General features: G+C 72.5%; 52 protein-coding genes and 3 tRNA genes (1 of these 55 only partly in view). 22 read left to right on the top strand and 33 right to left on the bottom strand.

Annotated features, from left to right (window positions below):
- The 5 genes from ACFQS7_RS22260 to ACFQS7_RS22240 all read right to left on the bottom strand — a co-directional run.
- Positions 1-1,342 carry the 5' portion of an ATP-binding protein gene (locus ACFQS7_RS22260; protein ID WP_380069331.1) on the bottom strand. Its footprint begins 800 nt before the window's first position, so only the first 1,342 of its 2,142 coding nucleotides appear in the window; its start codon is at positions 1,340-1,342; the stop codon falls past the left edge of the window.
- 123 nt (positions 1,343-1,465) lie between these two features.
- Positions 1,466-1,542: transfer RNA gene (locus ACFQS7_RS22255), tRNA-Arg, on the bottom strand.
- Between the two features lie 75 nt (positions 1,543-1,617).
- Positions 1,618-1,938 (bottom strand): ETC complex I subunit, encoded by a 321-nt coding sequence (locus ACFQS7_RS22250; RefSeq protein ID WP_380069330.1) that lies wholly within the window; start codon positions 1,936-1,938, stop codon positions 1,618-1,620.
- A 23-nt stretch (positions 1,939-1,961) separates the two neighbouring features.
- Positions 1,962-2,035: transfer RNA gene (locus tag ACFQS7_RS22245), tRNA-Pro, on the bottom strand.
- A 157-nt stretch (positions 2,036-2,192) separates the two neighbouring features.
- Positions 2,193-2,663 carry a DUF192 domain-containing protein gene (locus tag ACFQS7_RS22240; RefSeq protein ID WP_380069329.1) on the bottom strand — a complete coding sequence of 157 codons (471 nt, stop codon included), beginning with the start codon at positions 2,661-2,663 and terminating at the stop codon, positions 2,193-2,195.
- Positions 2,664-2,740: 77 nt separating this feature from the next.
- Between ACFQS7_RS22240 and ACFQS7_RS22235 the strand changes: the two genes are divergently transcribed.
- Positions 2,741-3,634 carry an alpha/beta fold hydrolase gene (locus ACFQS7_RS22235; RefSeq protein WP_380069328.1) on the top strand — a complete coding sequence of 298 codons (894 nt, stop codon included), beginning with the start codon at positions 2,741-2,743 and terminating at the stop codon, positions 3,632-3,634.
- 84 nt (positions 3,635-3,718) lie between these two features.
- Positions 3,719-3,925, top strand: coding sequence for a hypothetical protein (locus tag ACFQS7_RS22230; RefSeq protein WP_380069327.1), 207 nt, complete (start codon positions 3,719-3,721; stop codon positions 3,923-3,925).
- A 352-nt stretch (positions 3,926-4,277) separates the two neighbouring features.
- Here the strand turns inward: ACFQS7_RS22230 and ACFQS7_RS22225 are convergent, their stop codons facing one another.
- Positions 4,278-5,411, bottom strand: a complete 1,134-nt coding sequence (locus ACFQS7_RS22225) for an acetoin utilization protein AcuC (RefSeq protein WP_380069326.1) — start codon at positions 5,409-5,411, stop codon at positions 4,278-4,280.
- A 420-nt stretch (positions 5,412-5,831) separates the two neighbouring features.
- On the opposite strand from ACFQS7_RS22225, the gene ACFQS7_RS22220 reads away from it, so the two are divergent.
- Positions 5,832-7,655: a response regulator gene (locus ACFQS7_RS22220; protein WP_380069325.1), complete on the top strand. Its 1,824-nt coding sequence runs from the start codon at positions 5,832-5,834 to the stop codon at positions 7,653-7,655.
- Between the two features lie 155 nt (positions 7,656-7,810).
- Here ACFQS7_RS22220 and tpiA read toward each other — a convergent pair whose 3' ends face one another.
- Complete coding sequence (tpiA, locus tag ACFQS7_RS22215; protein WP_380069390.1) at positions 7,811-8,551, bottom strand: triose-phosphate isomerase; 741 nt, start codon at positions 8,549-8,551, stop codon at positions 7,811-7,813.
- A gap of 114 nt (positions 8,552-8,665) precedes the next feature.
- Between tpiA and ACFQS7_RS22210 the strand changes: the two genes are divergently transcribed.
- Entirely contained in the window at positions 8,666-10,561 is a 1,896-nt protein-coding gene (locus tag ACFQS7_RS22210; protein ID WP_380069324.1) for a peptidyl-prolyl cis-trans isomerase, read from the top strand.
- Positions 10,562-10,671: 110 nt separating this feature from the next.
- On the opposite strand, the gene ACFQS7_RS22205 is transcribed toward ACFQS7_RS22210, so the two are convergent.
- A complete protein-coding gene (locus ACFQS7_RS22205) occupies positions 10,672-11,880 on the bottom strand; it encodes an ABC transporter substrate-binding protein (protein WP_380069323.1) in 1,209 nt (402 codons plus the stop codon).
- A gap of 150 nt (positions 11,881-12,030) precedes the next feature.
- On the opposite strand from ACFQS7_RS22205, the gene trpE reads away from it, so the two are divergent.
- From trpE to lexA, 10 genes are all read left to right on the top strand, one after another.
- Complete coding sequence (gene trpE, locus ACFQS7_RS22200; protein WP_380069322.1) at positions 12,031-13,533, top strand: anthranilate synthase component I; 1,503 nt, start codon at positions 12,031-12,033, stop codon at positions 13,531-13,533.
- Positions 13,534-13,605: 72 nt separating this feature from the next.
- The gene (locus ACFQS7_RS22195; protein WP_380069321.1) at positions 13,606-14,472 is read left to right on the top strand and encodes an amidohydrolase family protein; all 867 of its coding nucleotides are present in this window, start codon (positions 13,606-13,608) and stop codon (positions 14,470-14,472) included.
- Positions 14,473-14,553: 81 nt separating this feature from the next.
- A complete protein-coding gene (locus ACFQS7_RS22190; RefSeq protein ID WP_380069320.1) occupies positions 14,554-15,585 on the top strand; it encodes a hypothetical protein in 1,032 nt (343 codons plus the stop codon).
- 235 nt (positions 15,586-15,820) lie between these two features.
- Positions 15,821-15,976: a hypothetical protein gene (locus ACFQS7_RS22185; protein ID WP_380069319.1), complete on the top strand. Its 156-nt coding sequence runs from the start codon at positions 15,821-15,823 to the stop codon at positions 15,974-15,976.
- Positions 15,973-16,560, top strand: coding sequence for an anthranilate synthase component II (locus ACFQS7_RS22180; protein ID WP_380069318.1), 588 nt, complete (start codon positions 15,973-15,975; stop codon positions 16,558-16,560). Before ACFQS7_RS22185 ends, ACFQS7_RS22180 begins: the two co-directional genes overlap by 4 nt.
- Positions 16,557-17,567 (top strand): anthranilate phosphoribosyltransferase, encoded by a 1,011-nt coding sequence (trpD, locus tag ACFQS7_RS22175; RefSeq protein ID WP_380069317.1) that lies wholly within the window; start codon positions 16,557-16,559, stop codon positions 17,565-17,567. The genes ACFQS7_RS22180 and trpD overlap by 4 nt, the downstream gene beginning before the upstream one ends.
- A 28-nt stretch (positions 17,568-17,595) precedes the next feature.
- Complete coding sequence (gene trpC / locus ACFQS7_RS22170; RefSeq protein ID WP_380069316.1) at positions 17,596-18,426, top strand: indole-3-glycerol phosphate synthase TrpC; 831 nt, start codon at positions 17,596-17,598, stop codon at positions 18,424-18,426.
- A 28-nt stretch (positions 18,427-18,454) separates the two neighbouring features.
- Complete coding sequence (gene moaC / locus ACFQS7_RS22165; RefSeq protein ID WP_380069315.1) at positions 18,455-18,928, top strand: cyclic pyranopterin monophosphate synthase MoaC; 474 nt, start codon at positions 18,455-18,457, stop codon at positions 18,926-18,928.
- 64 nt (positions 18,929-18,992) lie between these two features.
- Positions 18,993-20,198 carry a gephyrin-like molybdotransferase Glp gene (gene glp, locus ACFQS7_RS22160; protein ID WP_380069314.1) on the top strand — a complete coding sequence of 402 codons (1,206 nt, stop codon included), beginning with the start codon at positions 18,993-18,995 and terminating at the stop codon, positions 20,196-20,198.
- Between the two features lie 121 nt (positions 20,199-20,319).
- Positions 20,320-21,045, top strand: coding sequence for a transcriptional repressor LexA (gene lexA / locus ACFQS7_RS22155; protein WP_380069313.1), 726 nt, complete (start codon positions 20,320-20,322; stop codon positions 21,043-21,045).
- A 17-nt stretch (positions 21,046-21,062) separates the two neighbouring features.
- Here the strand turns inward: lexA and ACFQS7_RS22150 are convergent, their stop codons facing one another.
- Positions 21,063-21,749, bottom strand: a complete 687-nt coding sequence (locus tag ACFQS7_RS22150) for an NUDIX hydrolase (protein WP_380069312.1) — start codon at positions 21,747-21,749, stop codon at positions 21,063-21,065.
- Between the two features lie 56 nt (positions 21,750-21,805).
- The gene (locus tag ACFQS7_RS22145) at positions 21,806-23,890 is read right to left on the bottom strand and encodes a ComEC/Rec2 family competence protein (protein ID WP_380069311.1); all 2,085 of its coding nucleotides are present in this window, start codon (positions 23,888-23,890) and stop codon (positions 21,806-21,808) included.
- Between the two features lie 265 nt (positions 23,891-24,155).
- Here ACFQS7_RS22145 and gltX point away from each other — a divergent pair, with 265 nt between their 5' ends.
- Positions 24,156-25,550, top strand: a complete 1,395-nt coding sequence (gene gltX / locus ACFQS7_RS22140; protein ID WP_380069310.1) for a glutamate--tRNA ligase — start codon at positions 24,156-24,158, stop codon at positions 25,548-25,550.
- Between the two features lie 154 nt (positions 25,551-25,704).
- Here the strand turns inward: gltX and msrP are convergent, their stop codons facing one another.
- On the bottom strand, positions 25,705-26,652 hold the full coding sequence (gene msrP / locus ACFQS7_RS22135; protein ID WP_380069309.1) for a protein-methionine-sulfoxide reductase catalytic subunit MsrP: 948 nt from the start codon (positions 26,650-26,652) through the stop codon (positions 25,705-25,707).
- A gap of 233 nt (positions 26,653-26,885) precedes the next feature.
- Between msrP and ACFQS7_RS22130 the strand changes: the two genes are divergently transcribed.
- The gene (locus ACFQS7_RS22130) at positions 26,886-27,665 is read left to right on the top strand and encodes a response regulator transcription factor (protein ID WP_380069308.1); all 780 of its coding nucleotides are present in this window, start codon (positions 26,886-26,888) and stop codon (positions 27,663-27,665) included.
- Between the two features lie 68 nt (positions 27,666-27,733).
- A complete protein-coding gene (locus tag ACFQS7_RS22125; protein ID WP_380069307.1) occupies positions 27,734-28,456 on the top strand; it encodes a lytic transglycosylase domain-containing protein in 723 nt (240 codons plus the stop codon).
- Positions 28,457-28,471: 15 nt separating this feature from the next.
- Here ACFQS7_RS22125 and ACFQS7_RS22120 read toward each other — a convergent pair whose 3' ends face one another.
- Entirely contained in the window at positions 28,472-29,491 is a 1,020-nt protein-coding gene (locus ACFQS7_RS22120; protein WP_380069306.1) for an amino acid ABC transporter substrate-binding protein, read from the bottom strand.
- A gap of 4 nt (positions 29,492-29,495) precedes the next feature.
- Positions 29,496-30,176 carry an NIPSNAP family protein gene (locus tag ACFQS7_RS22115; protein ID WP_380069305.1) on the bottom strand — a complete coding sequence of 227 codons (681 nt, stop codon included), beginning with the start codon at positions 30,174-30,176 and terminating at the stop codon, positions 29,496-29,498.
- A 161-nt stretch (positions 30,177-30,337) separates the two neighbouring features.
- On the opposite strand from ACFQS7_RS22115, the gene ACFQS7_RS22110 reads away from it, so the two are divergent.
- Complete coding sequence (locus ACFQS7_RS22110) at positions 30,338-30,733, top strand: helix-turn-helix domain-containing protein (RefSeq protein ID WP_380069304.1); 396 nt, start codon at positions 30,338-30,340, stop codon at positions 30,731-30,733.
- Positions 30,699-32,879 (top strand): VIT domain-containing protein, encoded by a 2,181-nt coding sequence (locus tag ACFQS7_RS22105; protein WP_380069303.1) that lies wholly within the window; start codon positions 30,699-30,701, stop codon positions 32,877-32,879. The genes ACFQS7_RS22110 and ACFQS7_RS22105 overlap by 35 nt, the downstream gene beginning before the upstream one ends.
- A 15-nt stretch (positions 32,880-32,894) precedes the next feature.
- Here the strand turns inward: ACFQS7_RS22105 and ACFQS7_RS22100 are convergent.
- From ACFQS7_RS22100 to ssb, 7 genes are all read right to left on the bottom strand, one after another.
- Positions 32,895-32,970, bottom strand: a tRNA-Lys gene (locus ACFQS7_RS22100).
- A 46-nt stretch (positions 32,971-33,016) separates the two neighbouring features.
- Entirely contained in the window at positions 33,017-33,727 is a 711-nt protein-coding gene (locus tag ACFQS7_RS22095; RefSeq protein WP_380069302.1) for a peptidylprolyl isomerase, read from the bottom strand.
- Positions 33,728-33,842: 115 nt separating this feature from the next.
- Entirely contained in the window at positions 33,843-34,328 is a 486-nt protein-coding gene (locus ACFQS7_RS22090) for a peptidylprolyl isomerase (protein WP_380069301.1), read from the bottom strand.
- Between the two features lie 28 nt (positions 34,329-34,356).
- On the bottom strand, positions 34,357-34,899 hold the full coding sequence (locus ACFQS7_RS22085; protein WP_380069300.1) for a peptidylprolyl isomerase: 543 nt from the start codon (positions 34,897-34,899) through the stop codon (positions 34,357-34,359).
- Between the two features lie 41 nt (positions 34,900-34,940).
- On the bottom strand, positions 34,941-35,453 hold the full coding sequence (coaD, locus tag ACFQS7_RS22080) for a pantetheine-phosphate adenylyltransferase (protein WP_380069299.1): 513 nt from the start codon (positions 35,451-35,453) through the stop codon (positions 34,941-34,943).
- A complete protein-coding gene (gyrA, locus tag ACFQS7_RS22075; RefSeq protein ID WP_380069389.1) occupies positions 35,446-38,232 on the bottom strand; it encodes a DNA gyrase subunit A in 2,787 nt (928 codons plus the stop codon). Before gyrA ends, coaD begins: the two co-directional genes overlap by 8 nt.
- A 247-nt stretch (positions 38,233-38,479) precedes the next feature.
- Positions 38,480-39,004 (bottom strand): single-stranded DNA-binding protein, encoded by a 525-nt coding sequence (gene ssb, locus ACFQS7_RS22070; protein ID WP_380069298.1) that lies wholly within the window; start codon positions 39,002-39,004, stop codon positions 38,480-38,482.
- 172 nt (positions 39,005-39,176) lie between these two features.
- Between ssb and uvrA the strand changes: the two genes are divergently transcribed.
- Positions 39,177-42,074, top strand: coding sequence for an excinuclease ABC subunit UvrA (gene uvrA, locus ACFQS7_RS22065; RefSeq protein WP_380069297.1), 2,898 nt, complete (start codon positions 39,177-39,179; stop codon positions 42,072-42,074).
- A gap of 6 nt (positions 42,075-42,080) precedes the next feature.
- On the opposite strand, the gene ACFQS7_RS22060 is transcribed toward uvrA, so the two are convergent.
- Entirely contained in the window at positions 42,081-42,911 is an 831-nt protein-coding gene (locus ACFQS7_RS22060; protein WP_380069296.1) for a squalene/phytoene synthase family protein, read from the bottom strand.
- Between the two features lie 152 nt (positions 42,912-43,063).
- Here ACFQS7_RS22060 and ACFQS7_RS22055 point away from each other — a divergent pair, with 152 nt between their 5' ends.
- Positions 43,064-43,702, top strand: a complete 639-nt coding sequence (locus ACFQS7_RS22055) for a superoxide dismutase (RefSeq protein ID WP_380069295.1) — start codon at positions 43,064-43,066, stop codon at positions 43,700-43,702.
- 65 nt (positions 43,703-43,767) lie between these two features.
- Here ACFQS7_RS22055 and ACFQS7_RS22050 read toward each other — a convergent pair whose 3' ends face one another.
- Together ACFQS7_RS22050 and yajC are read right to left on the bottom strand one after the other, a co-directional pair.
- Positions 43,768-44,124 carry a hypothetical protein gene (locus tag ACFQS7_RS22050; protein WP_380069294.1) on the bottom strand — a complete coding sequence of 119 codons (357 nt, stop codon included), beginning with the start codon at positions 44,122-44,124 and terminating at the stop codon, positions 43,768-43,770.
- 98 nt (positions 44,125-44,222) lie between these two features.
- On the bottom strand, positions 44,223-44,564 hold the full coding sequence (gene yajC, locus ACFQS7_RS22045; RefSeq protein WP_380069293.1) for a preprotein translocase subunit YajC: 342 nt from the start codon (positions 44,562-44,564) through the stop codon (positions 44,223-44,225).
- A 102-nt stretch (positions 44,565-44,666) separates the two neighbouring features.
- Here yajC and ACFQS7_RS22040 point away from each other — a divergent pair, with 102 nt between their 5' ends.
- Positions 44,667-45,512, top strand: a complete 846-nt coding sequence (locus ACFQS7_RS22040; protein WP_380069292.1) for an ATP-binding protein — start codon at positions 44,667-44,669, stop codon at positions 45,510-45,512.
- A gap of 31 nt (positions 45,513-45,543) precedes the next feature.
- On the opposite strand, the gene serS is transcribed toward ACFQS7_RS22040, so the two are convergent.
- The 10 genes from serS to ACFQS7_RS21990 form a co-directional block, all read right to left on the bottom strand.
- A complete protein-coding gene (serS, locus tag ACFQS7_RS22035) occupies positions 45,544-46,818 on the bottom strand; it encodes a serine--tRNA ligase (protein ID WP_380069291.1) in 1,275 nt (424 codons plus the stop codon).
- Positions 46,819-46,872: 54 nt separating this feature from the next.
- Positions 46,873-47,667: a twin-arginine translocase subunit TatC gene (gene tatC / locus ACFQS7_RS22030; RefSeq protein ID WP_380069290.1), complete on the bottom strand. Its 795-nt coding sequence runs from the start codon at positions 47,665-47,667 to the stop codon at positions 46,873-46,875.
- A 12-nt stretch (positions 47,668-47,679) separates the two neighbouring features.
- A complete protein-coding gene (gene tatB / locus ACFQS7_RS22025; RefSeq protein WP_380069289.1) occupies positions 47,680-48,219 on the bottom strand; it encodes a Sec-independent protein translocase protein TatB in 540 nt (179 codons plus the stop codon).
- 108 nt (positions 48,220-48,327) lie between these two features.
- On the bottom strand, positions 48,328-49,380 hold the full coding sequence (locus ACFQS7_RS22020) for an ABC transporter ATP-binding protein (RefSeq protein ID WP_380069288.1): 1,053 nt from the start codon (positions 49,378-49,380) through the stop codon (positions 48,328-48,330).
- Positions 49,377-50,078, bottom strand: coding sequence for an SMC-Scp complex subunit ScpB (scpB, locus tag ACFQS7_RS22015; protein WP_380069287.1), 702 nt, complete (start codon positions 50,076-50,078; stop codon positions 49,377-49,379). The genes ACFQS7_RS22020 and scpB overlap by 4 nt, the downstream gene beginning before the upstream one ends.
- Positions 50,062-50,832 (bottom strand): segregation and condensation protein A, encoded by a 771-nt coding sequence (locus ACFQS7_RS22010; protein ID WP_380069286.1) that lies wholly within the window; start codon positions 50,830-50,832, stop codon positions 50,062-50,064. The genes scpB and ACFQS7_RS22010 overlap by 17 nt, the downstream gene beginning before the upstream one ends.
- Positions 50,829-51,530, bottom strand: coding sequence for a site-2 protease family protein (locus ACFQS7_RS22005; protein WP_380069285.1), 702 nt, complete (start codon positions 51,528-51,530; stop codon positions 50,829-50,831). The genes ACFQS7_RS22010 and ACFQS7_RS22005 overlap by 4 nt, the downstream gene beginning before the upstream one ends.
- Entirely contained in the window at positions 51,530-52,540 is a 1,011-nt protein-coding gene (gene nagZ / locus ACFQS7_RS22000; RefSeq protein WP_380069284.1) for a beta-N-acetylhexosaminidase, read from the bottom strand. The genes ACFQS7_RS22005 and nagZ overlap by 1 nt, the downstream gene beginning before the upstream one ends.
- Before the next feature lie 5 nt (positions 52,541-52,545).
- Entirely contained in the window at positions 52,546-53,319 is a 774-nt protein-coding gene (locus ACFQS7_RS21995; protein ID WP_380069283.1) for an SPOR domain-containing protein, read from the bottom strand.
- Positions 53,316-55,136 (bottom strand): arginine--tRNA ligase, encoded by a 1,821-nt coding sequence (locus ACFQS7_RS21990; RefSeq protein WP_380069388.1) that lies wholly within the window; start codon positions 55,134-55,136, stop codon positions 53,316-53,318. The genes ACFQS7_RS21995 and ACFQS7_RS21990 overlap by 4 nt, the downstream gene beginning before the upstream one ends.
- Positions 55,137-55,161 lie beyond the last annotated feature (25 nt).

The raw sequence follows: 55,161 nt of genomic DNA, 5'->3' as shown, positions 1-55,161 counted from the left end.
CCTCCAGCGTGATCCGCAGCCCCTTCTCCCCGGCCAGGGCCCGGCTGAGCGCCAGCGACTGCCGCAGCATCTCGCCCAGCTGGAAGGGCTGCAGCTCGATGCTGACCCGGCCGGCCTCGATCTTGGCCATGTCGAGGATATCGTTCACCACCGAGAGCAGCACCCGGCCGGTCTCCACCACCACCTCGGCATGGCGGTGCTGCTCGGGCGGCAGGGGCGCGGCGGCCAGCAACTCGCCGAAGCCGAGCACCCCGGTCAGCGGCGTGCGGATCTCGTGCGCCATGACGGCGAGGATCTCCGCCCGCTGCCGCGCCAGGGCCTCGGCGGCCTCGATCCGCTCGCGCGCCAGCCGCTGCTGTTCGCGGCGGATCCGCCGGCGGGCCACCCAGATGCCGAACAGGGTCAGCGTGGCGAGCGACAGCGCCACCGCACCGGCCAGGATGGCCAGGCGCTGCTGCCGCCAGCCCGCCAGTTCCCGTTCCTCCTCGAACACCGCGGTGACGACCAGCGGCAGGCCGCGCGGCACTTGGTAGCCGGACAGCAGGCGCCGGCGGTCGCGGCTGCTGGCATAGGTCAGCCGTCCGGCCGGCGCGGCCCGGGCGGCGGCGATGACGGCATGGTCCGGGCTGGGCTCGCGCCCGAGATTGCCCGCCGGGTCGCGCCCGCGGGCGACGAGGGCGCCGTCCTGCAGCCGGCGGACCACCACCATGCGCCCAGGGCCGTCCAGCTGCGCCTGCAGCTCGCCCGACAGGGTGATCGGGTCGAGCGAGACGACCATAACCCCGTCGAAGCCGCCGTCGGGCGCTTCCAGCGGCCGGGTCACCTGCACCGACCAGCGCCCGGTGGTGCGGCCGATCAGCGGCCGGCTGACCGCGAGGCCGAGTTCCCCGCCGGAGGCGTGGATGCGGAAATGGTCGCGGTCGGCCAGGTTGGTGCCGACGGCGCCGGGCTGCGAGCCCCAGCTCTGCACCCCGTCCCGGCCGATGATGGCGACCTGGACCACGCCGAAACGGCCTTCCCGGGCGGTCGCGGTCAGCAGGGCCTCGATCGCCGCGGTGCCGGGGATGTCGTCCACCCGCAACAACGCCTGGCGGATGCGGACCAGGTCATGCAGGCTGTTCACCGCCTCGAAGGAGCGCAGCAGGGTCTGCGCGGCAGTGGTGGACTGCGCCTGGGCCAAGGTGAGGGCGGCGTCGACCGCCGCCGCCCGGCCCTGTGCCAGCAGCACGGCGGTCGCCGACCAGATGAGGCCGAGGGCGACCACCAGGACGGCCGCCCCGCGGCGGCGACCCGCACGCCACGGCGCGGCGGGGTCCTCGAGGCGGGGTGGCGTGGAGTCCATGCGTCCTGGGAGGGTTTGCCGGGCGCGCGAGATCGCGTCCGGGAGGAACCGCGATCCTACTGCCGATTGAACGGCCCGGGAAATCTCCCAACTCGCCATGAAGGCGTCATCGAGGAGGAAAGCTGGCGCGCCCGGCAGGACTTGAACCTGCGACCACACGCTTAGAAGGCGCGTGCTCTATCCAGCTGAGCTACGGGCGCCGCGCCTTGCAGCGCCGCTGTGCGAAGGTCACGGCAGCGCCGCGACGGTATGACGGCTTCGTGCAGCGGCGAAAATCAGTGTGTCCAGTTCTCGGTGCGGCCGAAGCGGAAGTTGTCGGCGTAGACCTTGGCCTTGATCCGGATCGGCTTGGGCTCCTCGACCTCGTAGCGCAGGCCGCGGGCCTCGGCATAGGCCACCGCCTCCTCCCGCGTCGGGAAGCGCAGGCGGACCTGGCCGTTGGTGTCGCCCGAGCCGGACCAGCCCATCAGCGGGTCGAGCCGTTGCCGCTCGCCCGGGGCGAATTCCAGCACCCAGTCCTGGGTCTTGCCGCGGCCTGACTGCATGGCGCTGCGTGGCGGCATGTAGATGCGGACGGTCTCGGTCGGGCCAGCCATCGATGTGATCCCCAAGGCAAGTATCGGGGCGAGAGGATTCGAACCTCCGACCCTCTGCTCCCAAAGCAGATGCGCTACCAGACTGCGCCACGCCCCGCCGGGCGCAACCTATGGGCCCGGACGCGCCGGGGCAATGGGGATGCGCCGGCCGATCCCGTTCCGGCGCGGATTTGTCCCCGGCGGGGAGGCCGGTCCCCGCTCCGGGCCGCCGGTCCAGACCGTTGCGCCAAGCGGCGCGACGGCCATCGGCGGCCTCAGGGCGCGTTGCCGAAGATCCGTTGCAGCACCCGGTCGCCGACCCGCAGGCCAAGCCGCTCCGCCGTCCCGGCCGCGAGTTCCAGGGTCGCCCGCACCGGGCCGCGGCTTTCGATGCTGGCCAGGGAATAGGGCACGGTGCGCTCAGCGATGCGGTGGACATGGCCGTCGGCGGTGATGAAGACCATGTCGAGCGCGGTGATCGTGTTGCGCATCCACATCGCCGATTCGCGCGGGCTGCCCCAGTCGAACAGCATGCCGCCATCCGGGGCGACGGAAGGCCGGAACATCAGCCCGACCGTCTGCTGGTCGGGCGACAGCGCCATCTCGACCCTGAACTCATGCCGCGTGCCGTCGCGGGTGAGGATGACCAGCGGCTCCTGCGGCAGGGTCGGCTGCGGGCCGGTCTGGGCGAGGCCGGGGCGGGCGGCCATCAGGCCGGCGAAAGCGAGGAGGGAGCGTCGGAGCATGCCGCAGCATGCCACCCGCGGCAGGCCCGGCCAACGCCCCCTTCCCGGCCGGCCGTGCCCGGCGGCATGCTGCGGCCATGACCGAGCTTCGCACCGCCCGCACCCCGACCCTCGAGATCGCCTATGCCGAGCACGGCCCGCCCGGCGGCCCGCCGGTGGTCCTGCTGCACGGCTTCCCCTATGCGCCACAGGGCTACGACGCGGTGGTGCCGCCGCTGGCCGCGGCCGGGCGGCGGGTGATCGTGCCCTACCTCCGCGGCTATGGGCCGACGCGGTTCCTGGCGCCGGACACGCCGCGCTCCGGCCAGCAGGCGGCGTTGGGGAAGGACCTGCTCGACCTGCTGGACGCGCTGGCGATCCCGCGCGCGGTGCTGGCCGGCTACGACTGGGGCGGCCGGGCCGCCTGCATCGTGGCGGCGCTCTGGCCGGAGCGCTGCGCCGGGCTGGTCTCCTGCACCGGCTACAACATCCAGGACATCGCAGGGTCCACCCGCCCGGCGGCGCCGGAGCAGGAACACCGCCACTGGTACCAGTACTACTTCCACACCGCGCGCGGCCGGGCCGGGCTGGAGGCCGACCGCGCCGGGATCGCCCGGCTGCTCTGGCGGCTCTGGTCGCCGGACTGGGCCTTCGACGACGCCACCTTCGCCGCCAGCGCCGCGGCCTTCGACAACCCGGATTTCGTGGATGTGGTGATCCAGTCCTACCGCCACCGCTTCGGCTATGCCGCGGGCGACCCGGCGCTGGAGGCGATCGAGGCGGCGCTGGCCGCCCAGCCGCGCATCGCGGTGCCGACCATCGCGCCGCATGGCGCCTCGGACGGGGTCGGGCCGGTCGAAGGCTCGGCCGGCCATGCGCGGTATTTCTCGGGCTTCTACGAGCGGCGGGTGATCCCCCGCGTCGGGCACAATCCGCCGCAGGAGGCGCCGGAGGCCTTCGCCCGCTGCATCCTCGACCTGCCGGCGGCTTGACGCAGGCGAGGCCGACCATCCGGCCCGCGTTTCCGCCAGGCGAAAGCGGCTGCGCAGTCTTGTGAATTGTCAATGAGAGTCGGAATGGCGACCCTCCATCAGGCGCCGCACGATTTTCGTATCGGAATAAGGCGCAGGCTTTATGTTCGCCCAGGCCCGCCGCATGCGGCCTGTTCCGGCAACCTCCCTACCATACGAACGGTCCTGGGCGGCCAGGCGATCCGCTTCCTGCGGCTCCGGCAATCCAGCCTGCCCCTCCTGGTCAACAGCACCGGCTTCTTCCTGATTTAAGGCCGTGCTGCATGGCCGACTGAACGCCCCGCACCCGGCTGGGATGGAGCGGATCCATGTCCAGCCGTTCCCAATCTCCTAATTGCTCCGGGCAATGCTGATCGTCCTGGCCCCTGGCCTGCGTGCTGGACCTGACGCGGATCGCCCGGCTTGCGCCGGTAGCCTTGCGGGACGATCCGCAGACAACGGCGGCACAAGGCAAGGCCAGGGAGGAGGCATCCTCCCCACGCCCCTCCTCCATCCTCGTCGGCCGGTTACCCGTCGTGCGGCGGGCACCGGCCCCCGCAAGGAAGGGCGGGGCCTGGGGAGGGAACACGCTCCCCGCCCCGGCCTTGCCCGCAAGCCCAAAGGGTCATCCCGCCGCGGGCAGGCCACGCAGCGTCGCGGCGGCCAGCCGCTGCACCGCCGCCCGCACCACCCCGCGGCGCGGCGCGTCGCGCAGCGTGGTGAACCAGTGCTCCGGCGGGTTGCGCCCGGCCGCCCGGTGGAAGGTCAGGTCGCGCAGCACCCGCTCGGCCGCGGGGGTCACCCGCTCGGGGATCTCGATCCCGTTCAGCGTGGCCCAGATACCGGCCCAGCAACGCCCGACGGACCAGGGGTTGTAGCCGCCGCCGCCCAGCACGATCAGCCGCGGCGCCGCCCCCATCAACGCCCGCACCACGCCCCAATGGGCGTTGTTGGACAGCGCGAGCCGCGACAGCGGGTCCTCCTCCAACGCATCCGCACCGGCCTGCAGCATGATCGCCTGCGGCCGCAGATGCCGCACCACCGGGAGGATCGCCTCGTGCAGCAGCCAGAGCATCTCGGCATCGTGGAAGCCGGCCGGGACCGGCAGGTTGCGGGCATGGCCGCCGGCGCGGTCGTCGGCTGCCCCCGTGAAGGGCCAGCGTTCGGCCTCGTGCAGGCTCAGCGTGAAGACCCTGGGATCGTCGTGGAAGGCGTCCTGCACGCCGTCGCCGTGATGCGCGTCGATGTCGATGTAGAGGACGTTGTCCAGCCCCTGGTCCAGCCAGCTCAGCAGGCCGAGCACCGGGTCGTTCAGGTAGCAGAAGCCGCTGGCGCGGTCCGGCCGGCCGTGATGCGTGCCGCCGCCCGGGCAATGCACCACGCCGCCATGCTCGGTCAGCCGCGCCGCCAGCATGCAGCCGCCGGCCGAGGTGGCGGGGCGGGAGAAGACCTCGCGGTACACCGGGTTGCCATGCGCGCCGATGTGGAAGCGGGCCTTGTCCGCCGGGTCGACAAGCTGCGTCGCCTCGGCCCGCTGCAGCGCGGCGATGTAGTCGCGGTGGTGGAAGCGGGCGAGCTGGTCCGGCGTGGCCAGCGGCGCCGGCACCCAGCCGCCCGGCGGCATCCAGCCCATCGCCGCGATCAGGTCGAGTGCGGTCGAGACGCGCGGGATCGCCAGCGGGTGTTTCGGCCCATAGGAAGACCGGCGATAGATCTCCGAGCCGATCAGGATGGGGGCACGGCGCGTCGCGGACAGCATCGCCCCCGATATGCGCCGCCCCGACGCCGGCGCAAGCGGGACGGCAGGTGCTGCCGGAGTCGGGCGTGGAGGCGCCCGGCATCGCCATCGGCCGATCCCCCATCTCCGCAGCCGCATCGGCGTCCGCCGGCACGGTCGGCCTCGACGGCCGATCCGATGTCCCGGCGCCGCGCCCCAGCCCCCTGGCCGCCGCACGCCTGCCCTGTCCGGCCGTGCCACCGCCGCGGCGCCCTCGCATGCAGCGCCGGCGTCCCCGATACAGAATCCGCGTCGAGGCGAACGAAGTCCTGACGCCGCAGACCTCCGGTAGTGTATTGATTGCAGCCGGAGCCGGGGGTGGAAGGGCGGGCCGATGCCAGCAGGGCCTGCGGGACGCGGGCGAGGATGTGGCGACCGGGCAAGGCACCGGGAGGGCGGCGCATGACCGGCGGCCGGCCGACCGGTCATGCGCCGCCGGACGCCGACATCGAACTCGAGGCCGAGCGCGTCTCGATCCTGTTCCGCCAGACGCCGATGGCCGCCGGGGTCGCCGCGGTGAACGCCACGCTGATGACCGCGATCCTGCTCAGTACGGAGGGCGATCGCCGGGCGCTGGCCTGGCTTGCCGCCATGCTGCTGGTCGCCGGGCTGCGGCTGCTCGCCACCCTGGCCTGGCGGCGCGACCCGGCGGCGCGGGCGCATGCCAGGGCCTGGGGCCTGATCGGCACCGCCGGCGCCTTCGCCGCCGGGCTGGTGCTGGGCGGCGGGGCGATCTGGCTCTGGCCGGAATCGGAAACGCGGCAGCTGTTCTGGGTCTTCCTGGTCGGCGGCATGTGCGCCGGCGCGGCCGGGCTGCACCACGCCCACCTGCCGACCCTGCTGGCCTTCATCCTGCCGGCCGCCCTGCCCTTCGTCGCCCGCTACGCGTTGGAAGGGACCGAGCGCGGCTTCGGCGCGGCGGCGATGATCCTGGTCTTCCTCACCGCGGTCTCGGCGAGCGCCTGGCGGGCGGGCGGCGACTTCGCCGCCAATCTCCGCCTGCGGCTCGACCTGGCCCGCCAGGCGCAGGAGCTGGATGCGACGAACCTCCGGCTGCGGGAGGAGATGGCCCGCCACCGCGCCACCGAGGCCTCGCTGCGCCAGGCGCAGAAGATGGAAGCGGTCGGCCAGCTCACCGGCGGGATCGCGCATGACTTCAACAACCTGCTGACCGCGGTGCTCGGCAGCCTGGCGATGCTGCGCAAGCGCCTGCCGGCCGACGACGCCCGCGCCGCCCGGCTGGTGGACAACGCGCTGCAGGGTGCCCAGCGCGGCGCCGCGCTGACCCAGCGGCTGCTGGCCTTCGGCCGCCGGCAATCGCTGAACCCGGCGCCGGTCGCGCTGCCCGCCCTGGTCGGCGGCATGGCCGAGCTGCTGCGCGGGGCGCTCGGCGGGGCGGTGCATCTGCGGACCGAATTCCCGCCCGGCCTGCCGCCGGTCTTCGCCGATGCCAACCAGCTCGAGCTCGCCGTGCTGAACCTCGCGGCCAATGCACGGGACGCCCTGCCCGGGGGCGGCGAGATCGCCATCGCCGCGGCGGAATGCCAAGTGGGGCCCGGCGAGGCCGGCGGGCTGCGGCCCGGCGCCTATGTGGTGCTCAGCGTCACCGACGCCGGGTCCGGCATGGACGAGGCGACGCTGGCCCAGGCGATGGAGCCCTTCTTCACCACCAAGGGGGTGGGCAAGGGCACCGGGCTCGGCCTGCCCATGGTGCATGGGCTGGCGGCCCAATCAGGCGGGCGGTTCCTGCTGCGCAGCACGCTCGGCGTCGGCACGGTGGCGGAGCTCTGGCTGCCGCGCGCCTCGGCGGTGGCGGCGGACGCGCCGCGCGATGCGGCGGCGGCGCCGCGGCCGCCCATCCGGCGCGGCACGCTGCTGCTGGTCGACGACGACCCGCTGGTGCTGGCGAGCACCGCGGCGATGCTGGAGGATCTTGGCCACCAGGTGATCGAGGCAGCCTCGGGCGCCGAGGCGCTGGAGCGGGTGGAGGCGAACCACGCGATCGACCTGGTGATCACCGACTACGGCATGCCCGGGATGACCGGCCTGCAACTGGCCGAGGCGCTGCGCCGGCGGCGCCCCGGCCTGCCGGTGCTGCTGGCCACCGGCTATGCCGAGCTGGAGGGCGAGGCCGCCAACGGCCTGCCGCGGCTTGCCAAGCCTTTCGAGCAGGCGGCGCTGGCGCGGGCGACGGACGAATGCCTTGCCGGGGTGCGGGCGGAATAGGCCAGGCCAGGGAGGACGTATCCTCCCTCAGGCCCCTCCGCCATTGCCGTGGGCCGGCACCCGCCGCGCGGCAGGTCTCGACCCACGGGAAGGGAAGGCCGCGGGGAGATTGGCGCCTGGGGAGGGAATAGGTCGCCCGCCCAAGCCTCCGCTTCCTAGCCCGCTGCGGCGGCGATCGCCAGGAAGTCCGCCGCGACCAGGCTGGCGCCACCGACCAGCGCGCCGTCGACATGCGGCAGGGCCAGGATCGCCTTGGCATTGCCCGGCTTGACCGAGCCGCCGTAGAGGATGCGCAGGCCCCCGCCGGCAGTCCCGAAGCGCCCGACCAGGTTCGCCCGGATCGCCGCATGGATGGCCGCGATGTCGGGCTCGGTCGGGGTGCGGCCGGTGCCGATCGCCCAGACCGGCTCGTAGGCCACGACGCCCCCGGCCGCCGCGAACCCATCCGGCAGGCTGCCGTCGAGCTGGCCGGTGACCACCGGCTCGGCCTCGCCGGCCAGGCGCTGCGCCTCCGACTCGCCGACGCACACGATCGGGGTCAGCCCCGCCGCCAGCGCCGCCTCGGCCTTGGCCCGCACCGCGGCATCGGCCTCGGCATGGTCGGCCCGGCGTTCCGAATGGCCGAGGATGACATAGCCGGCGCCGACATCCTTCAGCATGGCGGCGGCGACGTCGCCGGTATGGGCGCCCTTCGCGGCGGCGTGGCAATCCTGCCCGCCGACCGCCAGGCCGCCCTGGCTGGCGACCAGGTGCAGATAGGGAAAGGGCGGGCAGACCAGCAGCTCGGCGCCGGGCGACCTGACCTGGGCCGCGCCCTCGCGCACCGCGGCGGCCAGGGAGGCGGCCTCGGCCAGGGTCCCGTGCATCTTCCAATTGCCGGCGATCAGCGGGCGCACTCCGGGCGTCATGGCGTCCTCCATTCCATGCCCAGCCCGTATCCGCCGCGCCCCGGTTTGGCAACACGGGGGCTTCTCCGCTATGGCAGCCGCCAAATCCGCGCACGGACACCGATGCTCACCGCACTTCGCCGCCTCGCCGGGACCTGGGTCGCCAAGGGCCTGTTCGTCCTGCTCATCCTCTCCTTCGCCGTCTGGGGCATCGGTGACGTGGGGAGGACCCTCTTCGCCCCCGACACCTCCCTCGCCCGCGTCGCCGGCGAGCCGGTGACGCTGGAGGAGGGCCAGGCCGCCATGCGGCGGGAGATGCAGCGGCTCGCCCGCCAGCTCGGCAGCCAGTTCGAGAACGACCCGCGCATCCGCCGCGCCATCGCCGAGCAGGCGGTGGACCAGCTCGTGCTCGACCGCGTGCTGCGGGCCGAGACGGAGCGCCTGCAGGTCGCGGTGCCGGATGCCGCGGTGCGGGACTTCGTCTTCGGCATCGAGGGATTCCGCGGCCTCGACGGCCAGTTCTCCCAGGCGGTGTTCCAGAATTTCCTGCGCACCAACGACCTGACCGAGCCGCGCTTCCTCGACCTGATCCGCGCCGACCTGGCGCGGCAGCAGGTGGCGATGGCGGTGCGCTCCGGCGTCGCCGGGCCGGACGCGCTGGCCAAGCCGCTGCTGCGCTGGCTGGAGGAACAGCGCGACGTCACGCTGGTGACCCTGGCGACCGACCAGGCGGCCGAGCCGGCGGCGCCGGAGGAGGCGCAGCTGAAGCGCTTCCACGAGAACAACCCGGACCGCTTCTCCTCCCCCGAATACCGGGAGGCCACCGTCGCGGTGCTGACCGCCGAGCTGCTGTCGCGCGAGGTCGAGGTGACCGAGGCCGAGATCGCCGCCGCCTACGACGCGCGGCGCGGCCAGTTCGGCACGCCGGAGAAGCGGCGTCTCGCGCAGGTCCTGGTGCCGGACGAGGCCAAGGCCCGCGAGATCTCCGCCGCCTGGACCGCCGGCGCCGATCTCGAGGCGATCGCCGCCCAGGCCAAGGCCGCCGGCGGCGAGGCGATCGAGCTCGGCGAGGTCGAGCGCGCCGGCCTGCCGGTGGCCGAACTGGCCGAGGCCGCCTTCGCCGCACCCGAGGGGAGCGTCACCGCGCCGGTGCAGAGCCCCTTCGGCTGGCATGTCTTCAAGGTCGAGACGGTCGAGGCCGGCCAGGAGAAGCCGCTGGCCGAGATTCACGACCAGCTGAAGCGCGACCTGGCGCAGGAGAAGGCCGCCGACATCGCCTTCGAGCGCGCCAACAAGATCGAGGACGCGCTGGCCGGCGGCGCGACCCTGCCCGAGGTGGCGAAGCAGTTCGGGCTTGGCCTGGCCAGCTTCCGCGCCGATGCGGCCGGGCTGGATGCCGCGGGCAAGCCGGTGGAGCTGCCGGTGATCGAGGCCGCCCGCGCGCCGCTGCTGAAGGCCGTCTTCGGCACCGAGCGCGGCGCCGCGCCGCGGCTGCAGGAAACCGAGGCGGGCTTCGTCGCGGTCGAGATCAAGGACGTCGCCCCGCCGGCGCTGCGCCCCTTCGAGACGGTGGAGCCGGAGGTGCGCTCCGCCTGGGAGCAGGACGCGAAGCGCCGGGCGCAGGAGGCCCGCGCCGCCGGGCTGCTGGCCGCGACCCGGGAGGGCAAGCCGCTGGCCGAGGCCGCGACGGCGGCCGGGCTGGGCTGGCGCGAAGTGGGCGCGGTGCGGCGCGACCCGCAGCAGGGCGCGGCGGTCCCGCGCGAGCTGCTGGCGCCGCTGTTCGAGCTGAAGCTGCACGAGACCACCATGGCGCAGACCCGCGACGGCTTCGCGGTGGCCCAGGTGCAGGCGATCACCCCGGGCGACCCGGAGGCCGATGCCGCCGGGCTCAAGCGGCTGCGCGGCGAGGTCGCCCAGGCGATGGCGCAGGATATCGACGTGCAGTTCCTCGGCGCGCTGCGGGCGCGGTCGGACGTGCGGCTGAATCCGCGGATGCTGGACGTGCTGGCGCAGCCCTGAGGCAAGATCGGGGAGGTGAAGGCATTGCCTCCCCCTCACCGCGCGGCTGGTGCCAAACCCGGAAAAACAGATGAGGGGTCCGGGGAGAATGCCTTCTCCCCGGCCTTGGCTCAGCTCACCTCGCCGGACATCAGCGCGCCGAACCGGTCGTAGGTCTTGCCGTTGAAGCGCTGCAGCTGCATCTGCCGGATCGGCCGGTAGTTGGTCGGGCTGGAGTTCAGCTTGATCCCCGGCAGCAGGGTGGCGATCTCGACGTCCTTCAGGCTGGCCGCCTGCCGCATGATGTTCTCCCGGCCGGCATCGGCGCCGCATTGCCGCAGCACCTGCTCCATCGCCCGCGCCGCGGTGTAGCCGTAGACCGAATTGGCATCCGTCAGGTCGGCATCCGGCATGTACTTCGCCATGAAGGCGCGCCAGGCCAGCATGCCGGCATCCTGTGCCCAGGCCGGGTCGGTCGGGTCCTTCAGATAGGCCGCGGTGGTCAGCCCGACCGCCTTCTCCAGCCCGGCCGGCTGGATCACCACCCCCACCGAATTGGCGCCGTAGTGGACGCAGGTGGTCGGCTTCCAGCCGATCTCGTGCATCTTGCGGATGGCCATGGAGGCGAATTTGGCGGTTACCGCCAGCACCAGCCCCTGGCAGCCGCTGCCCTGCAGCGACAGGATCTGCTGGTCGATGGTGGGATCGGTGCTCTCGTAGCTGAGCACCTTGGTGGCTTCCTCGAATTTCGGCCCCAGCACGTCGCGCACGCCATGGACGTAGTCGCGGCCGAAATCGTCGTTCTGGTGCAGGATGGCGATGCGGCCGCCCGGGTGCGCCGCCAGGATATGCCTGGCATAGAGCTGCGCCTCGATCCGGTAGCTCGGCGGGAAGCCCATGGTCCAGGGGAAGTCCTGGTAGTTGCTCCATTTGTCGGCGCCGGTGGAGGGGAACAGGTTCGGCACCTTGCGCTGGTTGGTGTAGCGCAGCACCGCGCTGTTGGTCGGCGTGCCGAGATTGCTGAACAGGCAGGCGACCTGGTCCTGCTCGACCAACCGGCGCACCTGCTCGACCGTCTTCGGCGGGCTGTAGGCGTCGTCGTAGGACAGGAACTTGATCTTCCGCCCGGCGATGCCGCCGTCGTCGTTCAGCTTGCGGAACCAGGCATCCATGGTCTTGCCCTGGATGCCGAGGCTGGAGACCGGGCCGCTGTAGGACATGGTGTTGCCGATGCGGATCTCGCCGGCGGTGACGCCGGGCGAGGCCTGCGCGGCGGCAAGGCGCGGCGCGGCGAGCGCTACGGCAGCCGCGCCCCCGAGGAGCGTGCGACGCGAGGTCATGAACGATTCTCCCATGCTGCATTGGGCAGGGCCGGGCGACCGACCATGCCTGGGAATGAGCCTAGGCCCGGCCGCGCGGTCCTCGCCACATCATCCGGCACTCGCTAGAACCGCTACGCGCCCTTGGCGCCCAGCACAGGATCACAGCCGATGCCGCTTCCCGATTTCGCCAGCTTCAGCGCCGGTCTTGCCGCGGGGCATGGCCAGGTGCTGTGGCGCGAGCGGGTGGCGGATCTCGACACGCCGGTCGGCACCTTTCTCAAGCTGGCGCATGGCAAGCCGAACAGCTTCCTGCTCGAGAGCATCGAGGGCGGCGCCGCCCGCGGCCGCTATTCCGCCATCGGGATGGAGCCGGACCTGATCTGGCGCTGCCGCGGCGGCCGGGCGGAGCTGAACCGCCATGCCCTGGCCGCGCCGCATGCCTTCGAGCCCACCGAGGGCGAGGCGCTCGACAGCCTGCGCGCCCTGGTCGCCGCCAACCTGATGCCGCTGCCGGCCGGGCTGCCGCCGATCGCCACCGGCCTGTTCGGCTATCTCGGCTACGACATGGTCCGGCTGATGGAGCGCCTGCCGGCGAAGAACCCCGACGTCATCGGCATCCCGGACGCGGTGCTGATGCGGCCGACCCTGGTCGCCGTGTTCGACCACGTGCGGGATGCGCTCAGCCTCTTCACCACGGTCTGGCCGCTGCCGGGACTCGACCCGCAGGCCGCCTGGGACAGTGCCCAGGCGCGGCTCGACGAGGCGGAGGCGGCGCTCGACCGCCCGCTGCCCCGCCCGGCCGCGCCGGTCAGCCTGCCGACCCTGCCGGAGCCGTCCAGCAACTTCACGCGCGAAAGCTTCGTCGCCGCGGTGGAGACGGCGAAGGAGTATATCCGCGCCGGCGACTGCTTCCAGGTGGTGCCGTCGCAGCGCTTCTCGGTGCCCTTCGCGCTGCCGCCCTTCGCGCTCTACCGCGCGCTGCGGCGGATCAACCCGGCGCCCTATTTGTTCTTCTTCGACTTCGGCGGCTTCGCCGCGGTCGGCGCCAGCCCGGAGATCCTGGTGCAGCTGCGCGACGGCACGGTCACCGTCCGCCCGCTGGCCGGCACCCGCCGCCGCGGCGCGACGCCCGAGGAAGACAAGGCGCTGGAGGTCGAGCTGCTGGCCGACCCGAAGGAGCGGGCCGAGCACCTGATGCTGCTCGACCTCGGCCGCAACGATGTCGGCCGGGTCGCGGCCATCGGCAGCGTCAGGGTGACCAGCCAGTTCCAGATCGAGCGCTACAGCCAGGTCATGCATATCGGCTCCGAGGTGCAGGGCCGGCTGCGCGACGGGCTGACCGCGATCGACGCGCTGGCGGGCGGTTTCCCGGCCGGGACGCTGACCGGCGCGCCCAAGGTCCGCGCGATGGAGATCATCGAGGAGCTGGAGCCCTCCCGGCGCGGGATCTATGCCGGCGGCTTCGGCTATTTCGGCGCCGATGGCGGCATGGACACCTGCATCGGCCTGCGCACCGCGCTGGTGAAAGACGGGGTGATGCATGTGCAGGCCGGCGCCGGCGTGGTCGCCGACAGCGACCCGGTGGCGGAATACGAGGAGACGAAGCAGAAGGCCCGCGCCCTGTTCCGCGCGGCGGAGGAAGCGGTGCGCTTCGCCGCCGGGCGGAAGTAGACGGCGCCGCCGCGCCGGCATTGACAGCCGCCGACGCAGGCGGCCCGATGCCGGCAACGGAGGACACCGCCCATGACCCGCCCCTGCCCCGGCCCGCGCGCCGTCACCGGCAAGCCCGGCTGGACCGCGCCGCCGAATTCCACCGACTGCCACATGCACATCTTCGGCCCCTATGGCCGCTACCCGCTCTCGCCCGGCCGCGGCTACACGCCGCCCGAGGCCAGCATCGCGATGTACCAGGAGATGCTCTCGACCATTGGCCTGACCCGGACGGTGGTGGTGCAGCCGAGCATCTACGGCACCGACAACGACGTCTCGCTGGATGCGGTGGCGGCGCTGGGCGCCGACCGGGCGCGGGCCGTGGTGGTGGTGGACGACAGCTTCGATTTGGCCGCGCTGCGGGCCATGGGGGCGCGCGGCGCCTGCGGGGTGCGGTTCAACGCCGTCTCCGGCAACGGCACGCCGCTGGACCAGCTGGAAGCGCTGGGCGAGCGGCTGGCGACCCTCGGCTGGCACCTGCAGCTCTATGCCCACAGCGCCGAGATGGTGGCGCTGGAGGGCGTGCTGGCGCGGCTGCCCTGCCCGGTGGTGATCGACCACATGGGCGGGGTGAAGGCGGCCGAGGGCGGCATGGCCAGTCCCGGCTTCCAGGCGATGATCCGGCTGCTGGAACGGGGCGCCTGGGCCAAGCTCTGCGGCTACCGGTCCTCGGCCGCCGGCGCGCCCTATGCCGACGTGGCGGGGATGGCCCGGGCCATGATCGCCGCCGCGCCCGACCGCTGCGTCTGGGGCACCGACTGGCCGCATCCCTCCCTGCTCAGCCCCGAGGAGGTGCCGGACGACGGCGTGCTGCTGGACGCGCTCGGCGTCTGGGCGCCGCGGGACGACCAGCGGCAGGCGATCCTGGTGGACAATCCGGCGCGGCTCTACGGGTTCTGAGCCGCTCGCCGCCGGTGCGCGGCGATACAGACGCCAACTCCCTCTCCCGTGGCAGCCTGCCGGCACCACGGGAGACGGTTCATGTCCGGCCGGCCAAGCTTTGCGTGCCTGATCCTTGCTTGGCTCCTCGCCGCGCCGCTTGCCGGCCGGGCCGACACGCCCGCGGGCGGCTGGGACGGCTGGACCGACCTCGGCGGCCCGGTGCTCGACCAGCCCCGCTGCGTCAGCTGGGGGCCCAACCGGCTGGACTGCTTCGCCCGCGGCACCGCCAATATCCTCTACCATGCCTGGTGGGACGGCCAGGCCTGGGCCGGCTGGGAGGATCTGGGCGGCGTCCTGCTCGAAGCGCCGAGCTGCGTCAGCTGGGGCCCCAACCGCATCGACTGCTTCGCCCGCGGCCCCGATGGCAGCCTGATGCGCCGCTGGTGGGATGGCGCCCAGTGGCAGGGCTGGGAGGATCTGGGCGGCACCCTGCTCGATGCACCGGATTGCGTCAGCTGGGGGCCCGACCGGATCGACTGCTTCGGCCGTGGCACGGATGCCGCGCTGTGGCACCGCGCCTGGACCGGCGCCGCCTGGGCGGCGTGGTCCAGCCTTGGCGGCATCATCTTCGAGCGGCCGAGCTGCACCGCCTGGGGCGTCAACCGCATCGACTGCTTCGCCCGCGGCGGCCAGGGGGCGATCTACCACCGCTGGTGGGACGGTGCGGCGTGGGGCGGCTGGGAAAGCCTCGGCGGCATCCTGCTGGAACAGCCGGACTGCGTCAGCTGGGCGGCCAACCGGATCGACTGCTTCGGCCGCGGCACCGATGGCGCGATGTGGCACCGCTGGTGGGACGGCACCGCCTGGGGGGGCTGGGAAAGCCTCGGCGGGCTGATCTTCGACGCGCCGAGCTGTGCCGCCCCCGCGCCCAACCGGCTGGACTGCTTCGCCCGCGGCAGCGGGACCGGCCTCTACCACCGCTGGTGGGACGGGCGGCAATGGAATGGCTGGGAGAGCCTCGGCGGCGCCTTGCTGAACCCGCCGGACTGCACCGCCACCGCGCCGGGCCGGGTCGATTGCCTCGGCCGCGGCCCCGGCCTGACGGTCTTCCACCGCCGCTGGCCGGGCTGACGCGGGCGAAGACGCCCTTGCCCGGCGCCGCGCCGCCGATTACTGTCCGCGGCATGTCCAGGGACACAGCCCCCGTCGCGCGATTTTGGTACCGCTGGTATTCACCGGCGGCCTGAGGACCTCGCGCACAGCAGAGACACCCCCGAAGCCGCCACCCGTTGGCGGCTTTCGCGTCTCTGGACATCCCCGCGAATGCAGCCGGCCCGGTGACGGCCCCGACCACCAGGAGGCCAGCATGCAGCGCAGCGATTTCGACTTCGACGTGATCGGCGGACCCTCCGGCCCGCCGCTCTTCCCCCGGCCGGCCCAGCAGCCCCCGGCACCGCCCAGCACGCCCGCCGAGCGTGCGCTTGACCCGGCCGCGCACCGGTCCGAGAGTCCCGCGTCATGATCCTGCTGATCGACAATTACGACAGTTTCACCTTCAATCTCTACCACTTCCTGGGCGACCTGGGCGTGGAGATCGAGGTGCGGCGCAACGATGCCATCACCAGCCAGGAAGCCCTGGCGATGCGGCCGGACGCCATCCTGCTCTCGCCCGGTCCCTGCACGCCGAATGAGGCCGGCATCTGCCTGCCCCTCATCGGCGCCGCCGCAGCGGCCAGGGTGCCGTTGATGGGGGTCTGCCTCGGCCACCAGGCGATCGGCCAGGCTTTCGGCGGCACCGTGGTCCGCGCGCCGGAACCGGTCCATGGCAAGGTCTGGGACATCCACCACCGCGGCACGGACCTGTTCACCGGCCTGCCCGACCCCTTCCGCGCCACCCGCTACCATTCCCTGGTGGTGCGCCGGGACGACCTGCCGGCGGCGCTGGAAGCGACCGCCTGGACCGCGGACGGGCTGGTGATGGGCATGGCGCACCGCGACCTGCCGATCTGGGGGGTGCAGTTCCACCCGGAGAGCATCGCCTCCCAGCACGGCCATGACCTGCTGCGGAACTTCCTGACCATGGCAAAGGCCAGGGTGCCGGCGTGAACTCGCTGAAGCCGATCCTCGGCCGCCTCGCCGCCGGCGAGCGCCTGGCCGAGAGCGAGGCCGAGGCCGCCTTCGGCATCATCATGGCCGGCGAGGCGACGCCCGCGCAGATCGCCGGCCTGCTGATGGCCATGCGGGTGCGCGGCGAGACGGTGCCGGAGATCACCGGCGCGGTCCGCGCCATGCGGGCCCGGATGGCGGCGATCGAGGCACCGCCCGGCGCCATCGACATCGTCGGCACCGGCGGCGACGGCTCGGGCAGCCTCAACATCTCGACCGCGACGGCGCTGGTGGTCGCGGGCTGCGGCGTGCCGGTGGCCAAGCACGGCAACCGGGCGCTATCCTCAAGGTCGGGTGCGGCCGATGCGCTGGCGGCGCTCGGGGTCAACCTCGACGTGCCGCTCGACCGGCTGGAAGCGGTGCTGGCCGCGGCCGGCATGGTCTTCCTCTGGGCGCCGCGGCACCATGCCTCGATGCGTCACGCCGCCGGGCCGCGGGTCGAGCTCGGCACCCGGACCCTGTTCAACATCCTCGGCCCGCTGTCGAACCCGGCGCGGGTCAAGCGCCAGCTCACCGGCGCCTTCGCCGTCGAATGGCTGCGGCCGATGGCGGAGACCCTGGCCCGGCTCGGCACCGAGGCGGCCTGGGTGGTGCATGGCCAGGGGCTCGATGAGATCGCCCTGTCGGGGGAGACGCATGTTGTCGCCCTCGATTCCGGCCGGATCCGCGAATTCGTGGTGGCGCCGGAGGATGCCGGGCTGCAGCGCGCCCCGCCCGAGGCGATCCGCGGCGGCGAGCCGGCGGAGAACGCCGCCGCCCTGCGCGCGTTGTTGCAGGGCGCGCCTGGGGCCTACCGTGACATCGTGCTGCTCAACGCCGCGGCCGCCCTGGTGGTGGCCGGGCGGACCGCCGATCTCCGCGCCGGTGCGGCGGTCGCGGCCCGGGCCATCGACAGCGGGGCGGCTTCCGGCGTACTCGCCCGCCTGCAGGAGGCAACCGCCCCATGACCCCCATTCCCAGCCACGCTGCCGAGCCATGAACGCCCCCCATATCATCGCGCCCGACCTCGAGGTGCCCGACGTCCTCGCCCGTATCCTCGCCGACAAGTACGAGGAGGTGCGGAGCCGTGCCGCGGCCACCCCGCTGGCCGAGATGGAGCGCCAGGCCCGCAATGCGCCCAAGCCGCGCGACTTCGTCCGCTCGCTCTGCGAGGCGGTGGCCGATGGCAGGGTCGGGCTGATCGCCGAGATCAAGCGCGCCTCGCCCTCCGGCGGGCTGATCCGCGACCCCTTCGAGCCAGCCAAGCTGGCCGAGGCCTATTGCGCGGGCGGCGCCACCTGCCTCTCGGTGCTGACCGACACGCCGTATTTCCAGGGTACCACGGACCACCTGAAGCTCGCCCGCGCCGCCTGCCCGCTGCCGGTGCTGCGCAAGGATTTCATGGTCCACCCCTGGCAGGTCTACGAGGCCCGGGCGATGGGCGCCGACTGCATCCTGCTGATCATGGCGGCGCTGACCGACGAGCAGGCCGAGGAGCTGGAGGACCTGACCCACAGCCTCGACATGTCGGTGCTGGTCGAGGTGCACGACCAGCGCGAGCTCGACCGCGCGCTCGGGATGAACAGCCGGCTGATCGGCGTGAACAACCGCAACCTCAAGACCTTGCAGACCGATCTTGCCACATCGGAGCTGCTCGTGCCGCAGGTTCCGGCCGACCGCATCCCGGTCGCCGAGAGCGGCATCCGCACGCCCGACGACGTCCGCCGCATGGCCGCGGCCGGTGCCCGCTGCATCCTGGTGGGCGAACACATGATGCGCCAGACCGATGTCGCCGCAGCGGCGCACCAGCTCGTCCACGCGCTCTAGCGGCATCGCAGAACAGGGGCACAAGCCATTGAGTGGCCTCACCCATTTCGACGAGCATGGCCGGGCGGTCATGGTCGACGTCTCGGCCAAGGCCGAGACCGACCGCGTCGCCGTCGCGCGCGGCCGGGTGGTGATGGACCCGGCCACCCTGGCCCGCATCCAGGAAGGCACGACGGCCAAGGGCGACGTGCTCGGCGTCGCCCGTCTGGCCGGGATCATGGCGGCCAAGCGGACCAGCGACCTGATCCCGCTCTGCCACCCGCTGATGCTGTCGAAGGTGACGGTCGACCTGGTCGCCGTCCCGCCCGGCACGGTGGAAATCGAGGCTCTGGTGAAGGTTGGCGGGCGCACCGGAGTCGAGATGGAAGCGCTGACCGCCGTCACGGTGGCGGCGTTGACGGTCTACGACATGTGCAAGGCGATCGACCGCGGCATGCGCATCGAGGCGGTGCGCCTGGTGCATAAATCGGGCGGGAAATCCGGCACCTACGAGGCGGAGTGACCAAACCGGGCGCGGCCCGCGCCATGGGATATGCCGCAGGATCAAGGGGTTCGGGGGAAATGCGATGATCTCGGTCGAGGAAGCCCGCCGCCGGATCCTGGAGGGGCTTTCGGCGACCCCGGCCGAGACGGTGCCGCTGGCAATGGGCTGGAACCGCATCCTCGCCCGGCCGGTCCGGTCCCGCGTCACCCAGCCGCCGGCCGATGTCTCCGCGATGGACGGCTATGCCGTCCGCGCCGCCGAGGCGCTGGAGGGCGCGCGCCTGACGGTCATCGGCGTCGCCCCGGCCGGGCATCCCTTCGCCGGGACGGTCGGCCCGGGCGAGGCGGTGCGCATCTTCACCGGTGCCTTCGTCCCGCCCGGCGCCGACGCCATCCTGCTGCAGGAGGATGCCGCAGCCGGGGATGGCCAGGTCCGCGTCACCGAGACCGTCCGTCCCGGCCGCTGGATCCGCGCCCGCGGCCTCGATTTCGCCACGGGCGAGGAATTGCTGCCGGCCGGCAAGCGCCTCACCGCGCGGGACATCGGCCTGGCCGCCGCCGCCAACCATGCCTGGCTGGCGGTGCACCGGGCGCCGCGCATCGGCATCCTGGCGACCGGCGACGAGATCGCCCTGCCCGGCGACCCGATCCCCGAGGGGGGCATCGTCAGCAGCAACGCCCATGCCCTGGCCGCCCTGGTGCGGGCCAGCGGCGGCGACCCGCTGGTGCTGCCGATCGCCCCGGACGACCGCGAGGCCATCGCCGCGGCCGCCGTCGCCGCCCGGGCCTGCGACATGCTGGTGACCACCGGCGGCGCCAGCGTCGGCGACCACGACCTGGTGCAGGCGGCGCTCGGGCCGCAGGGCTTCGCGCTGGATTTCTGGCAGATCGCCATGCGGCCGGGGAAACCGCTGATCTGGGGCCGGCTCGGCGCCACGCCGGTGCTGGGGCTGCCCGGCAACCCGGTCTCCGCCATGGTCTGCGCCGTGCTGTTCCTGATCCCGGCGATCGCGCGGCTTTCCGGCCTGCCGGGCGAGCCGCCTCGCACCATCCGCGCCCTGGCCGGGGCGCCCCTGGCGGCGAACGACCGCCGCTTCGACCATCTGCGCGCCACCCTCGCCACTGGCGCCGATGGGCAGCCTGTTGCCACGCCCTTCCCCCAGCAGGACAGTTCGATGCTGAAGGTCCTGTCGCGGGCGGAGGGGCTGATCCTGCGCGCGCCGCTCGCCCCGGCGTTGCCCGCCGGCGCGGCGGTGGAGGTCATCCCCTTGGGCGATCTCGGAATTTGAATGCGTATCCTATGGAAAACCGTTTGACCCGACGCGGAGAACCTACGTAGAACACTCCGACTCGGTTGCCCCTTTGTTCCCGCGTCGCGGGAGGGGCGCGGCCGCGGACGGAGGCGATACGGTGCTCACGCGCAAGCAGCACGAGCTGCTGATCTTCATCGACAAGCATCTGCGCCAGACCGGCTTCTCCCCCTCCTTCGAGGAAATGAAGGAGGCGCTGAAGCTGAAGTCGAAATCGGGCATTCACCGCCTGATCACGGCGCTGGAGGAACGCGGCTTCCTGCGCCGCCGCGCCCATCGCGCCCGGGCGCTCGAGGTCATCCGCCTGCCGGAGAACATGGCGCCGCGCCGGACGGCGGAGACGACGCAGCCGGCCGCGCCGCGCGACCCGGCCCTCGCGCCGAACGTCATCCGCGGCAATTTCGCCGCCAACCCGTCCGGCGTGCCGAAATCGACCGAGGCCGCGGCGGTGCATCTGCCGCTCTATGGCCGCATCGCCGCCGGCCTGCCGATCGAGGCGTTGCGGGATTCCGGCAACAGCGTCGAGGTCCCGGCCACCCTGCTCGGCGGCGGGGAGCACTATGCGCTGGAGGTCGCCGGCGATTCGATGGTCGAGGCCGGCATCCTGGACGGCGACACGGTGATCATCCGCCGCGGCGACACCGCGGAGAACGGCTCGATCGTCGTCGCGCTGGTCGACGAGAACGAGGTGACGCTGAAGCGGCTGCGCCGCCGCGGCAATTCCATCGCGCTGGAAGCCGCCAACCCGCGCTACGAGACGCGGATCTTCGGGCCGGACCGCGTGCGGGTGCAGGGCCGGCTGATCGGGCTGCTGCGGAAGTACTGACCGGCGGCGGCGCCGGGTCAGGCGCCATCCGCCAACAGCCCGGCCGCCCGCAGGAACAGGGGCGCGGCCGGGACCATCCGGCCGGCTGCGGCGGCGATGAAGCCGGCCAGCGCCGCCTCCGGCACCGCCCGCAGTTCGGTGTACTCGCCGCAGCCGGTGGCGGCGTGGCGGGCGGCGACCTCGGCGAAGCCGGCCGGCGTGTCGAGCAGGAAGGCCAGGTCGTGCACCCCGGTCGCCGCATGCTCGACAAGCGTGACGGCGCGGCACCCGGTGATGCGCCCCCAATCGAGGCCGACTTCCTCGGCCAGCTCGGCCCGCAGCTGCCCGACCACATCCACCCGGTTGCCGACCACGGCCCCTGCATCGACGCTGCCGGCAGGCGGGGTCTGCCAGAGCCCGGCCTCATAGGTCGCGCCGCGCTGGCGGCGGCCGAACAGGATGCCGTCCGGCATCCGCAGCACGCCGCAGACCGACAGCGGCCGCAGCCGCAGCGCGGCCGCCAGGCCAGGGTCGGCATAGGCCGCCACCACCAGCCGGTAGGCCACCAGCTGCCCGGCGATGCGGTCCGGCGCGAGTTCGCTGACGGAGAACACGCGGCCGTCGAACAGCCGGCCGCCGGCGCGGCCCTGCGCGGCCGCCCAGGCGGCGGCGATCGCCGGCTCCAGCCCGGCCGGCACCGCGACGCTGCCGGGGAGCAGATCCACCCTGATGTCCGGACCGACCGGCATCGCGCGATAGTCCGGCTGCATCCGCCTTGCCCCTATTCGACCGGTGCCGGCGGATCCTGCGAGGGCGTGCCGCGCGGCACCGGCACCGGCGGCACCCAGGGGCGGGTGCCCCGCGCGGCGCGGTCGCTCAGCACCCGCGCCCCGCCCGGCTCCAACCATATGGCGTGGGCGCCGTTCCGCCACACCGCGAAGCGGTCCACCACCTGGGCGGCGCAGCGCCCGCGCACCGGTTCGGCCGAGACCACCAGGGCGGCGCCGGCGCAGGCCTCGGCCGGCGGCGCGCCGCGCAGCAGCACGGCCACGGGTGCCGCCGGCCCCGTGCGCAGCGTGCAGGCGCCGGCCGTGCAGGCGAGCCTGCCGTCGGCCAGTTCTCCGGTCTTCGGCAGGCCCGCCGCGGCCGCCGTGCCGAACAGCCGCAGCCAGCTGTCCCGCGTCAGGCCGGAGGCACCGGACAGCCGCTGCAGCGCCAGCCCCTCCCCGGCCCGCAGCCCGATCAGCCGGGCGTCGGCCGAAACCAGGATATCGGGCGGCCGCTGCCAGGCGCCGCTGCCCATTCCCAGCACGATCAACGGCACCCCCAGCAGGCGCCAGCGGGCACCCCACAGGCACAGCCACAGCATGCCGAAAGCGCAGGCGCCAAGCCCCCAGGCCGGGATCGGCGGCACCGTCAGCGCCGCGCCCGGCCAGGCGGCGACCCAACGGGCGACCGCGAGGATGCCCTCCACCCCCCAGCCCATCGGCACCAGCGCCAGGTCCTCCCAGCCGAAGGGCATCAGCGCCGCCGCCGCCATGCCGGCCGGCATGACCAGGGCCGAGGTCAGCGGCACCGCGAGGGCATTGGCGGCGACCCCATACAGTTGCAGCCGGCCGAAATGGTGCAGCCCGAAGGGCGTGGTGGCCGCCCCCGCCAAGACCGAGGTCGCCACCACCCCGAAGGCCGCCAGCGCCAGCCGCCGGCGCCAGGCGCCGCTGCCGGCCCGGGGCAGCCGCGGCCGCAGCCATTCCCATCCCGCGATCAGGGCCAGGACCGCGGCGAAGCTCATCTGGAAGCTGGCGCCCAGCAGCGCGGCTGGCTGCAGCAGCAGCACCGCCGCCGCGGCCAGCGCCCAGGCGCGCAGGCTCAGCGCGCGGCGTCCGGTCAGCAGGGCCAGCGTCGCCAGGGCCGCCATGGCGAAGCTGCGCTGCATCGGCACCGCGGCCCCGGTCAGCAGCAGGTAGAGCGCCCCCACGCCGAGCGCGCCCAGCGCCGCCAGCGCCTTGCCCGGCAGCCGCAGCGCCAGCCAGGGGATCAGGGCCAAGCCCAGCCGCAGCAGCCCAAAGGTCAATCCCATGACGATGGCGATATGCAGGCCGGAGACGCTGAGCAGATGCGCCAGCCCGCTGTCCCGCATGGCGGCGAGGTCACCGGCCGGGATGGCGCTCTGCCCGCCGGTCAGCAGCGCCGCGGCGACCGCCCCGGCCGCACCGGGGATGGCGGTGGTGACGCGCGCCTCAATCGTCGTGCGGAGCCCGGCCAGCAACGGCGGCGCCGCCCCGCCCGGCGTCACCTCGGCCCGGCCGATGGCGAATCCGTTGCCCGCCAGGCCGGAGAACCAGGCGGCGCGCTGGAAGTCCCAGGCGCCCGGATAGGCGGGCGCGGCCGGGCCCCGTACCAGGGCGCGGACCCGGATCAGGTCGCCGGGCTGGGGCGTGGCCGGGTCGTCCTGCTTCAGGCGGATGCGGACATGCCGGGCGAGCGGCGCGCCGCCATCCAGCCGTGGTGCCTCCAGCGTCAGCCGGCGGCCGTCGGGCAGCAACTCGACCGCGGCGATGCGCGCCTCGAGGATCGTGGCGCCGCGCGGCAGGTCCGGCATCGGCGGTTGCCGCCCGGCCTGCCAGGTGGCGGCGGCGAAGCCCAGCGCGGCGGCGGCCACCAGCCCCAGCGCCCAGCCCGGCAGGGGCCAGCGCGCCGCGGTCCAGACGGCCAGCGCAAGCAGGGGCGGCGCCAGCCAGATGGCCGCCTCGGGCGGCTCGGCCGGCAGGCCGAAGTACAGCAGCACCCCGGCGCCGAGCGCCACCGCCAGCCAGGGCGCCAGCCTCGCGCGTTCGGCAGCCAGCAGGCCGAACGACCCGGCCACGGCCGAGGAGCCTCGGCCGAGCCACGCCACGCCTGCCCGTGCGATGGAATTTGACACCCGAGTCGCTTACGCGGTGCGACTCGGGCGACTCAACCATTAACTGCATATTGAGCGCCCAATACGCCATTTAATCGACGAAACGTGATCGATACGACGTAATTCGAATATTGCGTCGGGTCGGTGGCGATTTCCCGAATGCCCTGTTCTGGACTACTGAGCCTGCCCGCATGGCGCCGCGGCGCGGCGCAGCCCTGGGAACCGCACCATGTCCGTCCGCACCCGCTTCGCGCCCTCCCCGACCGGCTACCTGCATATCGGCGGGGCGCGCACCGCACTGTTCAATTTCCTCTTCGCCCGCCACCACGGCGGCCAGTACCTGCTGCGGATCGAGGACACCGACCGCCAGCGCAGCACCCAGGACGCGGTGCAGCAGATCCTCGACAGCCTCGACTGGCTTGGGCTGAGCCCGGACGAGCCGCCGGTGTTCCAGACGGCGAACGAGGCGCGCCACGCCGCGGTGGCGCGGGAGCTGCTGGCCAAGGGCCAGGCCTATCTCGCCTACGACACGCCGGAGGAGCTGGCAGCGATGCGGGCGGCGGCGGAGGCCGCCAAGCGCCCGTTCAAGTACGACGGCAGCCGCTGGATCGGGCTCGACGCGAAGGACGCGCCGGGGGTCGCGCCGGCGATCCGCATCAAGGCGCCGAAGGGCGGCGAGACGGTGGTCGCCGACCTGGTGCAGGGCGAGGTCCGCGTTGCCAATGCCGAGCTGGACGACATGATCATCCTGCGGTCGGACGGCACGCCGACCTACCTGCATGCGGTGGTGGTGGACGACCACGACATGCGGATCACCCATGTCATCCGCGGCGACGACCACCTGACCAACACCTTCCGCCAATGCATGGTCTATGACGCCATGGGCTGGCAGCGGCCGAAATTCGCGCATATCCCGCTGATCCACGGCGCCGACGGCGCCAAGCTGAGCAAGCGCCACGGTGCGGTCGGCGCGCTGGAATTCCGCGAGCAGGGCTTCCTGCCGGAGGCGGTCTGCAACTACCTGTTGCGGCTCGGCTGGGGCCATGGCGACGAGGAGCACATCCCGCGCGACCGGGCCGTCGCGCTGTTCGACCTCGGCGGCGTCGGCCGCGCCGCCTCGCGCATGGACTATGTCAAGCTGACCCATCTGAACGGCATCTACCTGCGCGCCGCCGAGGACGACCGGCTGACGCGGGAGGTCCTGGGGCGGCTGGCGAAGCACAAGGTGGATTTCGGCACCGAGGGTGCCGACCGCATCCAGGCCTTGATGCCGGTGCTCAAGGAGCGGGCGAAGACGCTGGAGGAGCTGGCGAGCTCCGCCGCCTTCGCCGCGGTCGAGGGCCCACCGCCGATGGATGCGAAGGCCGCCGCGCTGCTGACGCCGGAGGCCAAGGAGCGACTTGCCGACCTGGCGCAGTTCCTGACCGACGCGCCCTGGGAGCGTGCGGACCTCGAGAGTTGGCTGCGCGACTATGCCGAAGTGAAGGGCGTCAAGCTCGGCCAGGTGGCGCAGCCGCTGCGCATCGCGCTGACCGGCAGCACGCAGAGCCCGCCGATCGATGCGGTGCTCTGGGCGCTGGGGCGGACCGAGGCGATGGACCGGATCCTGGCGGCGGCCGGGTGAAGGCAAGGCCAGGGAGGAAGTATCCTCCCTGGCCTTGCCTTCACTTCCGTGGGTCCGGCACTCGCCGTGCGGCGGGTTCCAGCCTCGGAAAAAGGAAGGGAGGGGTTCGGGGAGGGAATGCCCTTCCCTTCCCGACCTTGTTCGTGGCCGATCCTCAGGCCCAGAGCCGTTCCTTCTGCAGGCCGGTATAGAGGCCGGAGACGAATTCCCCGTAGCCGTTGAACAGTTGTGTGGGAATCCGCTCGCCCGACCCCAGCACCCGTTCGCTCGCCTGACTCCAGCGCGGATGCGAGACCTCCGGGTTCACATTGGCCCAGAAGCCGTACTCGGAGGCCTGGATCGACTCCCAGAAGGTCTTCGGCCGCTGCGCCACCAGGCTGATCTTCACCAGCGACTTGCCGGCCTTGAAGCCGTATTTCCAGGGCTGGTGGATGCGGATGGGCCCACCGTTCTGCGGCGGCAGCGGCTTGCCATAGGCGCCGACCACCATGAAGGACAGGTCGTTCGCCGCCTCCTCCACCGTGCAGGCCTCGATATAGGGCCAGGGGTACCAGGACTGCCGCAGGCCAGGCATCGCCGACGGCACCGCCGCGGTCTCGAAGCGGACATATCTTGCCTCCGGCTTCGGCCCGACCGCCTTCAGCAACGCGGCCAGCGGGAAGCCGGTCCAAGGCACCACCATGGACCAGGCCTCGACGCAGCGCAGCCGGTAGACCCGCTCCTCGAGCGGCATGGTCTTCAGCAGGTCCTCCAGGGCGAACTCGCGCGGGGTATCGACCAGCCCGTCCAGCTTCACCGTCCAGGGGCTGAGCGGCAGCTTCTGGGCCGCGTGGTGAATGCCTTTATCCGTTCCGAATTCATAATAGTTGTTGTAGGTCGTGGCATCCTTCTCGGCGGTGATCTCCCGGCCGGGCTGGAAACGCGCATCGCGGGGGGCGGCCAAGCCCTGCGCTACGGCGGGAGACGACCAGGCCAGCGGGGCGATGCCCGCCACGCCGAGACCGGCGGCGGCCTTCAGGGTCGCACGACGACCGAACACCAGTGACTCGGGGGTTGCATCGCGCTCGGGGATTTCCCAGCCGCGTGGAATTCGGATCAGCATGACAGAGCTCCGTGGCGCCGTTCCAGAAGGGACCGGGTACGGCCGCCGTCAAGCGCGGCGGCCCTTCTCCCTGCTGTTTTCGCCGCAGCCCCCGGCGCCGTTACGCCCCCTGCGACGCCCGGTATGCGTTACGCAAGGCAATCATGTCCAGGACATGTGTACTTTATGATTGTATCCTAAGTGCGCCCCACTATTATGTGATCTGACAATACGTTGTAGCTACTGGAGTTCACATGCGCATCGCAATCGCCGCCGATCACGGCTCCACGGCCGACCTCGAAGCTGCTTTGGCCGAGTTCGGCGTCCTGTGCGATCCCACCGAGAGCATCGCCGAACTTCCCTCCGTGGTCGCGCTCAGTGGCCCCTATGACCTCGTGCTGCTGCGGGTCGGGCAGCCGCTGCGCAACTCCCTGCCGGCGCTGCGCGACCTGCGCCGCCGCGGCATGACCCTGCCCATCATCCTGTCCTGCAGCGGCCCCGCGGTGCCGGAGGAGGAGGAGGCCGCGCTGCATGCCGGGGCGGACGACGTGATCTTCCACCCGTTCCGTGCGCCGGTGCTGCATGCCCGGATGCAGGCCATGGCCCGCCGCGCCCGCGGCTATACCTCGGCCGAGCTGGTCTGCGGCAACGTCATCCTCGACCAGGAACAGCATGCGGTCACGGTCGATGGCGCCCGGGTCAACCTGACGGCGCGGGAATTCGACTTCCTCGAGACGCTGATGCTCCACAAGGGCGTCCTGCTGACCAAGGAGCGCTTCATGACCCGGCTCTACGCCGACTCCGAGGCACCCGATTCGAAGATCGTCGACGTCTTCGTCTGCAAGCTGCGCCGCAAGCTAGCCGCCGCCGGCGCCGCCGAGATCATCCGCACCGTCTGGGGCCGCGGCTACGTGGTGTTCGAGCCCTCGACCCAGGCCATCGAGGCGGCCCGGCTGACCCGCCAGCCGGAAGCCGAGCCGGCGCCGCGCGGTTGGGTCCGCCGGGCGCCGCGCTTCCTCGCGGTACCCGCCTGACGCCGCTGGCACGCCGGTTGCGCTGACCCGGCCGGCGCCCGCATCCCGCGGGCGCCGGGGTCCGGACCATGCGCGCCATCGCCTGCTGCCTGCTGCTTCTGCTGCTGCCCGGGGCCGTCCGGGCGCAGCCTGCCGAACCCGGCCAGTCGTGCCGCGCCGCCATCGCCCAGGCGGAGCGGGACCGCGGCATCCCGCCCCGGCTGCTGGCGGCGATCGGCCGGGTGGAAAGCGGCCGGCGCGACCCGCAGACCGGGACCACCCACCCCTGGCCCTGGGCGGTCAATGCCGAGGGGCGCGGCAGTTTCTACCCGGACAAGGCGGCAGCCATTGCCGCGGTGCGGGCGCTGCAGGCGGCCGGCGTGCGGTCGATCGATGTCGGCTGCCTGCAGATCAACCTGCGCCACCACCCGCAGGCCTTCGCCACCCTGGAGGAGGCCTTCGACCCGCTGGCCAACGCCCGCTACGGCGCGCGCTTCCTGGCCGAGCTGCAGGCGACGCGGGGCGACTGGATGCAGGCCGCGGCGGCCTACCATTCCCAGACCCCCGGCTTCGCCGAGGCCTATCGCGCCCGCGTCGCCGCCGCCTGGCTGGCGGAGCAGGGCATGCCGGCGCCGCCGCCGACAGCCTTCGCAGCGGCGGTGCCCGGCGGCGGAGCGATGCTGGACAACGGGGCGGCGCGGGCGCCGCTGCTGCCGGCGGCATCCGGAGCCGGGCGCGGCCTGGATGCCTACCGCGCGGCGCCGATTCCGCTCGCCGGCCGGGCGCCGGCCCTGCTGCCGCGACGATCCTGACCTGGGCGGCCGGTATCAGCGCATCGGCCAGGAATACATCAGCCCGCCATCGGTCCAGAGCCGGTTCATCCCCCGCTCCAGCCCGATCGTGGTCTTCGGGCCGAGGTGACGTTCGAACAGCTCGCCGTAATTGCCGATGGCGCGGATGGCGTTGCCGGCCCAGGCCGGGTCGAGCTTCAGCGCCTGGCCCAGCACCGGATCGACGCCGAGCAGCCGGCGGATGTCAGGATTGGGGCTGGCCTTCATCTGCTCGGCGTTCTGGCTGGTGACGCCCAGCTCCTCCGCCTGGATCAGCGCGGAGACGGTCCAGCGGACCACGTCGAACCATTCCTGGTCGTCGCGCCGCACCACGGGGCCGTAGGGCTCCTTGCTGAAGCGCTGGGGGAGGATGACGAAGTCGCCCGGCTTGGTGAACTGGCTGCGCAGCGCGGCGAGCTGCGTCGCATCGGTGCCGATCGCGTCGCACCGCCCGGCCTGCAGCGCCTGCGCATTGTCCTGCATGCGTTCCTGCAGCAGCGGGGTGAAGCGCGAGCTGTTGGTGCGGAACCAGTCGGCCGTCACCAGCTCGTTCGTCGTGCCCGGGGACAGGCAGACGGTCATGCCGTCCATCCCCTTGGGGTCGCCGATATTGGCGTCCCGGCGGACCATGAAGCCGTGGCCGTCGTAGAGGTTCACCGTGACCATGCGCAGGCCGAGCGTGGTGTCGCGCGTCATGGTCAGGGTGGTCTGGCGGATCAGCACGTCGATCTCGCCGGATTGCAGCGCGGTGAAGCGCTGCACCGCGGTCAGCGGCACGAAGCGGACCTTGTTGGGGTCGCCGAACAGCGCCGCCGCCAGGCCGCGGCAGAGATCGGCATCCATGCCGCGCCAAGTGCCCTGGCTGTCCGGCAGGGAGAAGCCGGCGACGCCGACATTGACGCCGCAGTTCAGCGTGCCGCGGGCCTTGACGGTGTCGAGCGTCTGCCCCGCCTGAGCGGAGCCCATGCCGAGCGCGAGGAGGCCGGCGGCGAGCCAGCGCAGGGGGGCCATGCTCATGCCCTCAGCGGATCGGCGACCAGGGGACCGGCTTCAGCACCAGGGTGTTCTGCGCCTTCAGCGCGCCGAGCCCGCCGGTAGCCTTGGCGAATTCGCCCCAGGCCGGATCGGCCGCCATCGCCGCACGGCGGCGGTCGCGGTCGCCGAGCGAGCTATAGGCCCAGGCGAAGACCGCCTGGTTGATCGGCCCGCATTCGGTCACCGCGAAGAACAGCAGTTGCCCGAGATGCTTGTCCTGCACCGGCTTGCCCAGCGTCTCGTAGGCCTGCAGCCAGCTGTTGATCCGGCCCGGCTCGAAGTCGTAGGTCCGGTGATCGACGAACATGGCGTCGCCCTCGATCGTCTTGACGAAGGGCTGGCCGACCTTCTGGATCGGCGAGAAGGGCACGGTCTTCAGCAGCTTGGCTTCCTGCGCCATCAGCGCGCCGATCGGCCGGGTCTCGGACAGGAAGCGCTGCCATTCCGGATCGGCGTCGCGCCGGACCATGCCACGCTCGCGCTCGTCGATGTCGTCGAAGCCGCGGATGAACAGCACGCGGTTGATCTGGCCGAATTCGACCGTGAACATGCCCATCAGCGGCGTCAGGGTGCGCGAGGAGGCGGGGCCGCCGATCTCGGAATAGGCCTTCAGCCAGGCCGGCAGCTTGCCGGGATGCGCGGTGTAGATGCGCTGCTCGATGAACATGGTGTTTCTCCCCAGGACGCCGCGACGCGGCAAGACGGCCGGAGTGCCGCATGTTCCGCCGCGGGGGTCAATCCGCGCACGCCTTTCGACAGACAAGGTGTCGAAAGGCCTTGCGGAGGCGTCGCTCTTTCGACAAAAATGATGTCGAAAGGGGGCGGCCGATGAACATCCATGACCTGACCGCCCTGACCGGCGAGACCGCCCGCCAGATCCGCTACCTGATCGCCGAGGGCCTGATGCCGCCGCCCACCGGCGGCCGCGCCACTGCCGACTATGGCGAGCCGCACCTGGCGGCGATCCGCGCCTTCCAGCGGCTGCGCGCGCTCGGCTTCCGCCCGGCGGCGATCCGCCTGCTGCGGGAGGGCCGCGGTGCCCCGGTCAGCATCCCGCTTGGCCCCGGGCTGGCGCTCAGCCTCGACCCCGCGCTGCTGGCCGGCAGCCTTGGCCCGCCACCCGACCCCGGGGCGCTCGCCGCCCGGATCACCGACCTTCTCGCCGACCTCCTGACGGAGACCACCCCGGATGTACCCGCCGCCGCTGCCGACCCCGCCGAATGAAACCGACCCGCTGGCCGCCTGGCAGGCCGGCGCGGCCGACCGCCGCAGCGGCCGGCCGATCCCGCTGAGCGCGACGCGCATCCGCGTGCTGCTGGACGGCGGCCTGGCGGTGGTGCGGACCGAGCGGGTCTTCCGCAACGCCGAATCGCAGTCCATCGAGGCCACCCTCACCTTCCCGGTCCCGGTGCATGCGACGCTGTTCGGCCTGGCCGCGCGGATCGACGGCCGGCTGCTGCGCGGCGTGGCGCAGCGGCGGGAGGCGGCGCGCACCCAGTACGAGGCAGCGGTCGATCGCGGCCGCAGCGCCGTGCTGCATGAGGAGGTGCTGCGCGGCGTCCATATGCTGTCGCTGGCGCATGTGCCGCCCGGGGCGGAGGTCACCGTCGCCTCCGACTGGGCGGTGCCGCTGGCCGCCGGCGAGGCCGGCGTGGCGCGGCTGCGCATCCCGGTGACGGTCGGCGACATCTACGGCTGCTCGCCGCTGGCCGCGAGCGACGACCTGCTGACCGACCCGGGCGTGCTCCACACGGCGGAGATCGAGCTGGCCTGCGCCACCGGCACGGCGCGGCTGGAGGGCGGCCCGGCGCTGGACGCCGGGCGCGCCCGGCTGCGGCTCGACCGGCCGATCGACATCGCGGTTGCCGGCTGGGCCCCTGCCCCGCTGCGGGGCCGCGCCGCCGACGGGCGGCAGGTAACGCTCAGGATCGCCCCGGCACCGGCCGGCGACGTCGCCCTGAACGCGGTGGTGCTGGTCGACCGCAGCGGCTCGATGGGCAGCTATGGCGGGCCGCGCACCAAGCACGCGACGGTCGTCGCCGGGCTGCGCGCGGCGGCCACCGGCCTGCGCCCCGAGGACCGCGTCGCGCTCTGGGAATTCGACGACACCGCCAATGCGGTCGCGCCGCGCCGCGGCGGCGCGGGCTTCCTCGGCGCCGTCGAGGCGCTCGGCCCGCCGCGCGGCGGCACCGATATCGGCGCGGCAATCGCCGCCGTGCTGCGGCTCGGCCAGCGCGACATCCTGCTGGTGACCGACGGGCAGAGCCATGCGCTCGACGTGCAGGCGCTGGCCCGCAGCGGGCGGCGCTTCGGCGTGGTGCTGATCGGCGCCGAGAGCCTGGAGGCGCGGGTCGGCCATCTCGCGGCGCTGACCGGCGGGGAATTGCTGGTCGCCGGCGACGATGCCGAGGAGGCGGTGCGGCTCGCCTTCGCCGCGCTGCGCCGGCCGCCGCCGGAGCTGGCGCCGGTGGCGGTGCGACCCGCCGAGCTGCGGGCGGTGCTGGCCGGGATGCGGATGACGGCGCGGCTGGAACCGCCGGCGGATGGCCTGGCGCAGGCCGACCCCTGGGATGCTGGGTCGCTGCTGCCGCGCGCCGTCGCCGCGGTCGCCGCCGCGCTGGCCTTGCCGCGCCTGCCGGAGACCGTGGCGGCGGCGCTGGCGGAGGCCGAGGGGCTCTGCTGCCACCTGACCAGCTTGGTGCTGGTGGACGAGGCCGGCGCGGTGCAGCCGGGCCTGCCGGCGCAGCGGAAGGTGCCGCTGATGGCGCCGGCTGCGGCTCCGGCGATGCATGCGCCGGCCCCTGCGTCGATGCTCGGGTCCATGTTGCGGCAGCGCTTCGGTGGTCACGCCGCCCGGCGGATGGCGATGCCCGGACCGCCGGCGGCCGGCCGCATCGACATCCCCACCTTCCTGCGCCAGGTCGCCCCCGAGCCAGGGCCGATGGAGGGAATGCCGCCAAGCGCGCCGCTGCCACAAGACGTGCCGCCGATCGCGGCCGAGGCGCCTTCCGCGCCGGGCCCGCGCGCCGCCACACCCGCCAGCCCGCGGGCATTGCGGCGCGCCCCGACCGGGCCCTTGGCCTTCAGCCGCGGCCGGGTGGACTGGACGCGCGACCCGGAGGCACTGCGGCAGGGCCGGCTGGACGGGGTACCGCAGGCGGTGGTCGCCGCGCTGGACAAGGTGGCGGCGCTGCCGGAGGTTGCCACCCTGGCCGCCGCGCTTGGCGAGGCGCCGCTGGTCGTGGCGCTGGCGCTGCTGGCCGGGTCGGAGGCATCCGGCAACCGCCATGCCGAGCATTTCGCCCGCCAGCTCCTGGCGGGGGCGGATGCGACGCTGCTGGCGGCGGCGCGTCAGTCAGCGGATCTATAGGATCGGGCGCGGGGATGGTGAGCCGGGTGGGACTCGAACCCACGGCCACGAGATTAAAAGTCCCGTGCTCTACCAGCTGAGCTACCGGCTCACACGGTGCCGCCGCGCGCGGGGAAAAGCGCGCGGCGGCGGGAAAGTCAACCGGCGGAAGGGTCTGCCGCCGCGGCCTCCGCCTCGGCCGGCGGGGCTTGCGGCGTGGCCGCGGGTGCATCCGCCGCGATGCGGGCCTTCACCAGCCGGTCGGGGCCCTGGACGATGCCGTTGCCGCCGGTGCCGCGCTTGATCTTGTCCACCGCCTCCATCCCCGAGACCACGCGGCCCCAGATGGTGTACTGGCCGTCGAGGCTCGGCGCCGGCGCGAACATGATGAAGAACTGGCTGTTGGCGCTGTGCGGCGCGGCGGTGCGGGCCATGCCGCAGGTCCCCCGCACGAAGCGCAGCTTGTTGGTGAACTCGGCCTGCAGGTCGGCATAGCCGGCGTCGCGCGCACCGCCCGTGCCGGTGCCGGTCGGGTCGCCGCCCTGGGCCATGAAGCCCTCGATCACCCGGTGGAAGGGGGTGTTGTCGTAGAAGCCGGCGCGGGCCAGGGTCTTGATCCGCTCGACATGCCGGGGGGCGAGCTCGGGCATCAGCTCGATCGTCACCGCGCCGTCCTTGAGCTCGAGGATCAGCGTGTTCTCCAGCTTCGGGTCGGGCTCGGCCGGAGCCGCGGCCACTGGGACCTCGGGCTCAACGGCCGGCGCCTCGGCTTCGGCCGTCCCGGTCGCGGGCGCCTCGGCCTCGGTCGCGGGCACTTCGATCGGCGGCTGGCCGGGAATCGTCTCGGGGGTGCCGGCTTCGTCGCTCATGCTCAATCGTCCTTCTGGAGCAGGCGCCCTACCGGCGCGATCTGCTCGTCCCATAAAATGGCCGGGGCGGCATCCCCGCGCCGCGGCGCAAGGATGCCGCCCCGGCGCGCGCGGATCAGGCGATGCTGGCGCGGATCAGCTTGTCGGGACCGTTCACCGTGCCGCTGCCGGGCGCGCCGCGCTTGATCTTGTCGACCGCCTCCATCCCGCTGACGACGCGGCCCCAGACGGTGTACTGGCCGTCGAGGAAGGTCGCGTCGGCGAAGCAGATGAAGAACTGGCTGCTCGCGCTGTTCGGGCTCTGGCTGCGGGCCATGCCGCAGACGCCGCGGGTGAAGCTGGTCTTGTTGAACTCGGCGGCCAGGTCGGGCAGGTCGCGGGCGCCGCCGGTGCCGGTCCCGGTCGGGTCGCCGCCCTGGGCCATGAAGCCCTCGATCACCCGGTGGAAGGGGGTGCCGTCGTAGAAGCCGCGGCCGACGAGCAGCTTGATGCGCTCGACATGCTTCGGCGCGACATCGGGCAGCAGCTCGATGGTGACGGGGCCGTCCTTCAGCTCGAGGATCAGCGTGTTGCCGGGCGCGGGGGTTGCGGCGTCGGTCATGCGAATGGGTCCTGCTTGGATTGGGGGGTCAGGCGCTGGTGATCGTGGCGCGGATCAGCTTGTCCGGGTTGGTCACCGTGCCGCTGCCGGGGGCGCCGCGCTTGATCTTGTCGACGGCATCCATGCCGCCGATCACCCGGCCCCAGATGGTGTACTGGCCGTCGAGGCTCGGCGCCGGCGCGAACATGATGAAGAACTGGCTGTTCGCGCTGTTCGGGTTCTGGCTGCGCGCCATGCCGCAGATGCCGCGGATGAAGCGGTACTTGTTGGTGAATTCGGCGGGGATGTCGGGCAGGTCGCGGGCGCCGCCGGTCCCGGTCCCGGTCGGGTCGCCGCCCTGGGCCATGAAGCCCTCGATCACCCGGTGGAAGGGGGTGCCGTTGTAGAAGCCGCGGCCGACGAGCAGCTTGATGCGCTCGACATGCTTCGGCGCGACCTCGGGCAGCAGCTCGATGGTGACGTCGCCGTCCTTCAGGGTCAGGATCAGCCGCTCCTTGGCCTGCGCCCGGACGGGACGGATGAGGGCCGGGGCGCCAAGCAGGGCAAGGCCGGCGAGATGTCGTCGCAGCATGGGAAATCTCCGGTTTGGGCGGCGCCGGATGGCGGGCCTGGTCAGCCTTCCGCCGGCTGGCGCACGCGGGCCAGCGTCCGTTCCAGGGTCAGTTTCGGCACGAAGGAGGAGACATCCCCCCCAAGCCGCGCGATCTCCTTCACAAAGCGCGAGGAGATGAACTGGTTCGTCTCGCTTGCCATCAGGAAGACCGCTTCGATGTCGTGGTCCAGCCGGCGGTTCATCCCGGCCATCTGGAATTCGTAGTCGAAATCCGTCACCGCGCGCAGGCCGCGGATGATCATGCTGGCGCCCAACTCCTGCGCGAAGCCGACCAGCAGCCCTTCGAAGGGCCGCACCTCGATGACCGTGCCGGTGCGCTGCGCGATCACGTCGGTCTCGGCGCGGACCAGCTCGACCCGCTCCTCGAGCGGAAAGAGCGGGCTCTTGCCGATGTTGATCGCGACGCCGACCACGAGCTTGTCGAGGATGCGGGCAGCGCGGCCGATCACGTCCAGATGGCCGTTGGTGACCGGATCGAAGGTGCCGGGATAGAGGCCGACCCGCTCACGCATCGGACGATGCCCCGGGTTCAGCGGGCGGCTCGGTCACCGCCAGGGCACCAGTCTGCGCCAGGCCGGATTCGGTGCCGACCTCGGTCGCCGCATCGCCCTGGTCGTCGACGACCGGGAAGCAAGAATTCACGCGTTCCCCCTCATTCAATCGGAGGAGCATCACGCCCAGGCTGCGGCGGCGCGTCAAGCGGACCTGGTCGGCCGGCAGGCGGATCAGCCGGCCGGTATCGGTGACCAGCATGACGTCGTCGCCCTGGCGGACCGGGAAGGTGGCCACGACCTCCTTCCCCGTGCGGCGGCTGAACAGCATGGCTTCCAGCCCCTGCCCGCCCCGCCCGGTGATGCGGTAGTCGTAGGCCAGGCTGCGCTTGCCGAAGCCGCCATCGGTGATGGCGAGGATGATCTCCTCCGCCTCCTCCAGTTCGCGCGCACGGTCGAGCGAGAGGGTGACCTCGTCGCCAGCGGCTTCCTCGGCGCCGTCCTCGGCCTCCTCGGCGGGCGCGGCCTCGGCCTCCTCGGCGCCGTTGCCGTTCTCCGCCCCGTTGCCGTTCTCGCCGCGGCGGCGCTGGGCGGCGTTGCGGATCGCCGCCTCGCGCTCGGCCGGCGTCGCCTCGACATGGCGGAGCACGCTGAGGGCGATCACCTCGTCTTCCTTGCCCAGCCGGATGCCGCGCACGCCGGTGCTGTCGCGCCCGGCGAAGACCCGCAGCACGTCGTCGGTCGCCTGGAAGCGGATGGCGCGGCCCTTCCGGGTCGCCAGCAGCACGTCGTCGCCTTCGCGACAGGTCGAGACGCCGATCAGCGCGTCCCCGTCGTCGAGCTTCATCGCGATCAGCCCGGCCGCGCGGACATTCCTGAAATCGGACAGCTTGTTGCGCCGGACCCCGCCCGAGGCGGTGGCGAAGACCAGATGCAGGCCTTCCCACAGGCTCTCGTCATGCGGCAGCGGCAGCACGGCGGTGATCTGCTCGCCTTCCTGCAAGGCCAGCACCTGGCGCAGCGACCGCCCCTTGCCCTGGGCGCCGCCTTCCGGCAGCTGCCAGACCTTCTCGCGGAAGGCCATGCCGCGGCTGGTGAAGAACAGCACCCATTGATGGGTATGCGCGATGAAGCTGCGCATCACCACGTCGTCCTGCCGGGTGGCGGCCGCCGAGCGGCCGCGGCCACCGCGATGCTGCGCCCGGAAGGTGTCGAGCGAGGTGCGCTTCACATAGCCGTCCCGCGTCAGCGTGACGATCATGTTGCCCGGCTCGATCAGGCTCTCGTCGTCCACGTCGGCGATGCCGTCGACGATCTGCGTCATGCGCGGCGAGGCGATCTGGGCGCGGACGGCGCGCAACTCCTCGGTCATCACCTCCATCCGCCGCGGATGGCTGCCGAGGATGTCGAGCAATTCGCGGATGCGGCCGCCGATCTCCTCGAGCTCGGCGGTGATCTTGTTGCGCTCAAGGCCCGTGAGTCGGTTCAGGGTCAGCGCGAGGATGCCGCGCGCCTGCGCCTCGGTCAGCCGCACCGTGCCTTCCGGCGTGACGACGTTGCCGGCATCCTCGATCAGCGCCAGCAGCGTGCCGACATCGCCGGCCGGCCATTCGCGCGCCATCAGGCTAGCGCGCGCCTCGGCCGGGTCGGCGCTGGCGCGGATCAGGCGAATGACCTCGTCGATATTGGCCACCGCGATGGCCAGGCCGATCAGCAGGTGGCCGCGTTCGCGCGCCTTGGCCAGGCGGAAGCGCGACCGCCGCAGGATCACCTCCTCGCGGAAGGCGATGAAGCAGCGCAGCGCGTCGATCAGCCCCATCTGCCGGGGCTTGCCGTTGTCGAGCGCGAGGAAGTTGACGGGGAACGAGGTCTGCAGCTGCGTCATGCGGTAGAGCTGGTTCAGCACCACCTCGGCCGTCGCGTCGCGCTTCAGCTCGATGACGATCCGCATGCCGTCGCGGTCGCTCTCGTCGCGCAGGTCGGAGATGCCCTCGACCGCCTTGGCGCGGACCAGCTCGGCGATCTTCTCGATCAGGGTCGACTTGTTGACCTGGAAGGGGATCTCGGTGGCGACGATGGCCTGGCGGCCGCCGCGCATCTCCTCGATCTCGCACTTCGCCCGCAGCGGGATCGACCCACGCCCGGTCTCGAAGGCCGAGCGGATGCCGGCGCGGCCGAGGATCAGGCCGCCGGTCGGGAAGTCAGGCCCGGGGATGATCTTCATCAGGTCGGCAAGCGCCGTGTCCGGCTCGGCGATCAGCGCGAGGGTGGCGTCGATCACCTCGCCCGGGTTGTGGGTCGGGATATTGGTCGCCATGCCGACGGCGATGCCCTGCGCGCCGTTGACCAGCAGGTTCGGGAAGGAGGCGGGCAGGACCCGCGGCTCGCGCTCCGACTCGTCGTAGTTCGGCTGGAAGTCGACGGTGTCCTCGTCGATTCCCTCGATCAGCGCGGAGGCGGAGCGGGCCAGGCGGACTTCGGTATACCGCATCTGGGCCGGCGGATCGCCGTCCATGCTGCCGAAATTGCCCTGGCCGTCGATCAGCGGGACGCGCAGCGAGAAGGACTGCGCCATGCGGACCATGGCGTCGTAGATCGCCGCGTCGCCATGCGGGTGGTACTTGCCCATGACGTCGCCGACGACACGGGCCGATTTCCGGTGCGGCTTGTCGGCGGTGTAGCCGCTTTCCTGCATCGCATGCAGGATGCGGCGATGCACCGGCTTCAGGCCGTCCCGCGCATCCGGCAGGGCGCGCGCGACGATCACGCTCATCGCGTAGTCGAGGTAGGAGCGGCGCATCTCCTCCTCGAGGGTCACGGGCACGGCGTCTTCCGGGCGGATGCCGCCGCTGCCGTTCTCGGTCTCGCTCACGCTGGTGTTCTTCCTCGTCGTCCGGCGCCGGGCCGGCCTGCCGCAGGGCGCCGGGGGTGCTGCATCGTCATGGGGCTGCGGTTGCCGGCAGCACCCGGCCGCCGGTCAGGCAGCCGGGACATTCCCCAAGGTTCCCAGTCTAGTATTTTTGCGGCGCCGGGGCCACCCCGGCGGCTCAGAACGGAATGTCGTCGTCCAGGTCGGCGCCGCCCTTCGGCTTGCTGTCCCAGCCGCCGCCGCCACCGCCGCTGCTCCGGCCGCCGCCGCCCGAACGCTCACCGCCGCCATAGCCGCTGCCGGAGGACCGGCCGCCGCCATAGCCACCCCCACCGCCGCCTTCCTCGCCGCCGCCGCGGCTGTCGAGCAGGGTCAACTCACCCTTGAAGCGGCCGAGCACGATCTCCGTGGTCTCGCGCTCCTGGCCGTCCTTGTCGGTGTATTTCCGGGTCTCGATCTGCCCTTCCAGATACACCTTGCTGCCCTTCTTCAGGTACTTCTCGGCGATCTCGCCGAGTTTCTCATTGAAGATGGCGATGCGGTGCCACTGGGTCTTCTCCTTGCGCTCACCGGAGGCCTTGTCGTTCCAGGTCTCCGAGGTGGCGATGGAGAAAGACACCACCTTGCCGCCGGACTGCATGTTGCGGGCTTCGGGGTCACGCCCCAGATTGCCCACCAGGATCACCTTGTTAACGCCGGCCATGCCGCCAAAACCCCTGGAATCGAGCGCCTAGCATACCGCCTGCACCCGCCCGCGGCGAGTCCGGTGCATGCCTGGGACCTGCCGAGGCCCCTTCCCGCCACCGCAATATGGTGGCATTCCCCCAAGAACACAATGTGAACGTGGGCCGGCCCCGGCCCCGTGGAGCGACCCGATGGCCAGCCCGCCCAACCCCGTGGCCCACCCCCTGGCCGCCGGCCAGATCCGCATTCGGGGCGCCCGCACCCACAACCTGAAGAACATCGACCTCGACCTGCCGCGCGGCACGCTGACCGTCATCACCGGCCTTTCGGGCTCGGGCAAGTCGTCGCTGGCCTTCGATACCATCTATGCCGAGGGCCAGCGCCGCTACGTCGAGTCGCTGTCGGCCTATGCCCGGCAGTTCCTGCAATTGATGCAGAAGCCCGACGTCGACAGCATCGAGGGGCTGAGCCCGGCGATCTCGATTGAGCAGAAGACCACCAGCCACAACCCACGCTCCACCGTCGGCACGGTGACCGAGATCCACGACTACATGCGGCTGCTCTGGGCCCGGGTCGGCGTGCCCTACTCGCCCGCCACCGGCCTGCCGATCGAGGCGCAGACCGTCTCCCAGATGGTCGACCGGGTCATGGCGATGGAGGAAGGCACGAGGCTGCTGCTGCTCGCCCCGGTGGTGCGCGGCAAGAAGGGCGAATTCCGCAAGGAGCTGGCCGAGTGGCAGCGCCGCGGGTTCGAGCGGGTGAAGGTGGACGGCACGCTGCAGCAGATCGCCGACGTCCCGGCGCTGAAGAAGACGCTGAAGCACGACATCGAGATCGTGGTGGACCGCATCGTGGTGCGCGACGGCATCGCCCCGCGCCTGGCCGACAGCTTCGAGACCGCCTTGGCGCTGTCCGACGGTATCGCCTATGCCGAGAATGCCGAGAGCGGCGCGCGCACCGTCTTCAGCGCCAAATTCGCCTGCCCCGAATCCGGCTTCACCATCGAGGAGATCGAGCCGCGGCTGTTCTCCTTCAACAGCCCGCAGGGCGCCTGCCCGACCTGCGACGGGCTCGGCACGCAGAGCTTCTTCGACCCGCAGCTGGTCGTGCCGGACGAGCTGCGCAGCCTGGCGGAGGGCGCCGTCGCCCCCTGGTCCGGCGCGCAGTCGCCCTACTACGACCAGACCCTGGAAAGCCTGGCGCGGCACTACAAGGTGCAGACCAGCGCCCCCTGGGGCGACCTGCCCGCCAAGGTCCGCACCGCCATCCTGCACGGCAGCGGCGAGGAGGTCGTGGTGCTGCGCTACAAGGACGGCCTGCGCGCCTACGACGTGAAGAAGCCCTTCGAGGGCGTGCTGCCCAACCTCGAGCGCCGCCACCGCGAGACCGACAACCCCTGGGTCCGCGAGGACCTGGCGCGCTACCAGGCGGAGAAGCCCTGCGAGGCCTGCGGCGGCTTCCGCCTGAAGCCTGAATCCCTCGCGGTGAAGGTCGCCGGCTGCCATATCGGCGAGGCATCCGAGCTGTCGATCCGCAAGTCGCGCGACTGGTTCGCCGGCGTCATGGCGACGCTGACGCCGCAGCGGCAGGAGATCGCCCGCCGTATCCTGCGGGAGATCGAGGAAAGGCTGCAATTCCTGGTCGATGTCGGGCTGGACTACCTCTCGCTCGGCCGGTCGTCGGCCACGCTGTCGGGCGGCGAGTCGCAACGTATCCGGCTGGCGTCCCAGATCGGCAGCGGGCTGACCGGCGTGCTGTATGTGCTCGACGAGCCCTCCATCGGCCTGCACCAGCGCGACAACGAGCGCCTGCTGGCGACGCTGCGGCGGCTGCGCGACATCGGCAACACCGTGCTGGTGGTCGAGCACGACGAGGACGCCATCCGCGCCGCCGACCACCTGGTGGATATCGGCCCGGCCGCCGGTGCCGGCGGCGGCCGCGTCATCGCGCAGGGCACGCCGGCCGAGGTCGCCGCCAACCCGGCCAGCCTGACCGGCGACTACCTCTCGGGCCGCCGCCGGATCGAGGTGCCGGTCACGCGCCGCAAGGTGGACAGGAAGCGCGCGGTGAAGGTCGTCGGCGCCCGCGGCAACAACCTGAAGGACGTCTCGGCCGAGTTCCCGCTCGGCACCTTCACCTGCGTCACCGGCGTCTCCGGCGGCGGCAAGTCCACCCTGGTGATCGAGACGCTGTACAAGGCCGCGGCGCGCCGGCTGATGGGCGCCGGCACCGTGCCCTCGGCGCATGACAAGATCGAGGGCCTCGACCAGCTCGACAAGATCATCGACATCGACCAGTCGCCGATCGGCCGCACCCCGCGCTCCAACCCGGCGACCTATACCGGCCTGTTCGCCCCCATCCGCGACTGGTTCAGCGAGCTGCCGGAGAGCCGCGCGCGCGGCTACAAGCCGGGGCGCTTCTCCTTCAACGTCAAGGGTGGCCGCTGCGAGGCCTGCCAGGGCGACGGCCTCATCAAGATCGAGATGCACTTCCTGCCCGACGTCTACGTCACCTGCGACGCCTGCAAGGGCAAGCGCTACAACCGCGAGACGCTGGAGGTGAAGTTCCGCAACAGGTCGATCGCCGACGTGCTGGAGATGACGGTGGAGGAAGGCATCGAGTTCTTCTCCGCCGTCCCCGCCATCGCCGAGAAGCTGCGGGTGCTGCGCGAGGTCGGGCTCGGCTACATCCATCTCGGCCAGCAGGCGACGACGCTGTCGGGCGGCGAGGCGCAGCGCATCAAGCTGTCCAAGGAGCTGTCGCGCCGCGCTACCGGCCGCACTCTCTATATCCTCGACGAACCCACCACCGGGCTGCATTTCGAGGATGTCCGCAAGCTGCTGGAGGTGCTGCACCAACTGGTGGACACCGGCAACACCGTGGTGGTGATCGAGCACAACCTGGAGGTCATCAAGACCGCCGACTGGATCCTCGACCTCGGGCCGGAAGGCGGCGATGGCGGCGGCCGCATCGTCGCCGCCGGGACGCCGGAGGAGGTGGCGGCGACCGACGGCAGCCATACCGGGCGGTTCCTCGCGCCGTTGCTGGCCAGCCAGGCGGCGCCGGCGAAGAAGCGCAAGCGGGCCTGAGCCCGGTCACACCCGCCCGGTGATGCCCGCGAGCATCACGGCCAGGCGGTCGCCGAGACTGCGCGGCCCCGCGGCGGCAGCGGCGCCCCGCGCCAGCCGCCGCAGGTCCCGCCGCGCCAGCACCGCTGGCAGCGCGGCGGCGATGGCCTGGCGCCCGAGTGGCCGCAGCGCGGCACGGCCCTGCGCCAGCGGCGTCTCAGCGGCCGAAGCCAGTGCCACGACCACCGGCCGTGCCGAGTCCGGCGCCTGCACCACCGTCTCCGCCGTCAGCCCGGCCTCCGCCAGCACATCCTGCGGCAGCAGGCAGCGCCCCTGCCCGGCGAGCGCCGCCACGCTGCGCAGCACGCCGGCCAGCCCATAGGCCGCGCCCGCCTGCTGCAGCGCCGGCAGCAGCGCCGGCGGCGCCCCCAGCAGCCGCCCGGCCGCCACCGCGAAGCCGCCCGCCGTGCCGCGCAGATAGGCCGCGAAGGCCTCCCGCGTCGGCATGCCCGCCTCCTCAGCCTCGGCCTCCCGCGCATCGGCCAGGGCCAGCAGGTCGGCGGCATCGAGCATGCCGGCGGTGATCGCCGCATGCAGCGGCGCGGCCACCTCGTGCCGCCGGGGCGGCCTGCCCTCGGCGGCGTGTTCCACCGCCTCGCGCCACCATTGCAGACGCATCAGCGCGATCAGCGGCGTCTTCGCCGCCTCCCGCGCCCGGGCCAGTTCGTGGTTGTAGGCGATCAGCGCGAACAGCGCCTCGCGCCGCTCCGCCGGGGCGAACAGCGCGCAGAGGAAGCGGTCGGGGTCGTGCCGCCGGGCGAAGGCGGCGACGGCGGAGAGCTCGGAAGCGGCAACCATGGCCGCCTTATGCCCGCCCCTTGCTTGACGCGCCACGGCACCCCGCCTAGCTGTTTCGTCGGCCCCCGGACCGCGCAACACCCCTGCTGCATGCGCGTTGCTCAGTCGCGTTCCCCGGGGCAGCTTCCCCAGAACCACGAGGAGACACCCCCATGGCCTTCAGCCTGCCGCCGCTCCCCTATTCCACCAATGCGCTCGCCGGTCAGGGCATGTGCCAGGAGACGCTCGAGCTCCACCACGGCAAGCACCACAACGCCTATGTCACCGCGCTCAACGGCCTAGTCGAGAGCAAGGGCCTCGCCGGCAAGAGCCTGGAGACGATCGTCGCCGAGGCCGGCAAGGCCGGCACCGACGGCCTGCCGGTGCTGAACCAGGCCGGGCAGCACTGGAACCACATCCTGTTCTGGCAGGTGATGTCGCCCAAGGGCGGCGGCGACAAGCTGCCGGCCAAGCTGGCGGCCAAGATCGACCAGGACCTCGGCGGCCTGGCGCCGTTCAAGGAGGCCTTCAAGCAGGCGGGCGTGACGCAGTTCGGCTCCGGCTGGGCCTGGCTGGTCATCGGCGCCGACGGCAAGCTGAAGGTGACCAAGACCCCGAACGGCTCCAACCCGGTCGCCACCGGCGAGGGCACGCCGATCCTCGGCGTCGATGTCTGGGAACACGCCTACTACCTGGACTTCCGCAACGTCCGGCCGAACTACCTCGACAACTTCCTGAACAAGCTGGTCGATTGGGAAGTGGTCGAAGGCCTGATGCAGCAGGGCGGCCTGAAGTCCGGCCAGGCGGCGTAGGGCTTTCCGCCTGCGTGGACGGAAGGGGCGCCCGGGCAGCCGGGCGCCTTTTTCATGTCCGCAGGCTATTCCTGGTCGAAGACCGGCGGCTTGGCCAGGCCGGGCGCGAATCGGGTGAAGGCGTCGGCCAGCATCGCCGGCCAATGCGCGGTGCGCGGCGGCGCCAGGTAGACCGGCATGCCCTGGTCGAGCAGCATCAGGAACAGCCTTTCGCTGCCGGCGTCGAAGGCCATGAACAGGCCGCGCTCGGTGCAGCCGGCGGGTTCCGGCGTGTCGGCGCAACCCCAGCCGACCAGCCAGCGGTCCTCGACCAGCGCGACCGGCGGGCCGGCCAGGCGCAGGCCCTCATAGACCTGCTGCTGCCGCCCGCGCGCGGCGCCGCGCAGCAGCGTTCCCACCGCCGGCTGCGCCGCGAGCTGCACCAGCGTGCCGCCGGCCGCCTGCCGCGTCGCCGCCGCCTCGGGCGAGGCGGCGCCGGCCGGCCCGGCCAGAGCCAGCAGGAGCAGGGCGGCGAGCGGCCTCAGGCCTTTGCGCCGGAGTCGTTGGCGCCGACCGGCTTCAGCACGTCGCCGATGGTCTGGCGCAGGACGCTGACACGGACGTTCGGGGCGATCTCGATCTCGACCTCGTCGACGCCGTCCTTCACCACGGTGACCTTGCCGAAGATGCCGCCGGCGGTCAGCACGCGGTCGCCGCGCTTCAGCGCGGCGAGCAGGGCCTTGTGTTCCTTCTGCTTCTTCTGCTGCGGGCGGATCAGCAGGAAGTAGAAGACGGCGAAGATCAGCAGCAGCGGGGCGATCTGGGTGACCATCGCCAGGCCGCCACCGAGGCTATCCTGCGCATAGGCGGGGGAGATGAGCATCCGGGCGATTTCCTTGTGGTTCCGGCACTTGCCGTATGAGGCGCCGGCAAACTAGCTTCCGCCCCCCTCCCGTCAAGTGCGGCCCCCTTTCCGGAAACCACCATGGACATCGCTTTGATCACCCGTATCGTGGCGGCGCTGGAGCGCCTGGCCCCGCCGCCGCCGCCCGCGCCCCGGCTGGAGGGCGCCGACGCCTTCGTCTGGCATCCGTTGCCGCATCCCCGCCTGTCCCCCGTGCCGCGGGTCTCCCGCGTCGAGATCGGCCTGCTGCAGGGCATCGACCGGCAGAAGGACCTGCTGGTCGAGAACACGCTGCGCTTCGCCCGCGGCTATCCCGCCAACAACGTCATGCTCTGGGGCGCCCGCGGCATGGGGAAATCCTCGCTGGTCAAGGCCGCGCATGCCGCGGCGAATGCCGAGCGACCGGGCAGCGTCGCGCTGATCGAGATCCACCGGGAGGATATCCGCACGCTGCCCGACCTGCTGAACATCCTGCGCGCCCAGGACCGCCGCGCCCTGGTATTCTGCGACGACCTTTCCTTCGAGAAGGAGGATGCCGACTACAAGGCGCTGAAATCCGTGCTGGACGGCGGCATCGAGGGAAGGCCGGCCAACGTGCTGTTCTACGCGACGTCGAACCGCCGCCACCTGATGTCGCGCGACATGATCGAGAATGAGCGCAGCACGGCGATCAACCCGAACGAGGCGGTGGAGGAGAAGGTCAGCCTCTCCGACCGCTTCGGGTTGTGGATCGGCTTCCACAATTGCGACCAGCCGACCTATTTCGCCATGGTCGAGGGCTATGCCGCGGCCCTCGGCATCGACCTGACCGAGGAGGAGCTGCGGCGCCAGGCCAACGAGTGGTCGGTGACGCGCGGCGGCCGGTCGGGCCGCGTCGCCTGGCAGTTCATCCAGGACCTCAGCGGGCGCCTGGGGCTCGCGGTCTGAGGCCGGCGGCGGGGGGTCGCGCCCCCTGCCGTCAGGCGGCGGCGATGCGCTCCAGCCCGCCCATCCAGGGCCGCAGCACCTCCGGCACCAGCACGCTGCCATCGGCCTGCTGGTGCGTCTCCAGCACCGCGATCAGCGCCCGGCCGACGGCGACGCCGCTGCCGTTCAGCGTGTGGACGAAGACGTTGCCCTTGCCTTCGCCGGGCTTCATCCGGGCGTTCATCCGCCGCCCCTGGAAGTCGCGGCAGTTGGAGCAGGAGGAGATCTCCCGCCATGCCCCCTGCCCCGGCAGCCAGACCTCGAGGTCGTAGGTCTTCGCCGCGCCGAAGCCGGTATCGCCGGCACACAGCACGATGCGGCGCCAGGTCAGGCCAAGCTCGGTCAGCACCCGCTCGGCGCATCCGGTCATCCGCTCGTGCTCGGCGGCGCTGTCCTGCGGCCGGGTGACGGAGACCATCTCCACCTTCTGGAACTGGTGCTGCCGCAGCATCCCCCGGGTGTCGCGCCCGGCGCTGCCGGCCTCGGAGCGGAAGCAGGGCGACAGCGCGGCGAAGCGCAGCGGCAACGCGGCTTCGGCGATGATGTCGTCCCGTACCAGGTTGGTCAGCGGCACCTCGGCGGTCGGGATCAGGTAGCGGCCGTCGGTGGTCCGGAAGAGGTCTTCCTCGAATTTCGGCAACTGCCCGGTGCCGTACATGGTCGCGGCATTGACCAGGTAGGGCACGGCGGTCTCGGCATAGCCGTGCTGCTCGGTGTGCAGCGTCAGCATCCACTGGCCGAGCGCGCGTTCCAGCCGGGCGAGCGCCCCGCGCAACACGGTGAAGCGGGCGCCGGCCAGCTTCGCCGCACCGGCGAAATCCATCAGCCCCAGCGCCTCGCCGAGCTCGAAATGCTGCTTCGGCGCGAAGTTGGGGCGCGGCGGCTCGCCATGCTGGCGCAGCACGACATTGGCCGATTCGTCGGCGCCGTCGGGGACATCCGCGTCGAGGATATTGGGCAGCGCCTTGAGGATCGCGGTCTGCGCCGCCTCGGCCGCCGCGGCCGCCGCTTCCAGCGCCGCCATCTCGTCGCGCAGCGCGACGCCCTCGGCCTCCAGCGCCACGCTGTTCGCGCCGCTCCGCTTGGATTGGCCGATCTCCTTGGCCAGAGCGTTGCGCCGCGCCTGCTTGTCCTGCAGCACCTGCAGCGCGCCGCGCCGGGCGGCATCCTGGGTCAGGATCTCCTCGGCCACCGGCGGCAGGCCGCGCCGCGCCATCGCCGCGTCGAAGGCCGCAGGATCGGCGCGGACGGATCGAATATCGTGCATGCGGGCGTGGTCCCGGAACGCTGGGAGGGGGCCGGAGGGGGGAAGCCCCCCGGCTCAGGTCTTCTTCGTCTCGCCCGGCTTCTTCGGTGTCATCCACACCGCCGCCAGGATCGACAGCTCGTAAAGCCCCAGCAGCGGCACCGCCAGGCCGATCTGGCTGATGACGTCCGGCGGCGTCAGCACGGCCGCCACCACGAACATCCCCACGATGGCATAGCGCCGCCCCTTCCGCAGCGTCGCCACGTCGAGGATGCCGACCCGGCAGAGCAGGGTCAGCAGCACCGGCATCTGGAAGGAGACGCCGAAGGCCAGGATCATCTGCATGACCAGCGAGAGGTACTCGCTGACCTTGGCCTCCAGCTGGATCGGCAGCGAACCGCCGCCCGGCGGCGTCTCGAAGGTGATGAAGAAGCGCCAGGCCAGCGGGAAGATGAAGTAGTAGGCCAGCGCGGCGCCTGCCACGAACAGGAAGGGCGAGGCGATCAGGAAGGGATAGACCGCCTTCTTCTCGCTGCGGTACAGGCCGGGCGCGACGAACAGCCAGAGCTGCGTCGCCCAGACCGGGAAGCTGAAGAAGACCGCGCCGAAGAAGGCCACCTTCAGGTAGGTGAAGAAGGCCTCGTACAGCGCGGTGAAGATCATCCGCCGTTCGCCGCCGCCCTGTTCCTGCAGGATGTCGGCCAGCGGCTGGGCCAGGAAGCCGTAGATTGAGGCGGAGAAGTAGTAGCAGATCGCGAAGGCGATGCCGAAGGCCGCGACCGCCCAGAGCAGCCGCGTGCGCAGCTCCATCAGGTGTTCGAGCAACGGCATCGGCTTGTCGTCGATGATGTCTTCCGGTTCGCGCGGCACGGGCTTCGCTGCTCAGCTCTTCTGGGTCGGCGCCGGGGCGTCCGCGGGGACGGCCTCCGGCGGGACGAAGGCGGGGGCCACCGGCGGCACGGCCGCGGCGACGGGGATCGGCGGCGGAGGCGGCGCATAGGCCGGCGGGATGAAGGCCGGCGGCGCGGGCGGCAGGGCCTCGGCGCTGCCCGGCGCGGCGGAGGCACCCTCCACGGCGCCCGGCGCGGGCCCGCCCGCCGGCGCGGTGGTGGTGCTGGCGTAATCCGTCTTCAGCGGGTCCTCGGTGAAGCTCTTGCGGATCGTGCCATCCTTGTCGACGTGCTTCTCCAGGGTGTCGCGGATGTTGAAGTTGCGGATCTCGTTGATCGAGGAGCGGACCTCCTCGAGATTCGCCTCCCGCACCAGCTCATCCGCCTGGCCCTGGAACTCGCTGGCCATGCGGCGCAGCTTCTGCACCCCGCGCGCGAGGCCACGGATGGCCTCCGGCAGGTCCTTGGGGCCGATGACGACGAGCGCCACCACGCCGATCAGCGCAATCTCGGACCAGGCTAGGTCGAACATGACGTCTCCGACTGCGGCACGGGGTTCACCCTCCCCGGCGCCGCAAGCTCGCCTCCGTTAGCAGGAACCCATGGCTCCAACAATCTAGGCAGCGGTGAGGAAGGGTATCTAGGGCGCCGGGGCCGGGAATACGAAGGCCCGCTCCGGGTCCATCGCAACCGTCACCCGCTGTCCACGCGCCAGCCGGATGCCCGGCGGCAGCCGGGCATGCAGGTGCAGCAGCCCGCCGGCGCCGTCGGCCACCGCCAGGTGGACCAGGGTGGTGGCCCCCAGCAGGCGGCAGGCCTCGACCTCCGCCGGCGTGCCGCCCTCGGCCTGCACCAGCAGCCCTTCCGGGCGCAGCAGGACCTGGGCCGGCCCCTCGCCCCGGTCGGCCCCGGGGCGGGGCGGCAGGGCGCCGATCGCCGTCTCCACCCGGCCGCCCCGCACCATGGCCGGCAGCCGGTTCACCTCGCCGAGGAAGGTGGCGACGAAGGGGTCCACCGGGGCGAGGTACAATTCCTCCGGCCGGCCAAGCTGGACCACCCTCCCGCCCTGCATCAGGGCGATCCGGTCGGCCAGGAACATCGCCTCCTCGGCGTCATGGGTGACGATCATCGCCGGGATGCCGGCGGCCTGCAGGACATGCAGCGTGTCGTCGCGCACCTGCTCGCGCAGCCTGGCGTCCAGGCTGGCGAAGGCCTCGTCCAGCAGCACCACCTGCGGTCGGGGGGCGAGCGCCCGGGCCAGCGCCACCCGCTGCTGCTGGCCGCCGGACAGCATGTGGGGATAGGCGTTGGCATAGGTCTCCAGCCCGACCCGCGCCAGCGCCTCGGTCACCGCCCAGGCGCGTTCCCCGCGCGGGATGCGGTTGAGCCCGAAGCCGACATTCTCGGCGACCGTCAGGTGCGGGAACAGCGCATAGTCCTGGAAGACAAAGCCGACATGGCGCTGCTCCGGCGGTACGTCCCGCCCCGGCTCGCCGACCACCACCCCGCCCAGCTCGATCCGCCCGGCCTGCAGGGGCTCCAGCCCCGCCACCAGCCGCAGCAGCGTGGTCTTGCCGTCGCCGGATGGGCCGAGCAGGCAGAGGATCTCCCCCGGCCTGACATGCAGGTCGACGCCACGGATCACCTCCCGCCCGCCATAGGCGTGGCGGATGCCGGTCAGGCGAAGGCTCACGGCGGGGGTGCTGCGGCTTCGACCGGCGCCAGCAGCCCGCTGCCGGGCTCGTTCACCAGCTCCTCCCGCCGCGGCAGGTCGGTCAGCGCCCGCAGGCCGAATTGCTCGAGGAATTTCGGCGTGGTGCCCCAGAGGCTGGGCCGGCCGGGCACCTCCTTGCGGCCGCGCGGGCCGATCAGCCCCATCTCCAGCAGCGATTCCAGCGTGGTCTGCGACAGGCTGGCGCCGCGGATCTCCTCCACCTCGGCCCGCGTCACCGGCTGGTGGTAGGCGATGATCGCCAGGGTCTCCATCGCCGCCCGCGGCAGCCGGCGCGGCACCTCCACCACCCGGGTCAGCGCCGGGGCGAGCTCCGGCGCGGTGCGGAAGGCGAAGCCGCCGGCGACCTCCACCAACTGCACCGGCCGGTCGGCGCATTGCGCGGCGAGCGCCGTCAGCACCGCCCGGGCATCGACGCCGGGCGGCAGCGCCTGCTGCAGCCGCTGCGGCGCGATGGGGCGGTCGCTGGCGAAGACCAGCGCCTCCGCCAGCCGCAGCGCGTGGGCAAAGAGGGCGGGGTCGGGCGAGCCCTCCCCCTGGGGGGCAAAAAGGGCGGGGTCGGGCGAGCCCTCTCCCTGGGGGGCGGAGAAGGCGGGCTCGGGCGCCGCCGCTTCGGCCGCGGGGGCGGCTTCGACGGGCGCCTCAGGCGGCTCTTGCATCGGGCAATTCCTCGGCCGCCTCGCGGCGGCGGATCAGGATGGGTCCGAAGCTCTGCTCCTGCCGCAGCTCGATCGCGCCGCCCCGGGCGGTCTCCAGCGCTGCGATCAGCGTGCTGGCCAGCGCCGCGCGCTGCTCGACCGGGTCGGTCAGGCCATCCGGCAGGAAGCGTTGCAGCATCGCCCAGTCGGGCAGCGCGCCGACCAGCCGGCCGAGCCGCGCCAGGGCCTCCTGCACGGTCCAGAGCTTCCGATGCTTCGGCACGTAGGGCCGCCGCGCCAGGGCCCGCCGCCGCGCCGCGGCATAGGCCTGCAGCAGGGCGGGCAGCTCGGCGGAGATGCCGCTGCGGTCCTCGACCTTCAGCGACTCGGCCGCGCCGCGGGCGAAGACCTCCCGGCCCAGCTGCTGCCGGGCGCCGAGCCAGGCGGCGGCGGCCCGCATCCGGGCGAGCTCCGCCAGCCGGTCGGTCAGCGCCGCGGCCAGCGCCTCGGCGTCCTCCTCCTGCTCGGGATCGTCCGGCACCAGCAGGCGGGATTTCAGCCAGGCCAGCCAGGCCGCCATCACCAGCCAGTCGGCCGCCAGTTCCAGCCGCACCCGCCGCGCCTGGTCGAGCACCGCCAGGAACTGGTCGACCAGCGCGATGATCGAGATTTTCCCGAGGTCCACCTTCTGCGCCCGCGCCAGGTCGAGCAGCAGGTCGAGCGGCCCCTCGAACCCCTCCAGCCGCAGGTGCAGGGTCGGGGCCGGCTCGCTCATGCGTTGCCCGACAGGGTCAGCACCAGGTCGAAGGCCCAGCCGACGACGTTGCGCAGCGCCCAGCCGACCGGGTCGAACCCGTCGGTCAGCCGCGGCAGCAGGAAGACGCCGAACAGCACGATCAGGATGCCCCAGCGCTCCAGCTGCATGTAGGGCAGCGCCAGCGCCCGAGGCAGCAGCCCGGCGACGATCCGCCCGCCATCCAGCGGCGGCATGGGCAGCAGGTTGAACAGGCCGAGCACCAGGTTCGACAGGATGAAGAGCGCGAGGAAATACACCACCGGGTTCGAGTCGGCCGAGCCCGTCGGGTCCCAGGCCTCGACCGGATGCAGCGCCAGCCCGGCCAGCCAGGCGAGGACGAAATTCATCGCCGGCCCTGCCGCCGCCACCAGCATCATCCCCTGTCGCGGGTGGCGCAGCCGCAGGATGTCCACCGGCACCGGCTTGGCCCAGCCGAACATGAACTCGACCCGGCCGACGGTCAGCAACTGGCTCAGCAGCAGCACGCCGGGGACCAGGATGGTGCCGACCCGGTCGACATGCCGCAGCGGGTTCAGGCTCAGCCGGCCCATCCGCTGCGCCGTGTCGTCGCCGAGGCCGAGCGCGGCATAGCCATGCGCCGCCTCGTGCAAGGTGATCGCCAGGACGGCGGCGAGGATGGCGGCGACGAGCTGCGGCAGCCAGGCCGGCAGGTCCATCACGCCGAGGCCGAGGCCGGCGCCAGCCAGGCGTCCCGCGCCGCCATCAGGCTGCCGGCATCCAGCGGCCGCCGCCGCGCCAGCATCGCCGCCCGCGCCTCGGCCAGCCGGGATTCGGCGACATCCGACAGCGCCGGGCAGCCGGCCAGCGCCGCGGCGGTCTCCGCCAGCACGCCGTTGCAATGCAGCACCAGGTCGCAGCCCGCCTCGATCGCCGCCGCCGCCAGCGCGCCGGGCTCGCCGCGCAGCGCCTTCATGCAGAGGTCGTCGCTGACGAGGACGCCGTCGAAGCCGATGGCGCCGCGGATCACCTGCTCGATGATCAGCGGCGACAGCGTCGCCGGGCGCTCGGCATCCAGCGCGGCATAGAGGATATGCGCCGTCATCGCCCAGGCGCCGCAATCGGCCAGCGCCGCGAAGGGCGCGCAGTCCAGCGCCAGTTCGTCGAGCCCGACGCTGACCCGCGGCAGGTCCAGGTGGCTGTCCACCAGCGCCCTGCCATGGCCGGGGATGTGCTTGATCACCGGGATGCAGCCGGCGGCCTGCAGGCCCTCGGCGACGGCGAGGCCGAGCCGCGCCACCTCGCCCGGCTCGGCGCCGAAGGAGCGGTCGCCGATGATGTCGTGCGCGCCGGGCAGGCGCAGGTCGAGCACCGGAGCACAGACCACGTCGATGCCCAGCGCGGCGCAGTCCTGCCCGAGCAGCGCGGCATTGGCCCGCGCCGCGCCGGCCGGGCCGCCGGCGAAGGCCGCGGCGGGGGCGAATTCCGGCCAGTGCGGCGGCCGCAGCCGGGCGACCCGGCCGCCCTCCTGGTCCACCAGGATCGGCGCCTCGGCGCCCAACAGCCCGCGCAACTCGGCGGTCAGGGCGCGGAGCTGGCCGGGGTCCTCGACGTTGCGGGCGAACAGGATGGCGCCGAGCGGCGGCATGCTGCGGAACAGCGCCGACTCCTCCGGCGTGAGCCGTGGCCCCGAGACCCCGACGATGGCCGCGCGCGGCCGCATGGTCATCAGGATCAGCCCCCGACCGGGACGCAGGCCCCGCCCTTGCCCTTGACCGCCTCGCACAGCGCCTTGGCCGCGGCGGCATCCGCCAGCCCGCCGGCGCGCAGCCGGAACAGCGGCGCCTGGCCCTCGCGTTCGACCTTGCTGATGCGCGGCTGGAAGCCGGCGAGTTCGGGCACGCGCTTGGCCATGCGGTCCCATTCGGCACGGGCGGAGTCCTCGCTGGCCAGCGCCCCGAGTTGGACCATGGCGCGGCCGCTGGCGACGGGCGCCGGCGGCTTCGGCGCCGCGGCAGGCGGGGCCGCCGGTGCGGCGACCGGCGGGGCCAACGGCACGACGTTCGCGATGACCGTCTGTGCCGGAGGGGCGATCGCCGTCTGGGCCGGTGCCGGCGGGATGGCTGGCACCGGCGCCGCGGCGGGCGGCGAAGGCGGCGCCGCTTGGCGCTGCAGCAATTCGAGCTGCGGCGCTTCCGGCCCGGCGTCCAGCCTGGCGCCGCTGCTGTTGCGGCGCTCGGCCTCGCGCCGCACCGCGATCGGTTCCAGCACCAGCTGGTCCTGGTTGGGGACGACCATGCCGCCCGGATTTTCTGGCCGGACCTTCAGCGGCCGCAGGTCGGCCTCGATCACCGGCACCGGCTGCGGCCCCATGCGGGAGAGCCCCCAGGCGACCGCGCCGGCCAGCGCCACCACCCCGAGCAGCCCGCCGGCCACCGCCAGCATGCGCACCGAAATCCCCTGCTTCTCCTGGCGCGGACGCCAGGACGGAACCGCCAGATCGCTCACCGCATCTCCTCGACAGGGGTGACCCCCATCACCGCCAGCCCCGAGCGGATGACGGTGGCGGTGGCGGCGACCAGCGCCAGCCTCGCCCGCGTCGCCTCCGGTTCATCCTCGCGGATGAAGCGCAGCGTCGTATCCTCTCGGCCCCTGTTCCAGAGTACATGAAAGTCGCCGGCCAAGTCATGGAGAAAGAACGCGATTCGATGCGGCTCACGGGCCAGGGCGGCGGCTTCCACGGTGCGCGGCCAGGTGGTCAGCCGGCGGATCAGGGCGATCTCGGCCGGGTCGGTCAGGCTGTCGAGCGGCGCCAGGGCGAGATCGCCCGGCGGCGGGTCGCCGGCGCCGCGCAGCACGCTGCGGCAGCGGGCATGGGCATACTGCACGTAGAAGACCGGGTTCTCGCGCGACTGCTCGACCACCTTGTCGAGGTCGAATTCCATCTGCGCATCGGCCTTGCGCGTCAGCATGGTGAAGCGCACCGCGTCGCGCCCGACCTCCTCGATCAGGTCGCGCAGCGTCACGTAGGTGCCGGCGCGCTTCGACATGCGCAACGGCTGGCCGTCCTTCAGCACCGAGACGATCTGCACCAGCACCACGTCGAGCGGCACCGTGCCCGACGACAGCGCGCCGACGGCGGCCTGCATGCGCTTGACGTAGCCGCCATGGTCGGCGCCCCACACATGGACCAGCTCGGCGAAGCCGCGTTCGATCTTGTGCAGGTGGTTGGCGATGTCGTTGGCGAAATAGGTGCCGCTGCCATCGGACTTGCGCAGCGGCCTATCGACCTCGTCGCCGAATTGCGTGGCGCGGAACAGCGTCTGCTCGCGCGGCTCCCAGTCGTCCGGCGTCTTTCCCTTCGGCGGTTCCAGCACGCCGCGATAGATCAGGCCGCGGTCGTTCAGGACCCGCTCCGCTTCCTCCAGCCTGCCGGCGCGGATCAGCGCGGCCTCGGAGACGAAGATGTCCTGTTCGACGCCGAGCATGGCGAGGTCCTCGCGGATCGAGACCATCATGCGGGCGACGGTGACGTCGCGGATGGCTTCGAGCGCGGCGCCCGTCGGCACGCCGCCGTCGGCGGGCACCAGGCCGGCGCCGTGCTCGGCCGCCAGCGCCTCGCCCACCGGCACCAGGTAGTCGCCGCCATATTGCAGCGTGACGCCGAAGGCCTGCTCGAAGGCCTCGCGGCCGCGGTCGGAACTGGCGAAGGCAGCCAGCGGCGCGGCGGTCGGCACGGCCCCCGCCGGCGTCGCCAGCAGCGCCTGCAGGTATCGCCAGTACGCCGCCATCGCCAGCGCCGCCACCTGCGCCCCGGCGTCGTTGATGTAGTATTCCTTCGTCACGTCCCAGCCGGCCTTGGCCAGCAGGTTGGCCAGCGCATCGCCCACCACCGCGCCGCGGCAATGCCCGACATGCATCGGTCCCGTCGGATTGGCCGAGACATATTCCACGTCCACCCGCCGCCGCCCGCCGACCGTGCCGTCGCCGTAGCGGACATCCTCGGCCAGGATCACCGGCAGCTGGGCGCGCAGCACATCGGCCCGCAGGCGGATGTTGACGAAGCCGGGGCCGGCCGGCGTGGCACTCTCGACCTCGGGCAGCGCAGCGAGCTTTTCGGACAAAGCCGCGGCCAGCTTCGGCGGCGCCTGCTTCGCCAGCCTGGCCACCACCATCGCGCCGTTGGTTGCCATGTCGCCATGGCTGGCATCGCGGGGCGGCTCCATCTGCACCCGGGCGAAGGCCTCGCCCGGCAGGTCGGGCAGCAATTCCGCCAGGGCGGCAACGGTGCGGGCGCGGAGCGCGGCAAAGAGGTCGTGTTCGATCATGGTGGCGCGGGTGTAGCAGGCC

The sequence above is a fragment of the Dankookia sp. GCM10030260 genome (assembly GCF_042666655.1).
Taxonomy (GTDB): domain Bacteria; phylum Pseudomonadota; class Alphaproteobacteria; order Acetobacterales; family Acetobacteraceae; genus Paracraurococcus.
This window is presented reverse-complemented; position numbering and strand designations above follow the sequence as displayed.

Excerpts from the sequence above, each read along its gene's own strand:
- ACFQS7_RS22130 (WP_380069308.1), top strand. The coding sequence starts at position 26,886 with ATGCGCATCGCAATCGCCGCCGATCACGGCTCCACGGCCGACCTCGAA.
- tatB (WP_380069289.1), bottom strand. The coding sequence starts at position 48,219 with ATGTTCGACCTAGCCTGGTCCGAGATTGCGCTGATCGGCGTGGTGGCG.
- ACFQS7_RS22055 (WP_380069295.1), top strand. The coding sequence starts at position 43,064 with ATGGCCTTCAGCCTGCCGCCGCTCCCCTATTCCACCAATGCGCTCGCC.
- ACFQS7_RS22005 (WP_380069285.1), bottom strand. The coding sequence starts at position 51,530 with ATGGACCTGCCGGCCTGGCTGCCGCAGCTCGTCGCCGCCATCCTCGCC.
- ACFQS7_RS22210 (WP_380069324.1), top strand. The coding sequence starts at position 8,666 with ATGCTCACCGCACTTCGCCGCCTCGCCGGGACCTGGGTCGCCAAGGGC.
- ACFQS7_RS22240 (WP_380069329.1), bottom strand. The coding sequence starts at position 2,663 with ATGCTCCGACGCTCCCTCCTCGCTTTCGCCGGCCTGATGGCCGCCCGC.
- trpC (WP_380069316.1), top strand. The coding sequence starts at position 17,596 with ATGAACGCCCCCCATATCATCGCGCCCGACCTCGAGGTGCCCGACGTC.
- ACFQS7_RS22230 (WP_380069327.1), top strand. The coding sequence starts at position 3,719 with ATGGCGACCCTCCATCAGGCGCCGCACGATTTTCGTATCGGAATAAGG.
- scpB (WP_380069287.1), bottom strand. The coding sequence starts at position 50,078 with ATGCAAGAGCCGCCTGAGGCGCCCGTCGAAGCCGCCCCCGCGGCCGAA.
- ACFQS7_RS22115 (WP_380069305.1), bottom strand. The coding sequence starts at position 30,176 with ATGTTCATCGAGCAGCGCATCTACACCGCGCATCCCGGCAAGCTGCCG.
- msrP (WP_380069309.1), bottom strand. The coding sequence starts at position 26,652 with ATGCTGATCCGAATTCCACGCGGCTGGGAAATCCCCGAGCGCGATGCA.
- ACFQS7_RS22220 (WP_380069325.1), top strand. The coding sequence starts at position 5,832 with ATGACCGGCGGCCGGCCGACCGGTCATGCGCCGCCGGACGCCGACATC.
- ACFQS7_RS22105 (WP_380069303.1), top strand. The coding sequence starts at position 30,699 with ATGTACCCGCCGCCGCTGCCGACCCCGCCGAATGAAACCGACCCGCTG.
- uvrA (WP_380069297.1), top strand. The coding sequence starts at position 39,177 with ATGGCCAGCCCGCCCAACCCCGTGGCCCACCCCCTGGCCGCCGGCCAG.
- ACFQS7_RS22225 (WP_380069326.1), bottom strand. The coding sequence starts at position 5,411 with ATGCTGTCCGCGACGCGCCGTGCCCCCATCCTGATCGGCTCGGAGATC.
- serS (WP_380069291.1), bottom strand. The coding sequence starts at position 46,818 with ATGCACGATATTCGATCCGTCCGCGCCGATCCTGCGGCCTTCGACGCG.
- ACFQS7_RS22010 (WP_380069286.1), bottom strand. The coding sequence starts at position 50,832 with ATGAGCGAGCCGGCCCCGACCCTGCACCTGCGGCTGGAGGGGTTCGAG.
- gltX (WP_380069310.1), top strand. The coding sequence starts at position 24,156 with ATGTCCGTCCGCACCCGCTTCGCGCCCTCCCCGACCGGCTACCTGCAT.
- ssb (WP_380069298.1), bottom strand. The coding sequence starts at position 39,004 with ATGGCCGGCGTTAACAAGGTGATCCTGGTGGGCAATCTGGGGCGTGAC.
- ACFQS7_RS22190 (WP_380069320.1), top strand. The coding sequence starts at position 14,554 with ATGTCCGGCCGGCCAAGCTTTGCGTGCCTGATCCTTGCTTGGCTCCTC.
- ACFQS7_RS22125 (WP_380069307.1), top strand. The coding sequence starts at position 27,734 with ATGCGCGCCATCGCCTGCTGCCTGCTGCTTCTGCTGCTGCCCGGGGCC.
- ACFQS7_RS22110 (WP_380069304.1), top strand. The coding sequence starts at position 30,338 with ATGAACATCCATGACCTGACCGCCCTGACCGGCGAGACCGCCCGCCAG.
- trpE (WP_380069322.1), top strand. The coding sequence starts at position 12,031 with ATGCCGCTTCCCGATTTCGCCAGCTTCAGCGCCGGTCTTGCCGCGGGG.
- ACFQS7_RS22235 (WP_380069328.1), top strand. The coding sequence starts at position 2,741 with ATGACCGAGCTTCGCACCGCCCGCACCCCGACCCTCGAGATCGCCTAT.
- ACFQS7_RS22185 (WP_380069319.1), top strand. The coding sequence starts at position 15,821 with ATGCAGCGCAGCGATTTCGACTTCGACGTGATCGGCGGACCCTCCGGC.
- glp (WP_380069314.1), top strand. The coding sequence starts at position 18,993 with ATGATCTCGGTCGAGGAAGCCCGCCGCCGGATCCTGGAGGGGCTTTCG.
- ACFQS7_RS22085 (WP_380069300.1), bottom strand. The coding sequence starts at position 34,899 with ATGCTGCGACGACATCTCGCCGGCCTTGCCCTGCTTGGCGCCCCGGCC.
- ACFQS7_RS22040 (WP_380069292.1), top strand. The coding sequence starts at position 44,667 with ATGGACATCGCTTTGATCACCCGTATCGTGGCGGCGCTGGAGCGCCTG.
- nagZ (WP_380069284.1), bottom strand. The coding sequence starts at position 52,540 with ATGACCATGCGGCCGCGCGCGGCCATCGTCGGGGTCTCGGGGCCACGG.
- gyrA (WP_380069389.1), bottom strand. The coding sequence starts at position 38,232 with ATGCGCCGCTCCTACCTCGACTACGCGATGAGCGTGATCGTCGCGCGC.
- ACFQS7_RS22120 (WP_380069306.1), bottom strand. The coding sequence starts at position 29,491 with ATGAGCATGGCCCCCCTGCGCTGGCTCGCCGCCGGCCTCCTCGCGCTC.
- ACFQS7_RS22205 (WP_380069323.1), bottom strand. The coding sequence starts at position 11,880 with ATGACCTCGCGTCGCACGCTCCTCGGGGGCGCGGCTGCCGTAGCGCTC.
- ACFQS7_RS22250 (WP_380069330.1), bottom strand. The coding sequence starts at position 1,938 with ATGGCTGGCCCGACCGAGACCGTCCGCATCTACATGCCGCCACGCAGC.
- ACFQS7_RS22060 (WP_380069296.1), bottom strand. The coding sequence starts at position 42,911 with ATGGTTGCCGCTTCCGAGCTCTCCGCCGTCGCCGCCTTCGCCCGGCGG.
- ACFQS7_RS22090 (WP_380069301.1), bottom strand. The coding sequence starts at position 34,328 with ATGACCGACGCCGCAACCCCCGCGCCCGGCAACACGCTGATCCTCGAG.
- coaD (WP_380069299.1), bottom strand. The coding sequence starts at position 35,453 with ATGCGTGAGCGGGTCGGCCTCTATCCCGGCACCTTCGATCCGGTCACC.
- yajC (WP_380069293.1), bottom strand. The coding sequence starts at position 44,564 with ATGCTCATCTCCCCCGCCTATGCGCAGGATAGCCTCGGTGGCGGCCTG.
- ACFQS7_RS22095 (WP_380069302.1), bottom strand. The coding sequence starts at position 33,727 with ATGAGCGACGAAGCCGGCACCCCCGAGACGATTCCCGGCCAGCCGCCG.
- ACFQS7_RS22195 (WP_380069321.1), top strand. The coding sequence starts at position 13,606 with ATGACCCGCCCCTGCCCCGGCCCGCGCGCCGTCACCGGCAAGCCCGGC.
- ACFQS7_RS22180 (WP_380069318.1), top strand. The coding sequence starts at position 15,973 with ATGATCCTGCTGATCGACAATTACGACAGTTTCACCTTCAATCTCTAC.